The sequence below is a fragment of the Nonomuraea sp. NPDC049141 genome, assembly GCF_040648415.1.
Classification (GTDB): Bacteria; Actinomycetota; Actinomycetes; order Streptosporangiales; family Streptosporangiaceae; genus Nonomuraea.
The window spans coordinates 1-52,273 of record NZ_JBEZDR010000041.1 but is presented as its reverse complement, the minus strand read 5'-3'; the positions used below and the strand labels follow the sequence as shown (position 1 = coordinate 52,273).

Sequence of the window (52,273 nt, the reverse complement as noted above, 5' to 3'; positions counted from 1 at the left end):
ACCTGTTCATCGTCAAGGGCAACCAGCCCACACTCCTGCACCGGCTCAAGGCGCTGCCCTGGCGCCAAGCCGTCCTCAACGACCGCACCGACGAGGCCCGGAACTCCTAAAGCTACGGCGAGCCGCAAAGTAGCGGTGAGCTATCTTTCGGGTATCGCGTAGAGGTTGCAAGTAGGTCAATCCTGGTGAAGTGGTCGGCCTTTGCCTTGATCGTGAGCCATGTCCTGGTGGTGGTCTCGGTCAGGGAATGGTGGGAATGCGCATCTGGGTGCGTTCGTTCGTTGTGGTCGCGGTGTTCGGCGAGGTCGTGGCGGGGCCGGGTCTGCACGAAGTTGTCCCTGGAATCTGCATCAGGTGTCACGCGCGTCTGCATTTAGGTGTCCCTGTGCTGGTCAGCGCTGTGTGGCTGCCCAGATAGAGATGTGGTGCAGGGCGGTGCGGAGGCCTTCGCCCTTGGCGGTGAGGCTGTAGGTGATGCGGGTCGGCGGTCCGGCGTCGACCGAATTCCGGCTGTCTCGCTGGCGGTGGTGACGGTCGCCGCGCTCGCCGCGGTGCGCCGTACCGAGCACGCCGACCCTGGGCGACATCTTTCTATGGGTCGGGGAACCCAGGAACAGCCGTCGGCGCGGAGAACGATCTTGGCGTGAGTTGCCCGGTTTGGCTCCGCGTGCTTCATGTGGCGGGCCGGAGCAGGCAGCGGCGGGCGGTTCGCGGGTCGGGGAAACCGGTGCGGGGGCCGCCCGCCGTCGGCGTCAGCGGGTCGCGAGGGTCTCCTCGTCCTGTGGTGTGGCGGTGGCGGGTGCGGCGACGGGACGGCGCCGCAGGGCGAGTGTGACGAGTAGCCCGGCGACCATCGCGGCCGCGGTCAGCAGTACCACAAGGAATTCGCCGTCTGCGGTGGCGGCGCGCAGCGCCTGGCCGGTCTTGCCCTCGGTGCCTATGTCGGCGATTACGGTGAAGATTGCCAGGCCAATGGCGTTGCCGATGTTGAGGGTGGTGGAGGCGACGCCGTTGGCGATGCCTTGCTCATGGGCCGCGGTGCCGGTGGCGGAGGCGATCCACATGGCAGTCCAGACGATGCCCTGTCCTACCCCAGAGACGATGAGTCCGGGCACCAGCATGCCGTAGCCGGCGGCTGTGTCGAAGCCGAAGGCGAGCCCGGCCGTGCCGACCACGCCGACGCCGAAACCGATCAGCAGCGTGCCGCGGTTGCCGATCCGGGTAGCGAGGCGCTCGCCGAGCTGGGTGCCGGTGGCGATGGCGAGGGAGGGGATGAGGAAGGCGAGTCCAGTCTGCAGGGCGCTGTAGCCGTGCACGCTCTGCATCAGGACGGTGAGGAAGTAGGGCAGGACGCCGAAGGTAGCCATATAGATGAAGGTGACCGTCATGCCGACGGTCAGGCTTCGGTTGCGGAACAGCCGGAACGGCATCAGTGGATCGGCGCTGCGAGCCTCGACGACCATGAAGAGCGCCAGCAGCACCACGGCCAGTACGAAGGCACCGATCACCAACGGCTTGCCCCAGCCCAGTTCAGGTCCCTCGACAAGGGCAAAGACCAACAGAGTGGCGCCACCGGTGACGCTGAGCGCTCCCGGGAAGTCGAACTTGCGGCGCGGGCCCTGGGCGGGATCGCGGGGGATGACGTACAGGGCGGCCAGCGCAACGAGCCCGGCGAGGGGGACGTTGACGTAGAAGACGGCGGGCCAGCCGAAGTTTTCGGTGAGCACGCCGCCGAGCAGCGCGCCGAGGGTCAGGCCGCTGGCTCCGGCGCCGCCCCAGACCGCGAGCGCCCGGTTGCGCTGAGGGCCTTCGGCGAACAGGGTGTTGATCAGCGAGAGGGTGGCCGGAAGCAGCAGGGCGCCGCCGATGCCCTGGATGGCGCGGGCGGCGATGATGACGCCGGGGCTGCCCGCCAGCCCGCCCGCCAGTGAGGAGACGGCGTAGAGGGCAAGGGCGAGCACGAAGATCCGACGGCGGCCCAGCAGGTCCGCCGCGCGCCCGCCGAACAGCAGGAAGCCGCCCGCGAAGACGACGTACGCGCTGACCACCAGCTGCTGGGTCTGGCCGGGGAAGCCCAGGTCCGAGCCGATCTCGGGAAGCGCGACGAACACGATGTTGAGGTCGAGCGCGTAGATCAGTTGCGCCAGGGCCAGCAGCGTCAGGGTCCAGCCCAGCCGCCGCTTGGCGCTGCCCGGGGTCTCCCCCTGCAGCGTGGATGAAGTGGACATGTGAGTGCGCCCTTCTCAGGTCTGGTTCTCGGGGCTCAGGAGTGGACGGGGGTGGTGCCATCCGACCGCAATAGTACGTATATTTGCGTACAGTTGGACTGTTTGGCAAATCCACCCCCTATGGAAGGTCGGCTGGAACGGATCGCGCAGAAGGGCGGTTCATGCACGTCAGGCGCTCCGTCGAGCGCGAGTCGAGGACGGCGGCCTCAGCACAATAGTTCGACTGTCGCGGTACAGTTGGAGCATGAGCTTCCGCCATCCAGACCGTGATCAGATCCGGATCGAAGACGTCCTATCTGCGCTGGGGAACCCCCTGCGACTGGCCGTCGTCCGGGTGCTCGACGCTGGCGGGGAGCACAACTGCAGCAGCGTCCTGGGCGTCCTGGGCGTGACGTCGAAGTCGACCATGACCCACCACTGGCGTGTGCTACGGGACAGCGGCGTCATCTGGCAGCACCCCTCCGGCCGGGAGAATCTCCTCACGCTGCGCCGCGAGGACCTCGACACGCGCTATCCCGGGCTGCTCAAGGCCATCATGGCCGGCGCCCTCGGCGACGAGGCCGCACAGGCCGTCAGCGCTCAGGCCCGTTAAGGCCTGGAACTCCTGAAGCTATGGCCAAGGGCAAAGTAGGCGTTGAGCCTTGGCCTACGCGCCTGCTTCGAGTCCGGCGGGCGCGGCGGGGACCTCGATGGCCTGGTGGTCGCTGCCGGTTTTCGGTTCGGGGACGTACTTGTAGATGGCCCAGGACTCCTGAAGCTAGGGCGAGCCGCAAGGTAGAGCCTTGGTGCTGGTCATCGGGCTGGCTCTGTCTCGTTGATCTCGGCAGCTGTCGCGTGTTCGTCGTGGTCGCGGAGCATTCGCATGACGGTGGCGGGTGAGGGTCGTTTGCCCTTCTTCTTGCCTTGGGTGATGAGGAGTTGGGCGGCGATGTCGCGCAGGCTCTGTCCTTGGTCGCGCAGGTGCAGGGCCATGGACAGCATGGCGGGATCGGTGACGGTGGCGCCGCCGATGTTCTTGCCGCGTACCCGGGCGGACTCCTGGCCGTCGAGGGTCTTGTCGCGGATGTACTCGCGTTCCATGCCGGACAGGGCGGCCAGGACGGTGAACACGATGCCGCCGGGGTCGTGGTGGCCTTGGAGTTCGCCGTTGAGGAATTCCAGGCCGATGTCGCCGGCGCGCAGCCGTTCGGCGAGCTCTGCGAGTTCCAGGCCGCGGCCGAGCCGCTTGTGCTCGTGCACGACGAGGGTGACGGCGACGCCGGAGGCGCGCAGGTCCGCGGCGTGCGCGATGGCGCGTTCGAGTTCGGGGCGGGTGGTGATGCGGGTGGAGACCTTCTCGGAGAAGACGCGGGGTACCCCGGCCGTCTTCAGGGCGTCGAGTTGGGTGTCCAGGGATTGGCGGGCGGTGGAGGCGCGGGCGTAGCCGATCTTGGCGTGCCCGGTCGGCGCGGTGGCCGCGGAAGGTGCCGGCAGCCGGGTCCAGGCGGTGCCCGGCCGCCGCAGCGCCGGGGTTGGCACGTTCAGCACCTTCGCCAGCGCGGGCACGAGCTTGAACCGGGCGGTGTGGTATTGGACGGCCACCCGGCTCTTGGTCGTCCGGCACGGTGATCCGGCCGGGACGCCGCACGTCGACATCGGGCAGGCGAAGGCCTCCACCCGCAGGAACGCTTCCGTGGTGTCACTCACCCGGAAATCGTTTCATGAGTCGATTTGAAACACCATCGGATTTGAAACACGGTGTGAAACGATTTCCGTCCGGGGCGGCCCTGGTCGGCGCTTATCGCCGGCGCCAGGTGCCCTCTGTTTCATAAGTGACCACCCATGAAACACTGCGTTGTCGTCGTTGGCCCTCCACAAGGTCAGCAATCCTGGGGGCCTGGTATCCGCGTGAGTAAGAGGGGAAACATGGAGCACGGCACCCGTCCAGATCTCCTTGGCCAGCTTGTCGAGGAGATCGGGACAGCTGCCACCCCGCACCCGCTGCGGGTCGCCGTCGACGGATCGCCCGGCGCTGGCAAGACCACGCTGGCCGACGAGCTCGGCATCGCCCTGCGCGCGCAGGGCCGCGATGTCATTCGCGCGACTATCGACGACTTCCTCGTTCCCCGGGCGCAGCGCTACCGACGCGGCCGGTTCTCGGCGGAAGGCTGCTACTTCGACGCTCACGATCACAAAGCGCTGTGCCAAGTCCTGCTTGATCCGCTCGGCCCAGGAGGAGACCGTAGGTTCCAGCACACGGTGTACGACCGCGATGCCGACCGCCCGCTGTTCTCACCGGCCACGACCGCCGTCGAAGACGCCATACTCCTCTTCGACGGCGTCTTCCTCCTGCGGCCAGAACTCATCGACCAATGGGATTTGCGGATCTTCGTGTCCGTCGACTTCGAGCAGACCATAGATCGCGCCCTGACCCGCAGCATGGCGCTGGCCGGATCAGCCGATGCCGCCGAGATCGAACGGTCCTGGCGCCATCGCTACATCCCGTCCCAACAGCTCTACTTCGCGGCAGCCCGCCCGACCGATCACGCTGACATCATCGTGTACAACGATCAGCCCCACGAGCCGACCTGGGACATCCGATCCGCGCGCCGCCAGGAGCGACCGGGGATCGGCATGAACTCGTCCTCAGGCGGCCAGACTGAGATCGAGGCGGGTATTCATGTCGAGGCGGAACCGGCCGTAGGGGTTGATGTGGACCCAGAACAGAGGTGAGAGCGCCCGGCGGTCCTCGTCGGTGAGCTTCTGCGCCCACTTCGGATCTCGTAGCACTGCCTGGAGGAGCTGGGTGTTGATGAACACCAGCGAGGACTGGAGCAGGTGCAGTGCGAGCATGGACACCTCGGCGTGCTCGCGATCGGAGCCTGTGAGGGTGCCCTCGCGACCATAGAAGATCTTGTCGTTGGCGCCGTTCCAATTCTCCACGACCTGCAGCCCGTTGTTGATCTCGCGGCGGAGTTCCTCGTCGGCGAGATAGTCGCAGGCGAAGATGGTGCGCACGACCCGGCCGAGTTCTTCCAGGGCGAGGTACACCGGCTGCTTGGGGCCACCGCTCTTGCTCTTCATGAACCGGCGCAGCACCTGCTCGGCCTCATTGGTGCGAAGGCGGAGGGCGGTCGCGTACTTGATGATCTGATCGTAGTTGCGGGCGATCAGATCCCAGTCGATCGGCCGCTGCTTCAGCACCTTCGCCAGCTTCGGCCACGCGGCCTGGTTCGCGGTCGGTGCGTACAGCTGGATCGCGCCGATGTTCTTCAACCGGGGCAGCAGCTTGAACCCCAGGACCTCGGTGAAGGCAAGACCCACCAGCGAAGCTCCATGGGTGTCGGTGTAGTTCGCCTCTATGTCGGCGTCGGTGCCGTGCCGCAGCAGCCCCTCGATCATCGCCGCAACCTCCGAGGAGGAACACGACTTCAGCTGTGAGTAGACGCACAGCCGACCCTTGTCGGCCCTCCGCTCCCGAACATGCCCCCAGCCGCCAGGTAGGTCTTGATCGCGCTTTGGGGTCTTCACTGGGGTGTCGGGATTAGACCTAATGCTGTGACCGGAAACGATCACCGGTTTGGCGCGTAAGATGCTCCTGCCAGTTGGATGGTGCTGATCACTTTCGATCGGCACTCGGGAGGGCGGGTGAAGGGCTGGCCGAGCTTTGCAGGTCGGATGGTGGCCGTCGCCGCGAGGGTGTGTCAGAGAGAGATCTGACACTCTCCGCCGCGACGAAGTCTTCGTCGTCAGGACTCGGCAGGCGGGGACGGCCTCCCGCCCAGTGAGGGTCCAGGCAGGCCAGCCCGATCTCATTGAATCGTGCCGCGCCGCACAATGCGCTGCAGCTTCTGCCCTTCTTGGTCCGTGAGTCTGCGGACCTTGACCGGTTGCGTCACCTGGCCGGCTGGTCCATCCGCAAACTCCTCGACTACCTGCGCCGCCTTCCCGGCCGCGCCATCACCATCGGCCGGGAAGCCTTACGCACCCTGCTGGCCCGTCGCGGCATCACCTTCCAGCGCACCAAGACCTGGAAGGACTCACCCGACCCGGGACTTCGAGACCAAACTAGACCAGATCGAGTACGCCCTGACCCAGCGGCCCGAGCGCACCTTCGCCTTCGACGAGTTCGGCCCCTTAGGGATCCGCCCCACCGCCGGGACGGGCTGGGCACCACAGGGTGAGCCGGACCGGCTCCCGGCCACCTACCACCGCACCCACGGCGTCACCTACTTCCACGGCTGCTACTCCGTCGGCAACGACCTGCTGTGGGGCGTCAACCACCGTGCGCAAGGGCAGCAATCACACCTGGGCCGCCCTAAAGTCCATCCGCGCCGCCCGCCCGGACGGCGCCCCGATCTACGTGATCCTGGACAACCTGTCGGCGCACAAGAACTGGCGCATCCGTGCCTGGGCCAAGAAACACAAGGTCAGGCTGCTGTTCACGCCGACCTACGCCTCCTGGGCCAACCCGATCGAGGCGCACTTTGGGCCCTTGCGCCAGTTCACCCTGGCCAACTCCAACCATCCCAACCACACCGTCCAGACCCGCGCCCTGCACGCCTACCTGCGCTGGCGCAACTCCCACGCCCGCCACCCCGACGTCCTGGCCGCCCAACGCCGCGAACGCGCCCGCATCCGAAGCGAGAAAGGCATCCGCTGGGGCGGACGACCCCTGACACACGTAGCGTGAATCCCGTTGCCCAACCCGATGATCGTTTTATGCCACAGCAAACTAGTGATGACGAGACGTGCCACCGCAGGAGTGACGCACTGTGCTGTCAGCTAACGAGGAATGCCGGACGTACCTGTCTGTGGCGGGTGATACCAGGCAGAAAATGTGGGAAACGGCCCGAGGTCGTGCGGGCTGTCGCGGTATGCGGATCTTGCGGGCCGCCAGTGGTTTCCTTCAGCCCAGAAGTCCCAGACGGTCCCGAGGAGTTCACCCGTCGTAACCAGCGCGGTATAGCCGTCATGGCCTTGATCGCAGATCAGGATGCAGCCACCGACGTTCATCGCGCGTACGCTTGGCCCTCCGCCTTGAGGGCCAGAGGACTGCGTCCAGGCCAACCAGTCGGCGTGGATCCGCTTGGCGTCCTGCCGGGTGAAAGGGAACAGCCCCGCCGGGTCGTGGCTCATGGCGAGCACCTCCGCTGGCCCAAAGAGCCCGTAGTACGGCCCCGCTCCGACGCCCACCCGTAGAAGGTGATCTCGGTAGGCCCATGGCAGCGAAACTCCGAGATCGGCCTCGAAGGACTCGACCTGGTCCACGGTCAACAGGTGCATGGTGCACAAACCTACTGCGGTACCTCGCAGGATCTACAGTCCTTTTCGCCGCACCTCTGTGGCCTGTGGCCCGCAAGATGGTCGCACTCGCTCGGCGGATTGCGTTTCGGCAGAGCGGCGTGGCGCTGGGGCGGACACGCACTCACCCCGTAGCCAAACCTCTTCACCGGAGCCGGTGATCGTTTCCGGTCACAGCACTAATCCCCGACGCCCCCGCGACGACGCCGCAGCGTGATCAAGACCTACTTTGGGGCTGAAACATTCGGAGCAGGAGGCCGCCGCCGCGGGACGGCTCAGCGGGCGGTGAGTGGCGGTCGCCATCGTGTTCGTGCCGGGTGGCAAGCTTTGAGGGTACGGCGCGCAGAAGCATGTCGCGCAGCCAGGCGGCGGCGCCGGTCCGCGAGGTCAGCCGCGACTGCCAGGAGGCCGCCCGCATCAGCCCGCGCACCACGTGGTCGCGGCCCATGATGCACGGCACTCAGCCGGCCTCCGCCCACGGGGATGGGGAACCCGCCGACACATAGACAACCGCGAACCCGAGATTTTCGTCCGCTGGAGGCCGAGCAGGCTTCTTCCCGCCGCGCTGCTTGGCCTTCGACCGGAATTGCGTTGGCTTCTCATGCCGATACATCTCCGCCTCCCCTCGGAAGATACCGAGCAGGACGCCATCGTCCCCCTGCCACCAGGAGTCGGTGATCCCGCTGGCTTCGGGAATGGGGACGAGGTTGAAGACGACCTCGGCGGTGGTCGACACGGCCTCCAGGACAGGGCGTCCAGTGAAGGTGGCGACGCGACGCATCTGCTGTGTCGCATAGATCAGGGCATAGGACTCGAACCAGGCTTCAACCGAGGGATGGGTAGGGACCCAGCCGTCATACACCAGCCCGAAACGATCTTGCTCGTCAATGCCGTACCCGTAGGCAACGGAAACCCGGGCCGAACACGGGTCGAACAACCAGCCGACACCGTCCAGGTGCTGCACCCGAGCGTCCATGGAGAACCCGGACACGCCACCGTCATAGAAATCAATGGGCAGCGCGGGAAGGTCGAGTCCGTCCCACCGGGCGATGAACGCGATCATGCGCTCCAGCAGAGGTTCCGGCGACTCCGCGCAGTGCTCACGGAGGTATTCGGCAGACGTGGACGGGCCGCTTGCCGTGCAGTGCTGCCAGAGAAACTGCTGCGCCCGGGGGGACAAACCGCTCGAATCATCAAGAATCATCCCGCCATTATGGCTCTCCACTCGGGTCGGCCTCCCACTCCCGAAGGTTTCCCCAGCCCCAAAGCAGGTCTTGATCGCGCTGCGGCGCCGTCGCGGAAGTGTCGAAATTAGAAGATTTAACGACACCCTCTGATCGAGCCCCGCAAGCCCTCTCGAAAATCGGACATCGAGCGACGAACCGTGACGCCGGATGGCCGATTCCGCACACGAATTGACGACAGGATTTTCCGACAGAAGAATCGGGCTCCAGCCCTTCCCGAGGAGAGCCTGGTGCAGATCGTCTACTCCCGCGTCTCCACCGCGGCCCAGTCCCTGCAGCGGCAGCGCCACATCCTCACGGAGGCCGGTCTTCTCGTGCGCACCGAAGGCGTCGCCGAGGGATTCCGGCCGGCCGACGGCGTCCTCCTCTTCGAGGACCCCGCCACCACCTCCAAGATCCCCGCCCTCGACCGGCCCGCGTTCGGCAAGATCGCCGCCAAGGCGCATCCCGGCGACACCCTTACGGTCTCGGAGCTTTTCCGGCTCTGCCGCGACCTGCTCGACATCCACGCCGTCCGCAACTGGTGCCAAGCCCGCGGCGTCGCCCTGCGCGTCCTGTCCGGACCGCTGTCGAACTTCCACGACCTCGCCGCCAACGACGCCACCACCGCCGTCATCATCAACGTGATCACCGCAGTCGGCCAGTTCCAACGTGACATCCAGAACGAGCTCACCGTCGAGGGGATCGCCGCCGCCGAGGCCGAAGGCCGCTACCGCGCTGGACGGTGACCGGTGCGAGGACGTACGGGCGGCCTTCCACGAGGGCATCTCGATCGCTGCCCTGGCACGGGCTCAGGGGGTGAGCCGGGCGGCCGTGCGAACCGCCCTGGCCGACCTGCTACCCGGCCAGGACGGCCTGCCTCGGCCATCGGCGTGATCGACGGGAAGGGTCAGGCGACCAGGTCGAGGTCAAGACGGCGGCCCATGTCGATGTCGATCGTGCCGTACAGGTTGGCGTTGGACCAGAACAGCGGCGAAAGTCCTCGCTTGTCGGCGTCGGTCAGCTTCTTCTGCCAGGCGGGGTCCTTGAGCACGGACTGAACCAGCAAGGTGTTGATGAAGACCAGCGCCGACTGGAGCAGGTGCAGGCTGAGCATGGAGACCTCCTGATGTTCCTTGTCGCTGCCGGGGATGGTGCCGGCGCTGCCGTAGAACAGGTCGGTGTTGGCGGAGTTCCAGTTCTCCACGACCTGCAGGCCCTCGTGGATCTCGCGGCGCAGCTCCTGCGAGGCGACGTACTCGGCGACGAACACGCTCTTGACTGCCTTGCCGAGTTCCTCGATGGCCTTGTAGGTGGGGTGTTTGGGGCCGCCGCGGGTGAAGCGGCGCAGCACCTGCTCGGCCTCGGCCGTGCCCAGCCGCAGGGCGGTGGCGTATTTCACCATCTGGTCGTACTGCTGAGCGATGATCTCCCAGTCGATCGGCTTGTCGGCCACCATGCCGGTCAGGCAGGACGGGACCTGATCATCGGCGTCGGCCTTCACCAGCTTCTGCCGGGCGATGTTCTTCATCCGCGGCAGCAGCTTGAACCCCAGCAAGTAGGAGAACGCGAACCCGACCAGCGACTGGCCATGACTATCTGTGTACTGGCGGTCGATGGTGGCGTCGGTGCAGTGCCGCAGCACGCCCTCCATCATCGCGGCGACCTCGGAGGCGTTACAGGAACGAAGCTGGGAGTAGACGCACACCGATTTCCGGTCCACGTGCCAGTAGATCATGACGCCAGGGCCTCCGTACCGGGCGTGGTACTCGGTCATCAGGTTCGACGACCACGACCCGAACTTCTTGGAGTCCGACGCGCACGCGGTGCCGTTGCCCCACCACAGCGGATCCCGCATCCTCAAGGTGGCGTTAACCAGGGTCGCGATCGCCGCTCGCAGGTTGTCGCGGTTGACGAACAGATGCCGGGTGGCCCGCAGGGCCGCCTCGGTCTCGCCGTGGCGGCCGCCGTCGGCGACCCGCTTGATCCCCACGTTCGTGCCGAGCGCGTACAGCACCAGCAGCAGGCGTTTGCGGATCACGTCGCGCGGGGTTGCCTCTCTGGTCGCGACCGTGGTGAAGGCGTCGGTGAAGTCGGTGACGAAGTCCGACTCCTTCAGGAAGTCCAGCAGGTCGATGATCCCCCAGCGGGCGGCGATTTCGGTGTGCAGCGCCCTCAGGTTCTCCGGGACCTTCAGCTTGCCAAGGTCGGGGATGTGCCAGCGCGGCTCGCTGCGGTGCGTCTTCACCTTCGTCCCGCCGGACTTGTTCCTGCTGACGGCTCGGCCGCAGGCTGCCATCGAGGCGCGCATCGCCTCCATCAACGTGGCGATGAACACGGAGGCGTCCAGCGGTTGGCGCAGGTTCTCGTAGTGGACGTCGCGGTTGTCCTCGAAGTCGGTCGGCAGGTCTTCCTCGGGGTTGCGCCAGCGGCGGGCGCCGGCGACGTAGATCTCGCGGCGGCGCAGTGCGTCCTTCAGCGACACGATCACGCATAGCTCGTAGGAGGCCCGCTCGATGACCCCGTTGTCATCGACGACGGCTTCCAGCCAGCCGTCCGGCACCACCCCTTGGATGGGGACGTTCTCGCTGGCGTCGTAGTGACGGGTGGTGTTCGGGATGTCGGCGTAGCGCTGCAGCAGGTCCACGGCGTCCATCACCGGCCGGTAGGCGGTGTTGTTGCACTTGAACTCGATCGCGGCCAGCAGCTTGGGCAGCATCCGCCGGTAGTAGGAGGTGTAGGAACTGGTCAGCACCGTCCGCACGCGGGCCTTGTAGGCCCTGGCGTCCGCCTTCGCCTCGGCCACCAGCGCCTCCAGCGTCGCCTCCCCGCCCGGCACCGCCGGGAACACCACCTGCCGGACCGTGCCCTCCGGCGCCCGCAGCGACGCTTCGGCGATCGAGAACAGCTTCTCGGTCTTGCGGTGCACCTTCTTGGCCTCGGCCTCGATCGCCCGCTCGACCTTCCGCTCCGCCCGAGTGTTGATCTTCGACACCAAGCCGATGAACAGATCGACCAACGCGTCCGTGATCTCCGTCGTCCGCGACCAGGCCAATGCGGCCACCAACGTCAACCGGACCGGCGGCTGATTCGCCGCGAAGTCCGAGGGATGCGAGGCCATCGCCCGCGCCCGCCAGGAGGCCACCAGCCGGTCGGAGTACCCGCCGAACAGATCCACCGCCAGGCCCAGCGCCTTGGCCCGTCGCAGCTTGACGATCTCTTCCAGCAGCGTCTCCAGCCCCAGCCGCCCGGGGTCGGACTTCAGCTCCAGCAGGAAGCCGTCCTCACCCGTGGCCAGCTCCCACAGCGACCGCGCCGAGTCCGGCGACAGCCCGTTCAGCACATGCAGGCAGAACTCCCGCTCGAACCTAGCCCTGCCCGCGCCCACGATCCGCTCCACCCTGCCTGGTGGCTCGATCTTCAAGGTCCGGCAGCGCGACAGCAGCGCCGCCCGCAATCCCTCATCGGTGAACACCATCGGGCAGATCTTGTCCGCTAGCCACTCGGCCAGCACATCCTCATCCGCCCGGGTCGACTCCCGAAACCCCAGCGCGTCCCGCACCTGTGCCCGGTGCCGCTCGATCGACCGTCCCGACCAGTCGTACTCCGCCAGCAACGCCGGCTCGACCTTCACCTGTCCGGCCACGTAATCCACCGCGGCCTTAGGCAGCTCACCCACGTGCCGTGGGAACCGGCCCTCCAGCTCGAAAAACTTCAGCATCAGGCCGAATCCCAGACGGGTCGCCCCCGTCTTGTTCCCCACCAGTTCCCAGTCGCCGTCCAGCAGCGTCCATGCCGCGATCAGCTCTTCCGGCTCCCACTCCCGCCGCACCCGAACCCGCCTTCCACCTGACCGTCTCCGACACGAACACGATCAAGCAGAAACCCCACCCGCCCAGCCGGATTCACCGCTCCGAAACGACCACGAATCGCAACCGTGATGTCTCATTCCGTTACCTAGCGGCTGGGGACATCTTCGGGAGCGGAGGGCCGACAACTTCGTGGCAATCCGCACGGCCGAGCCGGGACACACACGTCTCTCAAGCCCGGACCACTAACTTGCGAGAATTCTGCCTTCTCGCAAGTTAGCAAGATCTCTCGTCGCGCAACAGATCAGAATTATTGAATTTGAATTTCTAGAAAATAGAAAATGCTAGAGTCTGGGTGTGACAGCTGAGATGGGCGCGGTGACGCCGTGTATGCACTGTGGGACCCCGATCGAGCAGCGGCGGGGGAGGGGGCGGCCGAAGGCGTACTGCCCGGAAGGCGACTGCCAGGCCGCCGCCAAGCGGGAGCGGGAGATGCGGCGCGCCACGCCTGGGCTGGAGGGGGCGCTGGCCAGGGCTGAGCAGCTGTACGACCGGATGGAAGGTGGGCTGGCCGCCGCGATCGAGCCGCTGGCCAGGGCGCTGGCGCAGGAGTTGAGTCCGGCCGGGGTCGAGGCGAAGCTGAGTGCCGTACAAGCCGAGGCGCATACCCGGGTCGCCATCGCGCGCACCGAGCGGGAGCAGGCGTTCGAGCAGGTACGGCTGGCACGGGAGGCCGCCGAGCACGCGCGCCGGGAGGCTGGGGCGATGCGGTTGCGGGTGGAGGAGGCCGAGGCGGAGCGGGATACGGCGCAGGCTGATGGGGAGCGGGCTCGTGAGCAGGCGCTGGCCGCGTTGCGGGAGGCGGCGAGCACCGAACGGCAGGCGCTGCTGTCGGCCGAGGAGGCGGGGCGCCGGGCTGATCTGGCCGAGCGGCGGGCCGAGGAGGCTGTACGGCAGGCGGAGTTGACCGAGCGGGCCAGGGACCAGGCGGTTCAGGAGCTGGCGGAGCGGGTCGAGGTGGCCGACGGGCGTGTCGCTGAGGCGGAGGCGCAGGCCGTACGCGCTGAAAGGGAGGCGGAAGCTCGGGCGGCACGGGCGGAGAAGGAGGCGGAGGCGCAGGTCGTACAGGCGCGGAAAGAAGCCGAAGCGCGGGCGGTACGGGCGGAAAAGGATGGGGAGGCGCGCGCCCAGCAGGCGCGGAAGGAGGCGGCGGAGACCAAGGCGGAGTGTGAGCGGGCACGTGAGGAGGCGGCGGAGGCCAGGCGGGCCAGGCAGCGGGCCGAGCGGGACCTGGCGGTGGCGGAGGCCAGGGCGGAGGCGGCTGGACAGGAGCGGGAACGGGCCGTCGCGCGAGCGGAGAGCGCCGAACGTGCCGCGGCGGAGGCGCAGGGGGATCGGGCCGTCGCCCTGAACGATGCTGCGAAGGCTCGGGAGCTGGCCGCCACGGAGATCGCGCAGGCGCGGGAGACGGCGGACGAACGGGATCGGTTGCGGGGCGAGTTGCAGTTGGAGCGGGCTCGGTTGGAGGATGCCCGTGCTCAGCTGGAGGCGGCTCGCGCGGAGGCCACTCAACTGCGAGAGCGGGCGGTCGCGGCGGAGCTTCGCGCGGGCTGACCTGCGATAAAGCAGCGCTCTATGGCTAAGGTCTCGGGTCGCTTATGGTACGGACCCTGTACCCCTGCCGCGGCCCTGTGCCCGCCGACCCACCATGTGCGTGGGCTTGGAGGAGCGAGGCGGGGAGAGGAGTGGGCGCATTCAACTGCCGAGGGCGCGCTTTTGTGGGTGGATCGCCTCGCCGCGGGCGAGCATGTCAACGAACTGGGTGATACGGCGGGCTCGGGTCTCGGCGCGTTTGGCGTTCGCGATCCGATAGAGAATGGCGTAGCGGTTTTGGGAGGTGAGGATGTCGAACATAGCTTGTGCCTGGGGTTTCGCGGCCAGTGCGGCGGCCAGGTCGGCTGGTACCTCGATGTCGGCTTGTCCCGCGTAGGCCGTGTCCCAGCGGCCGTCGGCCTTGGCGCGTTCGACCTCGGTCATTCCGGCCGGATGCATCCGGCCCTCGCTGATCAGACGGGTGACGATGGAAACGTTCCGCGCTGACCAGGAACTTTGCCTTCCGCGAGGGGTGAAGCGCCGGCAGAAGGTGATCTCATCCCGCGGTCGTAGCCGACCATCGATCCAGCCGTGGCACAGGGCTTCGTCGAGCGCCTGGTCATAGGTCAGGCTGGTGGGCCGGGTCGTGTTCTGCTTGGCGAGGACCAGCCACACCCCTGCCGAGCTGTCGTGGTGCCTGCTGAGCCACTCCCGCCAGGCTCGGGCATCGGTAACGGTCAGTTCCAGTAGTTCGTTGCTCATCGTCATGTGCCCCTGATGATCATCAAAGGGATGGTTGTCGGCGGTCACCCGAAGGTGGGAGCCCAGGACGGGGGCCTGCCGGAAGTGGCGCTGGATCGGTCAGCGGTGGAGCTGGCCGATCACGTCCTTCGCCATGTCGCCACCGCGGCCTCTGGACGGATGACGCCCGCCCACCTTCACCAGGTCTTGCCGGCCTGCTCCCGGATCGTGTGGTTGATCCGGTTGAAGAAGTTGGTGATGGCGATGTTCAGGATGATCGCGGACATCTGGTTCTCGTCGAAGTGGGTGGCAGCAGCGTCCCAGATCTCGTCGGTCACGCCCGGCGCGCCGTCCTGGATCCGGGTGGCAGCCTCGGTCAGCGCGAGCGCTGCCCGCTCCTCCTCGGTGAAGAACGGGGTCTCACGCCAGGTGACCACGTTGTGCAGCCGCTCCTCGGTCTCTCCATGCTTCTTCGCCGACTGGACGCCGGCGAACACACACGGGCTGCAGCCGTTGATCTGGCTGGCCCGCAGATGGACCAGCTCGAGCACGAGCGGGTCGACGCCACCGGCGTGAATCGCCTTGTGGAGATGCTGGATCGCTGTGATCACGTCGGGATTCGCCACGCTCTTCATGCGTGCTTCCATGGGTCCTGCCCCTCGTCGGTTACGTGCGCCCATCCGGGCCCGTCATCTGACGCACCTTGGCGGAGGTCATCGTCGTCGTAATGGACTTTTCGGCCGAGGAGTTCTCGGTCATGCCGGCGACGTTACGGTATGACCCGGTCAGAAACGGTCCTGGTTATCGAGCAGACTGTTAGCCGTGGTCAACACCTCGGCACGGCTGCTGCGGCTGCTGTCTTTGCTGTCAACGCGGCAGTCCTGGACGTGCGCTGATCTTTCCGCCCAGCTGGAGATCACCGAACGGACGGTTCGCCGGGACATCGCCCGGCTACGTGAACTCGGCTACGGCATCGAATCGGAGATGGGCCCATGGGGCGGCTACCACCTCGGGCCTGGAACCAGCATTCCGCCACTGATCCTTGACGAGGAGGAGGCCCTCGCGGTCGCTGTCGGGCTGCGCACCGCCGCCTTCAGCGGAGTCTCCGGCAGCGACCAGGCAGCCCTGTCGGCGCTGCTGAAACTACGCCAGGTGCTGCCGGCCAGGATCGCCGACCGGCTCGGCGAGCTGGACGCCGCGTTCACCCACACCGCACGACCCGACGACAGCCAGATCTCCCCCGCACTGCTGCTCGACCTGGCCACCGCGTGCCGGCGAGGCGAACGCACCGAGTTGACCTACCGCGACCGGGCCGGAACGACGTCCACCCGCCGAGTGGACCCCTACCGGCTCATCTACACCGGCCGCCGCTGGTATCTCCTCGCCTACGACCTGACGCGGCAGGACTGGCGCACCTTCCGTACCGATCGCATCATCGATGCCAGAGCCACCGGGCAGGCCACTGCCCTGCCCGACCCGCCAGATCCGGCACAGATGGTCAGCACGGGCGTCGCGCTGAGGCCCTACCCGGTGCGGGTGACCATCCGCCTGGCCGTACCGGCCGATGAGGCCCGCAGGCTGGTACCACTAACGGTCGGCGTCCACCACCCGGACGGCGATGACGCCACGATCATCGACATCGGCGGGCCAGACGCCGACAGCCTGGCCCGCTACCTGCTCAGCCTCGGCCGACCACTCCAGATACTGCACCCAGAAGAGGTCCGCCAGGCATTCCTCACCCGCACACAACAACTCCTCAAGGACAACCAGTGGCACAAACACCCGCCGATAGCTGACACGGCTACCTGCAGTGACGGATGTTGCCGGCCACCATGAAGTGCGACTGCAATCTTGACTGTCTCAATCGAGGGTTCGCCCTGATGCTGAAGTTTTTCGAGCTGGAGGGGCGTTTCCCGCGCCGGGAGGACGTGCCGAAGGCCGCGGTGGACTATGTGGCGGGCAGGTGAAGGTCGATGCGGCGCTGTCGACGGAGACCACCCAGGTGACCGTGACGCGGCTGATCTCCATCGAGGCCGGGGTCGGGATCACCTTGCTGCTCCGGGGGTGAGGAACCGGCGGACAGCCGTCGGCGCTGAGAAGGATCTTGGTCGCAGCGAGTGAGGTCGCTCTTGGTCGTGAAGGTTCTTCAGCGCGTTGCCCGGTCGCGGCGTCGGCGGGCGGCGCGGATCTCGGCGTCGGCGACCTTATCGTCGAGCAACGCGTACAGCTGGGTGGTTTCGGTGGAGGCGTGGCCGAGGCGGCGGCGGACGGCCTCGATGGACACCCCGGCGTTGATGAGTTCGGTGGCGTGGGCGTGGCGCAGCTGGTGGATGTCGATCTCGACGCGTGCGGCGGTGCAGTAGCCCTGCCAGCGGTGGTGGGCGGCGTCGTAGGACAGGGGCCCGCCGTAGCCGTTGATGGAGGCGCGAAACAGCGGCCCGGCGGTGTAGTCGGCGCGGGCTAGGTAGAGCTTGAGCAGGGCGACGTAGCCGCGGTCGTCCAACAGGACGGTGCGCACGCTGCCGCCTTTGCCGTGGATGCGGACGTGTTCGTCGTCCATACGCAGGTCGAGGTCTTCGACGTACAGGCCGCACACTTCGGCGGCGCGGGCGCCGCAGACGTAGGCGGTCTCGAACAGCGCCCGGTCGCGCAGCCGGTCCAGTGGCAGGTCCTTGCGCGGCCGCCGCGAGCAGATCGCGGCCAGGACCTTGGCGACGTCGGCGGCCGCGGCCGGGCGGGGCAGCGTCTTGGGCACCTTGATGGTGTCGATGCGGTCCATGGGGTTGGCGTCGAGCAGGTCGTGCCTGACGGCCCAGCGGCAGAAGGAGGCGATCGCGGCCCGCTTGCGCTTGCGGGTGGCGGCCGACAACTGGCCGAGGTCGGCGAGGAAGGCCCGGATGGGCGCGGCGCTCAGCTCGCCGAGCTCGCCGTCGCAGTAGGCGGTGAACTGCAGGAGGTCGCCGCGGTAGGCGCGGATCGTCTGGCCGGAGGCGCCGGCGTTGCGCTTGTCGGTGAGGAAGTCGTCCAGGTGCGTGGCGAGCGGATGGCCGCGGCCGAGCTGCTCGGCGATCACCTCGTTCACGCCGTCGTCCTCCATCGCCTGTGTAGTTGCCAGATAACCGGGAAACGAAGCCTGAGTGCCGGAAGCGCTCCGCCCAGCTCGCGCCTGGTCTGTGATCGCTATCTTGCCAGATAACGAAGGTTATCCCGCAACCGTGCGGGAGCCTAGCGTCTTGGGAGCACAGCTCGCCATCAGGCGACCTCGTCGTCGATCTCGTGAAGTCGCGAGATTGAACTACTCAACCCACCCACCGACCACTGACACCGTTTCGACGGCCCGGCGCCCGAGCCTATGCGATGGAACGGGAACGTACGCCAAGTCGCTTCACCGCTCCCATGAAATCGGACATGATCGTCATCGAGATGGCTCGCCGTCGAGAACGAGGACAGTCAGACCGTTCAGCCGCACCTCAACGCGACGGTCGGGCGCGCCCGCTCGTTCACCGCCGGCGCTGGCTGCTGTCTCGCCCTTGCCGATCGGGCGGACATCCGGCACTGCGAATGATCCGTCTAGGACGTCGCGGAAGGCACTCAGTGTGTTCTTTGCCCGGAGCCTCGACAATTCGTCGTTATAGGACGTAGTTCCGGCTTTGTCGGCGTATCCGGTGATGGACATGGTGCTGCTGGGCGAGGTGAGGAACGGCCTCCAGAGTGCCGATACGATCCTGACTCGCTGGCGGGCCGCCGAAGTGAGCAGCGCGCTGTCGAAGCAGAAGTGGACGTCGCGGAGGCCGCCGCCTCGAACGGCGAAGAGAGGGTCTTCGTCGGGCTGCGTAAGATCCGGGATGTCCAGCCGTTCGGTTGCCGATGTCCAGCCGATCACAGCGTCCAGCCCGATACTTCCCCCGACGCCCTTCAGGGTCCACTTCCGGGGGTCGATTCGTTCGTTCGTCTCGAATTCGATGAGGGTGGACAGCTCTGGGCCCGCCGCGAGCACGGTCAACGGCGGAAGCAGCCCGGAGCCGTAGATGAGGAGGAACCCGGCGCTCAACTGCGCCGCAACCACCCCAGCTCTGACGCCGACACCAGCCTTGCCCTGCTCAATCCGCCCGACGAAGTCGCTTTGCGCCCAGGGCAGCACAGATGTGGCCCGGCCTCGGAAATCGTCGATCCCGATCTTCGCAGAGCCACCGAAGCTGAAGAACCATACCCTGAGCGTGATCGGGTTCGGCCATGCCGTCGGCTCGACCTGCCGAACGGACATCTCCCCGAGGCCCCCACCCAAGCCCGCCGCCGCCCCCCCGAGTTCGAGATCGATGTCGTAGACGTACGTACCAACCTTGCCCCGCGACGGCTTGACGCCGACGACCGAGTCTCCGCCAATCGGGCGCTCGGCGATCTCGGCGAGCATTTGGATCCAATCAAGGCAACTCTGGTAACGGTTGCCGTTGCTGAAGCCGATCTGCGAGAGCGTCCGCCGGACGATCGTGCGCGCCAGCAGGAAATCGCTGCGATGCACGCCGTTCACCGGATCTGCGACCGTCTTGTCGACGAACCGCTCAAGCTTCTCGATCAGATCGTCGCGAGGCGAGTCGTCGACCGACCGGTGTCCAGTGACCTCGGCGGCCCGGCGGACCAGCTCGATGAATTCCGTCGAGCTAAATTGCTGGCGAAGGAAGGCGGCCTGACCCTGTGACAGGGGCAGGTGTTCGTGCCGGCACAGGTATAGCCCCATGTTCACGCTGGGCAGGGATGCCTTGGTGAGGTCGAGCGCGCGGCTGATGCTCTGGACCGTAGGGGGAAACACGGTCGAGCGAGATTCCACCCGGTGCGCCACGACGAACTGTCCACCGGAACTCTCGGCGAACTCCAGGCCGGCATCGCGGATCCGGAGGAGGTATCGTCGCTCGACGTGCTCCCTGTCCACCACGAAGAAGTCGCCCTGGGCATCGAGATCGCCCGCAAAGAAACTCACGGTCCGATCGGTTGCCGGGACGAAGGGGCTGGCGAAGCGTGACAGGCTGAACTCGACATGCCGACCTGCTTGATTGAGCACGAGCGCGCCCAATGCCCGAGTTTGCCCCGGGCTCGTGTATTCATATCGGCCTGTGAGGCCGCCTGGGGCGTGTTCGGGCTCGGGTGTCGCTGTCTTGTTCTCCCCACGGCCGACGCAAACGGCGGGTCCATCCTGCTCCGGCGGCTTTGACGGCGCCCTGAGTTTCGCCGTCACCCCCTCGCGTAGCTCCCTCCATTGATCGGCAAACCAGTGGCCTTGGGGGACGGGGCAGTAACCGCGTTCCTCACCGAAGGCGGCGAAATAGGCGAAGTCTGTGAGCAGATTCACGTCCCGGACGCCGAGATCGATCGCCCGCTGGACCCGTTGGAGAGCCGAGAAATAGGACAGAGTCGCCTGGGTGTCGAGCTCGGCCCTGACTTGAGGCGACAGCTTGTCGAGCCTTTTGTCCCATAGGGCCTTGCATCGGGGGGTGACGGCTTCTGCGAGTCCGCCACTTGGACGAGCAGAGGATGTGGGGCGCAGCAGGGCCTGACCAGGCGGCATCCGGCCGGACGGGTCAAGGATCCTTCTGGCGAACCGGTCGGCGGGGGAATGCGGGATGGCGCCGCCCTCGGTCACAATGGCGTACAGGCCGGGTCCACACCGTTCCGATCGGATTCGGGACGGGCCAAGGGCCGTATGCGGCACGAGGCGTGGGTCGGCGATCACCGCGACATGTCCGAGGCCGGGCTCGCCCAGGGCGACCCGCACCAGAAGATCCCCAGCCTCGAGCGCCAGGCCCGGCGCTTCACCTGGGCGCGCGAGGACGTCGAACGAGGTGTCGATCCAGGTTGAGCTGTGTCCGCCGCGCAAAAGATCCCGATACAGCATGTCGGGACTCAAGGAATGCGGGACGGCTGCGTCGATCTTGGCATCCATGGTTGTCTCCGTTCGCGCAAGGTCGGACAGCGCCTCCACCGCACCGGCGGTGTCCAGGTAGCCGGTCCCCGACCTTCCTGCGGCGTCGTCGGCCACGGGCTGCGCGGTGCGCATGAGCAAGGCGCGGATCTCTACGGCTGTCAGGTTCGGAGCACCCTGCAGGCACAGAGCGGCCGTCCCGGTGACGTGCGGCGCGGCCATGCTCGTCCCGGACTTGCAGGTCAGTAGCCCAGAACTGCCGGTACCGTCAGGCGGAGCCGAACGTGCCGCGATGACGCGTACGCCGGGAGCGACCAGGTCGGGTTTGGCCCTGCCGTCTCGTGTCGGTCCGGCACTGCTGAACGCGGCCAGTTCCCGTGTGGCGGAGTGGGCGTCGTAGGCGCCGACGACGAGCGGAAGGTGGCCGTTGGCGATCGTCCCCGTCGTGGAGGTGCGGTCGACGTCCGCCTCGTCGAAGCGAGTCTGGCAATGAGCGCACGATTGGTCGCGTTCCAGCCAGGCGTGGAAGGTCCCGTAGCGGACGTTCAGCGCCCGGAGCCTGATCCTCCACCCACCCGCTTGTGCCCCCGGGTAGAGGAAGACCTCGATGTGGTTGGAGTGGTTGTTGGGGTCGAGGTAGCGGTGGTAAATGCGCCCGACGACGCGATCGTCGTCAGTGATGTCCGCTTGTTCGCGCAGCCGGACCCAGCGTGTGGGCTGCCCGGCCGGGGAGGCGACCTGGACATCGAACTCATCCTCCCCGCTGTACCAGATCTCCAGTTCGTTGGGCGTGACGTCGTCTTCTTGGGTGATCATGGTCAGGGTGCGGATCTGTTGCTTTTCGACGCGTCCAGTGGAGTGGGCGCAGGCGTCGAAGTAGTTTCCCGCGCTGGAGGCAATAAAGCGTCCGGGAGCCGCCCGGAGGAGGTGGTCGAGCGCTTGCTCCAAGATCGTCGTACCGTCGTGTGGGCCGCCCTGTGTCCCCACCGATATGTTGATCACCCACGGCTGCAGGGCAGCGGTACGTGCGATGAAATCGATCCCCTCGAGGATCCTTACGCTATCCCCGATGTTGGCCAGCCCGGATGTGCCACGATCGGCGAGGTGCACGAAGACGAGATCGGCCTCGGGGGCGACGCCGACGGGGCCGCCAGCCTGCCCGTTGCCCGCGGCAATGTCCATGACATGGGCGCCGTGTTCGGCGTCGGTCGGGCGGTATCCCAATGCGTCGTAGGGATCCATGGTTTGAAGGGCATCGTCGATCTGCCGCCGAGTGTGCAGGACTCCGTACCCGTACGGCTGCGGCGCGTCGGGCGATGCTGGCCCGCGCTGGTCCCATAGGGCCAGGATCCGGGTCGATCCGTCACGGTTCTTGAAGTTCGGGTGGTCGAAGTCGCAGCCCCAGTCGACGAAGCCGATGATGACACCCGCGCCCGTCAGCGCCAGACCCGGCGGACGGCGCACGTCCTCGTGGGTGACGCTCTTGACAAGCTCGGGCCCGTACGGCTCCGCCTCGGGGCCGAGCCATCGAGCCGCCTTGAGGCTCACCACGTTCCGGTCCTGGCGGGTGCTCAGAATAGAGCTGGCGGGCAGGCGGCACGTCATGATGTCGCCGTCACCGAAGCGCGAGACGATGCGGACATTCCTGACAGCCTGGTCCGGCCAGCGGAGGCGGATGAGGGCTTCGACCTCGCGGTCGTCACGGTCGATGTCGGAGCGGAGCAGTTCCCAGAGTGCCGGGTCCATGTCGTGGAACCCGGGCCTATGCGACCTCGACCGTCTTGCGGCCTGGGACACCATCGGACTTAGCCGTGATCAGGACCGGCCCGGCGCTTACGCCTGTGACCTTCCCGGTAATCGGGTCCACCTTGGCAATCTTGGGGTCGCGCGACTCCCAGGCGAAGACGACACCGTCGATGGATCTTCCCCTGTCGTCGAGAGCGTCGGCGATGAACATCATCTCGCCCTTTACCGCGATCTTGGCGGTCCCCGAGATCTCGACCTTACGGATAATCGACTCGACCTCGATCGGTATCTGCTGTCGCACGCCCGCGGAGGTCGCTGTGATGACGGCCGTGCCTGCGCTCACGCCGATGACGTTGGTGGTTGGACCGCTCAACGGACTCACCTTCGCGACCGCATCGTTGCTCGACTCCCAGGTGAAGACCGTTCTGTCGATGCGCTTGCCGTTCTCGTCCTGCGCGTCCGCCGTTAACAGCGACTGCCGCCCCGCGACGATTGTCGGGACGTTGGGGACTGCGATCCGCTGCACCTGCTTCGGCCGCAGGCGGTCTCCCGCGATCGCCAGTCCGGCGATGAGAAGGCCCCCGATCACCCGCGGATCGCGGACGATCGCCATGGCGCCGCTTCCTCGCTCTTCCGACGATAAGAAGACGAGGGGGGCGAACCTGAGTGCCGCCTGGGTGTAGGGACCGCTTCCCACGACCTGTGGGAACGACTGCTGGAACTGACTCAGGGCAGCGGTGGCGAGCGTTGTGTAATCGGATCTGGTGATGCGATTGCTCTGCCTCTGCAGGGCGCTTTTCATGGCGCTGTCCAGATTCAGGTCGCGGACAGCAACCTGGGTCTGCCGCACCGCCTTCTGTGCGGTGTGTACGGGGCCGCGCCGTCTTCTGGCCCGCTGGTTCCTCGCCCTCGCTAGCGCCTCCAGCCTCCGGCGCCGTAGGGCGAGCTGGCGCGCCTTGGCGCGTCTCCTGCGGACGGCGGGGGACGCCGCTTCCTCTTCGTCGTCGTAGCTCTCGGCGTCGTCCCCGTCGTCCAGATAGTCCTCCGCGCTCTCCTCGCCTCCGAACAGGTCGATGGCTTCGGAGTCGCCGTCGTCGAGCCAGCTGTCAGACATCGCCATTCTCCTTCTGATGCTTCGAAATGGTCTTCACGGCCGGATACACGTACGTCGTGAACAGCTGCTGATCGGGAAGGACCCACCCGGGCGTCCCGGCTCCTTCGCACAGAGGGCATTTACCGTCCTGCCCCCAGCAGTCACAGGCGCCGACGGCGGCCGCGAACGTGCTGTTTCTGCCGATCAGCATCTCGTGCTCCACTGGCCCGTCCGCGGCGACCATGCGGGCGAGGCGGCCGCCCAGTGCCGTCGCCACCAGCGACTCGGGGGGTGTATCGCTATCGGCGAAGACACCGTCGCGCGCTAGCTGGTCGAGAATCTGCTGCAGGATCGTCTCGACGAACCCCATGGGATTGGCCATCACACGCTGGACCAGGACGCCGAGGCTCATGGTCTGTTGCACCGTCATAGCAGGTGTCTCGCTTCCGCCAGAGACTCGTTCTCGGCATCGAGCAGCGCCGCATACAACGCCCGGGCACGGTCGGCGGGGACCGCTGGATCCACGCCGAGGTAGTCTTCTGCGTCGCGCAGGTAAGCGGGCATCTCCTGGCTGTCCCGCAGGAGTTCGTCGGCGTCGGCAACGGCCTGGCCGGCGAGCGTGCTGAGCAGGCTCGCGTACGCACCGACTGGATGTCCGCCGATGGATTTGCGTCCCTCCTTCCCCATCGCCAGGGCGAGCAGGCTCTTGAGCATGCTGCGGTTCTCGAGGAGCACGACCAGCATCCGGGCGGCTTCGGAGCCCTCGGCGACCGAACGCTTCGCAGGCTGGGGCTGGCCGGCCTTCGCCTTTGCTGGCAGGGAGTTGGCCACCACCTTGCCGAGTCCCTGGCCGACCGCAGTACCTACGACCGGACCTCCGATGGCAGTGCCGATCGCTCCGCCCGCGATCGGCAGGGAGGTCTTGGCCAACTGCCCGACAGCGGGATTGGCCAGCGTCTGCGCCGCGCCCTTCTCGATCCGGCTCAGTACATTGCCCAGGCTCAACGCCTCCGCCGCCGTCATCGAGTCGAAGACGTTGAGCAGCGCCTCGTCCATCTCCTCCGGGCTCGCATCGTCGTAATCCTCGACCAGCGACTCGCGGAGTACCTCCCCAAGGTCTACGAAGTCAGCTTCGTTGAGATACTCCTCCAGCAGGTCCAGGTCGTCCTGGTCATCACTCTCATTCATCTCACTCGCTCCGAGGTTGTGGACTGGGCCCGTCGCGGGAAACGTAGGCAGGGTCCGTCACCACGCCGTCACCCCGACGCTGGTTGGGTGACGCCACGGTGACACGTCCCGGACAGGCTGCGATCCGTGGCGGAATCGACCACGAGGAACGAGGGCCACGACATGACGACAACGGCCGCTCGCACGCCGCACCGCGTCCGCATCAACCTGCTCGGTGGGTTCTCCGTGATCGCCGACGGAGAACCCTGCGCCGTGGCGGAAGGATCCCAGCGCCTGCTCGTCTACCTCGCGCTCCGTGAACGCCCTCAAGCCCGCACCGCCATGGCCGCCTCGTTGTGGCCGGACAAGACCGACGGCCGCGCGTGCGCCAACCTCCGCTCATCCCTGTGGCGGCTGCCGGCGCCAGGCGGGGTCCCGCTCGTGCGCGCGGCCAATGCGAACCTGCAGTTGTCGGAACACCTCGACGTCGACGTCAAACTGGCCGAGGGCGCCGGCTGGGCTCTGGTCCGCGACCCCGCCGGCTCCGTCGACGATGTCGACTCCACGCTCTTCTTCCTCGAACTGCTGCCCGGCTGGTACGACGACTGGGTCGTCTTCGAACGCGAGCGACTGGCCCAGCTTCAGTTCCACTTCCTGGAGGCGCTCGCCGACGCACTGGTCGCGCACCACCACCTCGCGCAGGCGCTCGACATCGCGCTGCGCCTCGTCCGCGCGGATCCGCTCCGAGAAGGCAGCCAACGAGCGCTGCTGGGCGTCTATCTCGCCGAGCGGAACATCGGCCAGGCCCAAAGGCAGCTCACGGCGTACCGCAGGCTCATCAACAACACGTTCGGCTGCGACCCCTCACCGGGACTGATCGCCATGGCCACGCAGTCCCGCTAGCGGGCCCATCAGACCTCCTGCAGCCACCGATCAACGATCGCCAGCACCCCCTCGGGGTCGGTGGCCGCCCCGCGTTCCGAATGCTGACCGTAGACGACATCGGGCGACCACGTCACCGTGGCACGAAACGCACCATCCTCACGCCAAACCTTCACTACCAGCATCGCGGTCGATCTGGGCGGGTCTCCTGACATGCGTCCACGATCGCTCAGTGCCGTCGCCTGCCCGTCACACGCCAGGTCGACCGCTAAGTCAGGCGGTAGGCAGCGCTGATCGAATGGCTGGCCAGCGACATCCGCCCGATGGTGCTAACCGATAAGAAATACCGGCCGCACGGCCCGCCAGTTCACTTCACCATCGCAGCGCCTCGGACAGCGACGCGTCGGCGCCGAACTCGGCGGCCAGCGCGCGCAACGCGATCGCGTACGCCTTGGCGGTGTTGCGGTTGGCGATCGTGCGCAGGAACGCCTCGACGGCCGTGCCAGCGGTCCGAGGCTGCCGACGAATTCGCTCTGATCTGAGCTTGTTCCTCAAGCTCGGCGCAGCGCTCGCGTCACGCCAGCGGCGATCGTTGTCGCGAGCAGCCACCCAGCGGCAATCAGCGTGTAGGCGAGCCACCGAGTCCAGTCCTGCGGGTTGAAGGCGCTCGCCTGACCGAAATCGATGATGGGAACAAGCAGGTCCAACGCGTAGATCACCGCGCTGAAGGGCGGATGCTCGCCCGCCTTTAGCGGCGGTGGCTCGGTGGCCGAGAAAGCGACGGTGCCGAGCGCGAAGAGCAGCAGGAGCCAAGAGGCCGCCCGGAGCGGGCGATAGCCGTACCCGACGGTGGCGTCCTGCAGATAGCCCCACCATCGCGAGTACCACGGCAGGCTCACCCGCCTGCGCTGGTGGCTGGCCAAGAGGGTGTTCCGCGCGTCGATGTCGTTGCCGAGGCGCCGGTACATCGCAGCCAACTGCTCGTAGGCGTTGGGTATGTAGCCGTCGGGGTCGCCGCTGAGCCAATCCAGGCGGGGCGCGGCAGGCAACATCGGCTCCAGGACGTCGTACGTCAGGCCGTCTCGGTGCATCTGCGTCGGCCAGGTGCTGGGGTCGTCGCGGAACACCCCTGTCCGCGCGTGCCGAAGATCGACGGCGCCCTCGATCGGCGCCCGCGTCCGCATGACCAGCTCGCGGGTCTCCAGGCCCCAGCACTTGAGAGCCAGGTCGCCGGGTGCCTGGACCGAGGCGTTCGCAAAGCATAGGGCGCTGCCGACGCGGGCGTTGGTAAGTGTGATCCGGCCCTGAGAGGTGAATCCGTCACAGAGGTTGAGGACCTTGCCCACGGTGATGCCGTCCGCGATCAGCGTGGCCCCGCCGGGATTGGTCATCGTGGCACCCTCGAAGTGCGCCGAACCGCTGATCGACGCGTCGAGCAGGCTGATCTCGCCCTCACTTGTCAGCCGTTGGCGCGCATGCAGGGCTCCGTCGACCACCATCCCGGTGGCGTCGAGGGCCACTCCATCGGGGTTGCGTAGGACGGCGCCGTCCAGGTTGAACATGCGGCCTGCGGTCGCACCCTCCAACCGGATCTGTCCCTTCGCTTGGAGCCGCGATAGGAAGATTCCGCCCTCGGCAACGATCCCTGCCCCCCGGATCGCTAGGCCGCCGGGATTGTCTATGAGGGATCCGGTGAAGGTGAGCGGGCCCTTGAAGCGGGCGAAGCGTAGGCTGACCTCCCCGGAAACCGTGACTGAGCGGGCGAACATCCCGACCTCCGCAGTGATGTTGGAGGCCTCTAGCGCGGTGCCACCGGGCGCGCTGAGCTCGGCGCCCTCAAGGTCGAGCGCGGCACCGATCCGGGCGGCGTTGAGCACCATCTCACCCACCGAGCTGAATCCGTCGCGACCGTCAAGGCTCCCGTCGACGGTCAGGTGCTCGGCGTGGAGCGTGAATCCCGACGGGTTGGTCAGCCGGGTACCGTCGAGGATCACGTTCCCGGTGATATGACCGCCCGCGAGCCGTACCTCTCCGTTGACCTGGCTCTCGGTGAGGCGTAGATCGCCCTCGGTCCGGACATTGGCCGCCCAGAGTCCGGGTAGCTCGCAACCACTCAGGCTCAGGATGCGCAGGCGCGCCCAATTGAGGTCTGGCGTCTGCTCGAACACGCAGTCCCAGAACATCAGCGGGAAGGCGACCTCGGCGGAGTACAGGTGGAGCTCGCCGGTGATCCGGGCGCCGATCAATTGCAGCGCCGGCCTGTCAGCGGCGAAGTCACCAGTGAGGAACCCGGCCAGCACCTCACCCCGCACCACGCTACCCGCATCTTTGGCAGCGCCAACCGCACCCCCCGCGCCTCCCAGTGCTCCGCCTGGCGACAGGTCGACAGGCTGGCCATGGGGCAGCGCGGCGCGGACGGCGAGTTCAGCGTCGTTGAGATCCACGCCGATATCGTGAGCGTCGCCGCCCGCGCTGTCGATACGTCAGGCGTCGATGTGGTCCTGCAGCAGCGCCTCGCCGGTCTCGGAATTTCGCTCGGGATTAGGGCGAACCCTGGAAGCGCTCACCTGAGACCTGTCACAGTCGTTAAACGCGTATGCCTGATTCGGGTCGACGACGGTAGGCGGGCAGCGGGACGCGAGAGCGCGCCAGGGCACGGGCGAAAGTCAACGGCCTCTCCGCGATCTCACCATCGTGGTCCGTGACCTGGCCGTTTCACACCGCCGCGGTCGAGGCGACCGTTTCGCCTGACCATGCCGAGAGGTAACGGCTTCGCTACTTTCGGTCCTACTCGCGCCGGTCCGGGAGCACTCTGGAGGCATGTCGAAGACGGCGCCTGAGAGGGAGCAAGCGGCGGGTTCACGGCTGTGGCGCGGCGTGGCGATCACCGCGCTCGTAGTGCTGGCGGTCTCGCTGGTGGCGGGGCTGCTGTGGTTCTTTGCCGATCCGCTGCATCTGCCCGCGGACGTGCTGACGGTGCTGGATCAGCGGGCCAGCGTGGTGGGCATGCTCGCCGGCGTGGGGATCGGCGTGGCCGGGCTGGTGATCGCCCTGATGGCGCCACACGCCCAGGCGCGCGCCGAGCGCACCCCGCCGGCACCCATCGCCGCGCCTGACGCGCCAGCCGATGAGCAGACATCGCCTCAGGTGTCGGCCGAAGGCGAGCGGTCGATCGCCATCGGCGACAACGCCGGCATCGCCTCGACCGGTGACGGGGTCAGGAACGTGCAGATGCGGGCGCAGGTCTCAGGACAGGGCCGGGTGTACCAGTCCGGCGGCGACCAGACCATCAACGAGCGATGACCACACCGTCGGCCGATCCTCCCGAGCCGCCGCCGAACATCCGGTTGCAGGGCAGCGCCGGTGAGCAGAGCCGGTTGTACCAGGCGGCTCGTGACCAGACCGTCAACCAGACCGTCAACCAGGTACCCAGCAGGACCCGCGGCGGCCGCTGCCTGAGGCCGGCACCGTCCAGGCTCCCGTCGGGCTGGCCGGGCTGCCGCGCCGTCCGGCCGCGACCTTCGTCGGCCGCGATACGGCACTGACCGCCTTACGTCAGACACTGCAGGACGGAATAGGGCCCGGTGTGATCAGTCAGGCCGTACTCGGGCTGGGCGGCGTCGGCAAGAGCGAACTGGCCCTGCAATACGCCCACCGCCACCGCGCCGAGTACCGGCTGGTGTGGTGGATCGACGCCGACGACCCGGAGCAGATCCGCTCCGGCCTGGCCGCCCTGGCCCGGGCGCTGGCCTGCGGGATCGACTCGGTGGCCGCCGAGCAGGCCACCGCGCAGGAGGCCGCCGCCTGGGCGCTGAGCTGGCTGGCCACCCACCCGGGCTGGCTGGTCATCTTCGACAACGTCGAAGAAGTCAGCTATGTCGAGCCGTACCTGGCCCGCCTGGCCCACGGTCGAGTACTGATCACCACCCGCCGCGACATCGGCTGGCATCACCTGAACATCACCTCAATTCGCCTGGAACTGCTGACCCGGCCTGCTGCTATCGCCCTGCTGGCCGACCTGATCGGTCCCCCGGACTCCGCCGACATCCACGCACTGGAGGACCTGGCCGAACAGCTGGGCGATCTGCCGTTGGCCCTGACCCAGGCCAGCGCCTACATCGCCCGCACCCCCCGCATGTCGCTGACCAAATACTTGGACCTGGTGAAGACCATCCCCGCCCGGATGTACGCGGCCGCCCCTCCCGCGAGTGATGCCGAGCGTGTGGTGGCCAAGGTGTGGTCGCTCAGCCACGCGCGCATCCAGGCCATCAACCCGCTGGCCAGCCACGTGCTGAACGTGCTGGCCTGCTTCGCCCCCGACAACCTGCCCTGTGCTGTCCTAACTGGCCTCCACGACGCCGACGAGCTACAGGTGGATTAGGCGCTGGCGCTGCTGGCCTCCTACAGCCTGATCACCCTCACCACCGGCCCAGGCCAAGTCGCCGCAGGCGGTCACGGTGAGGACCTGGTCAGCGTGCACCGGCTCATCCAGGCCGTCACCATGCACCAGCTCACTCCCGAGCAGCGCAACCACGTCCGCAGTACTGCCGCTGACCTGGTCCTGGCCGCGCTCCCCAAGGCTACAAGCACGATCAACTGGCCCGTCTACCGAATGCTCCTGCCGCACGCCCGAAACGTGCTGCCGTTGGACTCACCCGGTTTGGAATTTCTGACCACCTATCTCAGTGTCACCGGCGACTACAGAATCGCCGTCGATCTGCAGCAACAGATCCACACCCATGTGATGACAACGCTGGGCACCGAGCATCCCCGCACCCTGACTACCTGGTACGACCTCGCCTGCTGGATGGGGGAGGTGGGAGATGCGGCCGGCGCCCGCGACCAATTCGCCGCCCTGCTCCCCATTCAAGAACGCGTTCTGGGCGCCGAGCATCCCTATACCCTGACCACCCGTCACAATGTCGCCTGCTGGATGGGGGAGGTCGGGGATGCGGCTGCCGCCCGCGACCAATTCGCCGCCCTGCTCCCCATCCGCGAGCGTGTCCTGGGCGTCGAGCACCCCCGCACCCTGACCACCCGGGGCCAACTCGCTCATTGGACGGGAGAGGCGGGGGATGAAGCCGCCGCCCGCGACCAATTCGCCGCCCTGCTCCCCATTCAAGAACGCGTTCTGGGCGCCAAGCACCCCCGCACCCTGAAGACCCGGCGTCGACTCGCTCACTGGACGGAGAAGGCAGAGCATGCAAAGTCGAGCGATGCTTGACCTCTTCATTTAACGATCGTTTTTTGAAGATCTTGAAGCTGCCGCTCCAGAGCCTCGAAATCCCTTCAAAAACTCCTTCAACAACCCCAGCGGTTCAACAACCTCAGAACACCGTTTGTTGAGAGAATGACTGGCGTGACCGACGCCCCGCATCTGCCCGCTGACCCGCTGGCCGCCTTCCCCGCCCACCGCAGCGAGATCCGCATCGGCTACGCCCGCGTCTCCACCGCCGGGCAGAACCTCGAACGCCAACTCGACGCCCTCAAGGCTGCCGGCTGCCGACGTGTCTTCGCCGACAAGAAGTCCGGCAAGAGCGCCGAGCGGCCCGAGCTGGCGGCCTGCCACGCCTTCCTGAACGAGGGCGACACTCTGGTCGTGCCCTCCCTCGACCGCTACGGCCGCTCCCTTGCCGACCTCATCACCATGGTCGGCGAGCTCCGCAGACGCGAGATCGGCTTCACCTCACTGCACGAGAACCTCGACACCACCACCCCAGGCGGCCGCCTCATCTTCCACGTCTTCGCCGCCCTCGCCGAATTCATCCGCGAGCTCATCGTCGCCGGTACCCGCGACGGCCTGGCCGCCGCCAAGGCCCGCGGACGCACCGGCGGCCGGCCTACCGTCATCAACCCGGAGATCCTGCGCGCGGCCCGGGACATGCTGCCCAACCCGGAGCACTCCATCACCTCGATCGCCAAGCTGCTGGGAGTCTCGGCGGGGACGCTGTACAACCACATCCCCGACCTACACGAACTGCGCTCCGGTCGCGCCACCCCCACTGCCTGAGCAGCACTCGGAGGCCTGCCATGAGGTTCCGCCAACTCGGCGACCGAGAGAGCGCGCCGCCGCGCCCCTTGAACGTACTGCCATGGTGGATCGTGCTTGTCGGCGTGACCATGGTCATCGCGGCCACGTGGGTATCCACAGCTTGGCTGCTGGCAGAGGCCGACCAAGCCTTACCTCAGGTCAGGGCAGGGCTTCGCATCGATGCCATCCGCACTGGCCTCTCCGTCGCGGCGGCCACCGGTGGCGCCTTTGCGTTGCTGCTCGTGGTCCGCCGGCAATGGCTCAACGAGCGTGCCCAAGCCCACCAGGAGAAGGTCGCTGCATCATCGGAACTCGACGCGGTAGAGCGGCGGATCACCGAGTTGTACACCAAGGCCGCCGACCACCTCGGCAATGAGCAGGCTCCCGTGCGCCTTGCCGGGCTGTATGCGCTCGAACGTCTCGGCCAGACCCACCCCGATCACCGGCAGACCGTCGTCGACGTCATCTGCGCCTACCTACGCATGCCTTTCGCCGGCCCAGCGATCTCCCAGGTCCCGGCAAGACCGCCCGCTGCCGGGCCAGCCTCGGAAGCCGGCCCGCAGCCTGGTGAACATCATCCCCGTCAGGAACTTCAAGTCCGCCTGACCGCTCAGCGCATCCTCACCGAGCACTTGCACGATCTGCGCGAAGGCCAGCGCACGACCCCTGCCAATCCGTCCTTTTGGGCTGGGATGCAGGTAGACCTGACCGGTGCCGTGCTGATCGACTTCGATTTCGGCGGCTGCCATTCCGGGCGTGCGATCTTCGACAAGGCGCACTTCGCTGGCGGAGCCAACTTTGCCTATGCCGAATTCGACACCGATGCCTACTTTGAAAAGGCTCGGTTCGAGGGCAGCAGCGGTCACTTCCACGGGGCGCGGTTCGGCCGCCGTGCGGTCTTCGTCGACGCCGACTTCGGAGGCGAGGAGACCTCTTTCGCCTCCGCCAGCTTCTGTGGCATGACCTTCTTCGAAGGAGCCAAGCTCGAAGGCGGTGTTCGATTCGATGACGCCCGGGCCCTGTTGAACTTCGATACGCGCTGGGGTAGCGAACGGAACTGGCCACCCGGCTGGATCCTGGACGGCGCGCATCGGCACGGTGAGGACTGGGCGATGATCGTCCGAGAGGATCCCCAGAGTCGCAGATAAGCGTGGGGAGTCACCGGTGTCGCGGCGGGGTGTTCTCCCCATGACGGCCTCCGCGTTATCGCAGATGTTCACTCACTATCTGCGATAACGCGGCTCTGCCCATCATGATTGATCAAAGGAGTGAGACCCCGCCATCTGCCGGATCTCGTTCCATCCGATTGCGCACCTGGTACTCCCCGGGTGCCAGCTCTACCGACTGGGCGCGGATCATGCCTGCCACCTCCGCCGGCCAGGTCGTGGCATCGTCCCAGCACACCCCAGCCAAGGCTGGACCATCCGCCACCTCGATGTCGAGACCGGACATGTCCATCCCGGCCACCGACAGCCGACCGGTGACAAAGGCCCGGTCAAGAGCGCGGGCGCGGTCGAGAGCGAGGTCGAGGACGTAGCCGACGCGGCGGACGAGCCCGCGGATGTGGGCGTGGCGGAGGGCGTGGTCGAGGCGGCGGACGAGATCGAGGGCGCGGTCGAGGTCGCGGATGAGGTCGCGGACGCGGACGTCGTCGAGGTCGCGGTCGAGGACGTGGGCGCGAGCGCGAGCGCGGTCGACATCGCGGACGAGGACACGGCCGAGGGCGCGGCCGCTATCGCGGACACGGACGTGGCCGAGGGCACGGCCGAGGGCGCGGTCGGCATCGCGGACAAAGTCGACGTCGCGGACAAGGACGTGGACAACCTGGTACGCCTGGATGCGGTGTTCCAGGTGGCGGAGTGCATGGAGATCACAGCTTTGGGCCGAGGGTTCTTCCAGTCGGTGGCCGCTCCTGGTGTGATCGTGTCGGGGAGTGAGCAGGGCGCCCCAGAGGGCCGTCGGCTTGGTCTGAGCCTGGAGGTAGGACAGGAGCTCACTATCGGCGGCGGCCAGCAGGGCGTCCAACCGGTCATCGCTCAGGTCGGGATGGCGGTCACGGTCGGTGGCATCGGTCATCGCCTGTCCTCCTTTCGCGGAAGGTAGATGGCCAGCGCGGACTTCAACGTCGCGCGGGCGCTTGTGATCAAGTTGCCGACCTGCCGGGTGCCGCATCCCAGTTCCTGGGCGATGTCGTGTTGCGGCACGTCGTCCAAGTGGAAGGCCATGGCCAAGCGCTGGCGGTCGGGCAGGGCGCGCAGCGCCGCCAGGACGTCCAGGGTCGGCACCGTCAGCTCCGCGGGGTCGCCGCAGGGCACGGGCCGCTCGGGGACCGTGTCCCACGTGTCAGCGGGGGGCTGGCGGCGGGCTTGGCCTGGCGGGCGGTGAGCGGCGCGCAGCGCCACGGTGCGGATCCAGGCGCGCTCGCTGGCGATCGCCTGCCAGCGTTCAGGCGTGCTGCTGAGCAGGCGCCAGGCTTCGGCGAACGCCTCCTGGGCGGCATCATGTGCCTCTTCCAGCCGGACCCCATTTCGCAGCAGGAACCGCACCACCTGGAGGTGTTCAGTCTCGGCGAAGGTGAGGAAGGCAGCTCGCATCGCGGCCATCCTGGCAGGATCCGCCGTCGGGCCGGGAGCGTGGCGGGCCTGTTCCTCCGGGTGCCGTCCGATGGCGAGTTCCTCGCGCTCAGGGCCAACTGGCGGATCATCGCTCATCGGCCGGACGCGGGCCGCAGTCGGTGCTGCCGACGTCGATGATCATCCCGTGACGGCCGAGATCCAGTAACCGGCTGCCCGGCGGCAGCTTGCGTACGTGATCACGACGAGCTTCCTCCCGCAGCCGATGCCGGTGAATGCGGCCCCGCAGCCAGATCCCACCCAGCCCGCACAATGTGCCGGCTATCGCCGTAGCCGACGCCGCGACGGTGGCGTAGTCCATCGGGGTCTCCCTTGTCCGTTCGGTGACGGTTGCGGCGGCCGTAGGAGGCCGTCACAAGGTAGGTGGCCACAACATAAGATCAACAGAAGTCGTCAGCCAAGATTCTTTAGGCGGATCCCGCTGAGCGCGTAGCTCCCGCCCTGGAAACGCGTTTCGGCACGGTCGGCAAGAGCGACTCAAGCCGGGGCAGGAGGACGCGGGGGCCCGTTCCATGCCCGCCTCGTGTACCTGAAACGGTCGCTTTTCTGCGCCGTCTTCTCCGAGATATCCCTGCGTTTTCCCAGGTCACAGGCACATACCAACTATGTTGGATTTCAGTCGATTTCCGGACGTCAGCTCCACTCGGCACGCATGCCGAGCATGATTGCTCCCGTCCCTGAAGCAAGTGACCAAGGAGATCGGATGCCTGTCGAACCTTCCATCCCTCACGTGCCCTGGATCAGCGATCTCGGCGGCGTCCACGCGCAGGGCCTGCCATGGCTCATCCTCATCACGGTGCTGGTTCTCGTCCTGGCGCCGACTAAGAAGATGCGCAAGGCAGCAGCATGCCTGATTCCTCGCTTCACCCTCGACGCCCGTCTCACGCTGTCCCTGCGGACGAACCAGTGAACAAGCGTCCTGCCAGCGACGGCTTCACGGACGAGGAACTGATCGACGAGCCGACGATGCGCGCGCGCCGGGGAGGCGTAAGCGCCGCGGCCTTGGCTCAGCAGGTGAAACGGGGAGATCTTCCCAAGCCCCTCCAGACGCATCCGAAGAGGTGGCTGCGGGCGGACGCGAGCCACTGGGGGAGAACCATCACGCCAATCGATGCCGTGCAGAAGATGAGGGACGCGGTCAAGGAGCTGGCCCGCTCCATGCCGCCCGGGGCTCAGGGCCATCCCCCTTCCCGGCGTTCGAGGAAGGGCTCACAGGCGCCATCTGCCGACCAGGCACGACTCGAGGTGTGCCGCATCGCCAGGGCCTTGGCTGATCAAGTGGCCCGGCTTGTGGCAGTTCCCGCAGCCCATTCCCTCACTCAGGTCGATGAAGAGCACCTCGTTGATGCCCTCAAGCAGACGACTTCCCTTGTCGAACAGGTACAGGACAGCGCTGTGGCCTACTTCGTCGCTCGGGGGTGGGATCCAGCCTGGATCGCCAAGGCTCTCAATCAAGACGCGAAGGACGTCCGTCGCCGGTTGAAGGCTGCTCACCGCCCATCTCCCTTGCCGCCCTTGGAACGCCGCGAGCTCGATCACTGGCTGACACGGTACGACATAGCGGTGGCGGACCGAGGCCAGGACTGGTCCCTAGCCGATGGACCGCCCTCGGTCGGGCTGAGTCGCATCTCCATCTACGACGAACTGCGGCAGTTGGAGGAACGAGCCGCCGGACTGGATGCCGAGCCGCCGTCGCCAGCGAAGGCCAGCGAGCAGTTCCAGGTGCACGCGAGAAGGGCCGAGCTGTACGGGCAGGTCGCCGAGATCACCAATAATGAGGCGAAGCGGACCTCGTCCGAAGCACTTAAGGCCATGCGTGAAGCCTTTCTCGCGGCCAAGGAAGCCTGGAAGGATCATCATCATGCTCGCCCCAGCCCCACCACCGGCTGAACCCCTGGGGTGACGGGTCGCGGGACGCCGTCGGCGGGCCGGCCGCCTCCCTGGCCTGGTCGCCAGCGCGGGGCCGGTAGACAATCGTGGGGGACCAACCTGCCAGGAAGGCCCCCGCGTGATCGACATCAACTACACCCTCCACGGCGACGATGGCGAGATCCGGTACGGGGAGAAGCGGTCATCGCTTAGATGTTGCGTTCGATCATGGTGCGTGGCGCGGGACGGCTGTCAGCGCTGAAGGCCCGCCGGTTGAGTCCCAGGTGCTGACACGAGGGCCCGTGTGCGGTGAAGGCCGCGCCGGTCTCGGCGGTCATGATGGGGAAGAACTTCTTTGCTTCGGGCGACTGGCCGGTGGTGGCCCAGGTGTAGCCCGGGCCATCGCGGAGCGCACGATGAATCAGGCGGCGACCGAGGCCCTGGCGCTGCCATTCCTCGTTGATCGAGATCTTGTTGATGCGGCCGTGCTGGCATTGATCACAGATCTGCCAGACCAGGCGGGCGATGTCGTAGTCGTGCGAGTCGTAGACGTAGATCTCGCGCAGCTCTGCCGGGTCGGCCGGCGGGTGGTAGACGAAGCGCAAGGGCGCTCCAGGTGTGGTGATGCGTGCCCACCACCAGCGGACCTTTGAGACTCCCGGAATGCCTAAGGGGCTTCTGCTCTCGCGCATGTTGATCATCCTGCCGAGGTGGGCGTCACCCAGTCGATCACGATGGTGCGGCGGACGCCGGCGTCCAGCAGGGCCTGGCTCTTGTGCTGGCCGTTGATGTAGGCGGTGCGCCGACGACCGGCCTGGACGGTGAGCTGGATTCCGTCGCCCGGGCTGATGAGGGTGTTCAGCGCGTTCAGTTCCCAGCTGCTGAGACCTTCAGCTTGAGCGGTGTCGCGGACGAAGTCGTGGATGTCGTAGGCGGTCATGCCTGCGCGTTGGGCCCGTCGTACCAGCCGGATCGCGGTGGCGCAGACGCGATGCCAATCCCCGCCGTGGTACCAGCAGCACCGGCGTGCTTGGTGGCGGGGAACGAGCTGGCGGGCGATGCGGCGGGCCCAGCTGATCCCGGTGGGCATGCAGGCCTTGGCGCGGAAGGGGTGGGGGCGGGGGAGTCGCACCGTCCAGATCGTGCGGAAGCGGGGTTCGTCTTCCGGCTCAGGCGGGCGTGGCACATATCCGTCGCCGCGCTCGGGGTCCACCGCGTCGCCCAGCAGCCGGCTCAGCTCAGCCTCGGTGATCCGGCCCCATTCGGGGCAGCCGAGCTCGAACGGCCCGGTCAGGGTGAAGGTGACCAGGGAGAAGTGGTTGAAGGTGGCGTCGTCGAGGAGCTGGCGCTGGATCCAGATGGGCGGCTCGCTCTCGCCTGGGCAGTGACGGCGCCAGACCTCGGCAGCGTAGGTTTCGGCGGCGTTGACCAGAGAGGCTAATGGCTGTCCAGGCGTTCCTCGACCCCGGACTACGGGTGGAGAGAGGACCTGGGGCAGAGGAGCCGGGTGGGCTGGCCCTCCACGAACTGACTGACGCGGTAGCGAACTTCCAGGTCTGCCGAACGGCTGACCTGCACGCCAGATGGCAGTCGGCTGCCATCGAACTTTCGCTGGAATCCGACAAGCAATTCGTCGTCGTCGCCGTAGTCGTCATAATCCAGCCCGTATTCGTCGCTCAGAGCCTCGTCGTTGTCCCAGGCGTGCAGCGTGAAGTGCGCGCTGTCGCGTACGCACAAGCTCAGCGGTGCCGGGAGTTGGCTGGCAGGGACAAGAGCGTTTTTGCGCAGGAGCATGCGGCCTCTGCGGTTGGTGACGTGGACAGAGCGGCGAAAGTTCAGTGGATCGTCGTACAGTACCGCAGCAAGCTGGATCTGACCCGCGTCGGCGCCGTCGCCTGTGTTGAGGATCCGAACGCTCTCGATGGTGACAACGACCGGTGTTGGGCCTGGACCTTCGGCTCGGCATGGCGTGCCAGGCGGGTGGGGATTTCCTCCGGCGCGGATCCATGTGGCCAGCAGCAGACCGTCTCGGTTGACCAGCGCAGCCTCACGCACCAGTCGGCACCACTCGTAGCCGGTCTGGAGCGTCGCAAGAGCTCGAGCCTTTCGATATTTGAGGTCACGTTTTGCAAGCGACAGGCCAGTGTCCCCGCACTCTGGACAGTCCTTGTTGAGTACGTCATGCCGGATGCCTGTATAGGCAATTGGGGCTCCTAGGAAGGACCCCCGGGGGGTCAGATACCGAACGCTGCACTCATGATCTCCGCCCCCCCGGCCCGTTTCCAGCAGACGTCCGATCTGTGTCCCATCGGGCGAAATGAGAGTGGGAACGAAAAGGCCCCCGTCGTTTCGAGCTATCCGCCAGCCCTCAGGGATACCCGCCCAGTCATCGCCTCCCAGAAGGATGTCGCCGCGGACTACCTGACCGCCAGACGGCGCGAACCAGCGCTGAGCCAACGATCTCTGCGCCCCGCTGAGGTCGACCAGGTCGGACTGGGCAACCTTGATCCCGTGTATCTCGACGACCCCCGCAGCCTGGTCGTCATGAGCCGCAGGGAAGCCCAACTCAACCCAGTTGGAGTGACTGTAAAAGTCTTGGACGGTATGCATGATGTCACCGAACATAGAGGGGGCAGCCCATGTCCTTCCGATAAGTGCCAGTCCGGCCGAGCGATACCTGTCACGAATGAACTTCGCCGCACCATCGAACTCACAATCATCGAAGTGCTTCTCGTCGTCGGCGACACGATAGGACGAGAATCCTGCATCCATCCACTTGTGCCGGTGGTTGATGTCGCGGCGTACCGCTGTTCGCAGGAAGCTGTCGTTGATCGAAGACCCCAAGCCTTCCCTGGTGATTTCAAGGTGGTGATCTGGCCCGAAAGCTTGAGCTGACGGCGGAAGTCCGATCGCAAGGGTAGTGGTGAGGAGTGCAGCGCTGAGCAGCGCCAGAGATGATTTCCGATACATTCTGGGCCCTCCTGTTTCTGTCCGTACCGGGGGTTGGCTCCTCTCGTGTGGGTTGTACCTTTTATCCTAATGGTCGGATTGCTGTCGGGTCCGTCTAGGTTGTTTAGCCCATATCGGGGCGATGGGAGCCGCAGTTGCCGAGTTCAACGCGGCGCAACAGGAAGTACTTCTGGAATTCCGCCCACTGGTGTCGGACAGGTCGTCCATCAACATCTCGATCGCCCTCCTGGAGTCTCCGCTCCCATTGGCCAAAAGAGTAAAGTCCGTAGACGCTGTCTAGCTTCCGCATGACCCCCCTTCTCTGCTTCTGCTGTGGATGGGCAGTTTCTTGCGGGCGTTACCGATCTACTCGAGATCACTACCTGGGATTGGCTGGGGCCGCCATTGCTTTGCCAATCATATCCGTGACCTTCGCGGCGGCTGGTATCCAATTACCGTCGAGAAAGCCTTGCAGGTCAAGTTCTTTGATGAGAATTGCAAGCGCAATCCAGTCTCCGGTGAGTCCGGCTGCCAATAGCTTCACGGCGTCTGTCACATCGATCCCGTGATCTCCGATGTCCCTGAAGCCGTTCGTGACGTACGGTCCGCGGAACTGGATTCGCGTGATCTTGGCAGTGTATTTGCCGTTTCCTTCGAGTTTGATTGAGTAGAAGACGCGATCGTCCTTGCCGGCGTGTTCGTGTCTGAAGTACGACGTTTCTCCGTCTTGGAGAAGGTTTTTATTATCTATGGCGCGAATGTAGAACTCGTGTCCATCGATCTCGCTTGCGCCAGGGGGGTAGTCGCCTGCAACGGCCATCTTGATCGCTTCATCGAGTGGCGTCATGTCAACTCCTTGGTCGAGTGGGCCTATTAGGCTGGGCTGCTGCCTGAAACCGGAACTGCCTGCGGCGGGTCGTTTCAACAGCGGCAGATGCATCCTGGTCTTCATGTTTCATCGTGGCCCTCCCCCCGTCACCCTGTCGTGACGTCGGCGTGGCGGATGCGTGACACCCGGCTCTTCTTTGGAAAGGGCAGGGCGTCATAGTGTCGGTGTCCTCCTCGCTTTCGAGGCTGCCGTTCGCGCCCGAAGCCGCTTCGTCAGATTTACGCAAATCGGCGGAATCGAGTACGTCAAAGGGACTGGACATGTTCGAGTGATGGAGCTCAGGGTCAGTTGTGGGGGATGGGAGTCTTTCACGTTATACGGGATGCCGCTTCTTGCCATGCGCGGAAGACGTTAGACCCCGTCAGGGCATTCAAACCTCCTGGCGACTGAGGTCGCAGCAATTGCAACGCTGGGAGAAACTTCATGTCCACTACTGGATCACCCAAATACGGCCGCACATATAATGTCGTGAGTAAAACGCTTCGGTCTCGCGGAGTGGCCGTCGCGGTCGCGATCGCGGCGCCCACTGTCGCCTCCCTCGGATTCTTTTGGTACCGGCACTGGGCCGAGGGCACGCCTGACATGGTGCGGATAGAGCTCGCCGGATCCGCAGACACGATTCGGAAGATCATCAAGTCGTACCCTGGCCGCTACGTCGACGCACTGCATGCGGACTTCAGATTGATCCTTTCCTACGTCATCGCGACGGTCGCCGGGGCGTCACTCGGATGGTCGCTGTCGTTCACGCAGGCGGCCCGCCGCCTGTCACTGCTGGCGATGGGAGCAGGGATCGTTGCGGCCTTGTGCGACGTCGGAGAAGATCTGGCCCTGTTGCATGTCATCGAGCACGGCGGCGAGAACGGGTTCGCCGTCGTGGCCCAAGGGCTGGCGTTCACGAAGTTCGTCCTGCTGATGCCGGCGGCGGTCGTGGCACTCGTGGCGGTCGTGACGACGTTGTGGCGTGCCCGTCCGCGCCGACTCCGTACGTACGGTCGTCCATCCACCGCAAACCCCGGCCACGACGAACTCCCTTGGTGTCCGGTCGGCGCGAACGACGACAGGCTCGCGCACGAGCCCAATAGCAGCGAGGGCGTACGGCGATCGGCATGGCGCACGAACACGTACCTGCCGCCGAGCAGGCGCGCCGAACCCGGCAGAGACGCGGACACGATCGGGATCTGCGTCTCGGGCGGAGGTATCCGTTCGGCCACGTTCGCCCTGGGAGCACTCGACGCCTTGCGGCCGGTGCTGAAGAAGGCCCGCTACCTGGTGTCGGTCTCAGGTGGAGGGTATTGCGCCGGAGCGCTGCAGCTGGCGCTGCAGCGCAACCGGCCCGAGGAGCTCACCCCCGAGGGATTCGAATCGGTCGCCAACCCCGATGACGTCTACTCGGGCGGTTCGGCCGAGCTCGACCACACCCGCCGGCACGGCAACTACATCGCCGACGACGCGAAGCAATGGCTTGTCGCGCTCGGCGCCGTGTTGCGCGGAGTTGTGGTGAGCGTTGGGACCCTCGTGCTGACGGTAGTCGTTCTCGGACGGCTGCTGGCGCACCTCTACGCATCGCTCTCCGGCGACGTGCTGAAAACGCCGTGGCCCCCGCTGCCGGGGGTGCAGCGGACAATCGGCCTGCTGGCCGCCCCGTTCCTCCTGGCGTGGCTCGGCGGCGTGTGGCTCGACTCGTGCGAAAGACGGGCGTGCGTGAGACTCCGCCGGTGGTTCGCCCGGGTCAGGCGATATGTCGTGGCCACGGCACTGCTGGTCGCCGTCGCCGGCATCGGCGTGCCTCTGCTCGCCTGGACCGGTGGGTGGATCACCAGTCCCAGAGCCGTCCCGCTGGGATCGATCGCGCTGGTCGTCGTTGGCTGGCTATCCGCCCTGATCGGCGTGGGGCAGCGGCCGGCGAGCCGGAAGATCTTCGCAGGGCTGCGTCGCGCTTGGGGGGCGACGGTCGGTTCTCGGCAGCGGAGCATCACGGCCGCCGTGGCGGTGTTCGCCGGCCTGCTGGTGATCGTCATCGGACTGCTTTTGCTCCTCGGGAACGTCATCGCCACCACCGGGGCCGCATCCGTGACGACACGCTCATGGCCCTGGTTGAAGGAATGGCAGGTGACGGCCATCGCCGCGGCGGCCTTTGGGGTGATCGCGGTCGCCGACCAGGTTCGCTGGAGCCTGCATCCCTTCTACCGGCGGCGGCTCGCGACGGCGTTCGCGGTGCGCCGTGAACGCCGGGAAGGCCGGGTCCGGGCGGAGCGCTACGACTACGACAATGTGCGGACGACGTTGCATGAGTACGCCGGAGTGTGCGCGGACTTCCCGCGGGTCATCTTCCTGTGCGCCGCGCACGTTTCCGGGCAGGAGCTCACGCCGCCCGGGCGCCAGGTGGTGCCATGGACCATGTCCGGCGACTATGTCGGGAGTCCGGTGCTCGGCTGGATGCCGAGCAAAGCTCTCCATGACGAGATCCCGCCGCTCCTCCGGTACGACCTGACCGTGCAGGCGGCACAGGCGATCTCTGGCGCCGCGTTCGCCTCCCAGATGGGGCGGATGCAACGCCCGATCACCCGGCTGCTGACTCTCACGAACGTCCGGCTCGGTTCCTGGCTGCCCAACCCGGACTACCTTGGCCGCCGCCGGGCGGAGCTGCGCGAAGGGAACGGTTCGATGCCCTGGTGGCTGCCGGCCATGCCGAGACGGCGGTACCTGGTGACCTGGGCACGGGAGTTGATCGGCAGTTACCCTGCCGACGGTCCGTTGGTCTTCGTGACCGATGGCGGCCATTACGAGAACCTCGGCCTCGTGGAGCTCCTGCGGCACCGATGCCGCTACATCTGCTGCATCGACGGCAGCGGAGACCGGCCGAACGTCGCCCGGACCCTTGCGCAGGCGGTCGAGCTGGCCTACGAAGAGCTCGGGGTCACCATCGAGCTGGACCATCCCGAACGCCTGAGCGCCGGCCATGAGGGGCCGCAGCGCCCGCCCCCGGACCAACTGCTGGGCGAGCTGGAGGACCGGCTCGCCCAGGACTGTACGATCATCGGAAGGATCACCTATCCGGATCTCGGCCCGGACCTGCCCAAGGAAAACGGCTACCTCGTGATCGGAAAGGCCGTGCTCACGCGGGCAACGCCGTTCGAGGTGCTCGCCCACGCCACCGGCAACCCCTCTTTCCCCAACGACAGCACCGCCGACCAGTGGTTCGACTTCACCCGGTTCGACGCCTACCACACGCTGGGCCGCCATGTGGGAAAGAGCGTCCTGAGCGCGATGAAGAACCGCCCCTTCCCCAGCGGTCTTTCGCTGCCGTAGGCCATCGCTTTCCCGTGCCTCGCACGATCACGAGCGACGTTTTGCTAGGTCAGCAAGTGCCGCGACCGGCCCGAATGCGAGAGCGGTGAGGATCGCTGCACCAGCCAGCATCACACCTTGCTTGGTGAGCCTCCTGGGCTACTTCCTCTCCTCGCCAGGCTGTTTGCGCGACTGTCACCATCGAGTCAGTCATGCTCCGGCGATCGACTCCCCGGTCGTCTCAGCGGTCGCGGGTCGCGTGTAGACCGGCGGCGAGTTCGCGCAGCCGGGAGGTCGGTTCGAGGCCGAGTTCGGTGCGGAGGCTCTGCTCGTACAACTGGAAATGGCGCAGCGCCTCGGCCTGGTTGCCCTCCGCGAGGTGGGCCTCGATGAGCGCGGTACAGGCGCTCTCTCGCAGCGGTTCGGCATGGGCGGCCACGCTCGCGGCGGCCACGGCATCGGCGACCCTCCCCGCCCGGATGAACAGCGCCGACAGCGCCTCCAGCGCGTGCAGCCGCAGTTGGTGCCACTCCTCGGCAACGGGCAGGACCCAGTCGTCGTACCAGCCGGGCAGCAGGTGGTTGGACAGCATCTCGACGGCCTCCGCGCTGAGGATGGCGTCATCGGTCCGCGACGCCGGATCGAGGATGCGCTGCGCCAGCGACCGGGCGTCGTCGAAGTCCACGTCTGCCTCCGGGCACAGCCGTATCTCGGTCGCTTCGACGTGCAGCATCCGCCGCGCAACACCGTCGAGGCGAGCCAGGGCCGATCGCAGGCTGGCGTGCGCGCGCCGCTCCGGCGCATCGGGCCAGAGGGCCGCGGAAATGAGGGTACGGGAGACAACGGTCCGGCGGTTGAGAGCCAGGAACGAGAGCAGACGTTCTGAGCCATTCGAGAGGGTGAACTGGTCGTCTCCGGAAAGCAGCCGGAACCCGCCGAGAAGCACGAGACGGAGAAGGCCGTGGCTGCTCTTCATAATCCTCCGGTCCTCGCTGTCCGGGATCAGAAGCACACTTTCGCCCCAGCCCTTCCTTCACCTGTAACGATACCTGTCGTGTTCCTATCGGCCCGGAGGGGGCGGGGTTGCCGGGCCCGGCGTGGCGAGGCGCGACCCCGACCAGGCCGTTCGGTTTCCGCGGCCCATCTGACTCTTCCCTGACCACTCACGGGTCGGTCACCTGCCAGGGCAGGCCGGCTCGGGAGGCGTTCGCGGTGATCTCGACCGCCGCGCGCTGGAGCGGCCTGTCGACCAGTGGTTCGACGTCAGCGTCGACGACCACGTCCTGCCCGATCTTCCCCGGCAAACGCTACGAGGATTGGCAGCTCGACGACCCCGCCGGGCAGGGCGTCGACGCCCGCGGCCCATCCGTGATCAGATCGAGGGCAGCGTCCGCGCCCTGATCGGTGACCTCCTGCCCGGCGAACGAGGATGAGCAACGCAACCGTGAAGATCGCCGCCATGACAGTCCAGCATGCCGCCCAGGTGCTGGCCATTTACCAGCTCGGCATCGACGAGGGACAGGCGACCTTCGAGACCGCCGCACCCACCTGGTCGAGCTTCGACACCGCCAAGCTGCCTGCACACCGGCACGTCGCCCTGGACGACACCGGCCAGGTGCTCGGCTGGGTGGCAGCCACCGCCGTCTCCGACCGGTGCGTCTACGTCGGCGTGGTGGAGCACTCGGTCTATGTCCATCCCGGCACCCGCCGCCACGAAGTCGGATACGCCTTGCTGCAGGCCCTGATCACCTCCACCGAGGCCGTCGGCATCTGGACGATCCAGTCCGGCATCTTTCCGGAGAACACCGCAAGCCTTGCCCTGCACACCCGCACCGGATTCCGGATGATGGGGTGCCGTAAAGAAACGCGTCACTAGCCCCAAACCAGCTCCGGTCGGCCTGCCGGGCCGGGCTACATCTGGGCTTCGAACATTGTGGGATAAGTCCGGCAGGTGCTGCCGTGACGGCGGGGTGAAAGGCGTTCGCGCAGGTCGTGCTGCTTGGTAAGGAGCCTTATGTCAACCCTCCGCCACCCTCCCCGGCCGGTCCCTGCCCCGCCACCTCGCCAACCTCCCCACCGCCCGCCTCGGGCCTGGCCAGGCGCAGCCTCTGCCACCCGTCCGCGCCCGCCACCACCCGCCAGCACGGCGGCCACACCCGCTGCACGCCCGCAGCCGACGGCGCCACTCGCGCGCCGTCCAGCTCCGCCCGCTCCAGCCCCGTCGCCCCGCGGAACGCGGCGGCGCCGGAGAAGGTCGTCCCAGTGAACCCGGCGGCGCCGGAGAAGGCCGCCCCGGCGAACCCGGCGTCGCCGGAGAAGGTCGCGATGTCGAACCTGGCATAGCCGGAGAAGGCCGCCCAGCCGAACGCGGCGGCGCGGGTGAAGGTCGCCCCGCGGAACTCGGCGTAGCCGGTGAAGGTCGCGCTGTCGAACCTGGCGTAGCCGGTGAAGGTCACCCTGTCGAACCCGGCGGCGCCGGAGAAGGTCGCGCTGTCGAACCTGGCGTAGCCGGTGAAGGCCACCCCGGTGAACCAGGCGCCGCCGGCGAAGGTCGCCCCCTCGAACCCGGCGTCACCGGCGAAGGCCGCCCAGCCGAACCTGGCGGCGCGGGTGAAGGTCGCCCCGCGGAACTCGGCGTCGCCCGTGAAGGTCGCCCCCTCGAACCCGGCGCCGCCGGCGAAGGTCGCCCCCTCGAACCCGGCGCCGCCGGCGAAGGCCGCCCCCTCGAACCCGGCGTCACCGGCGAAGGCCGCCCGGCCGAACGCGGCATCGCCGACGCGGCAGCGGCTCAGGTCGAAGTCGAGCAGGGTGGCGCCGGTGAGATCGAGGCGGATGCCGGCCCAATGGCGGGCGTTGGGGTCGGCGCTGTGGGGCTGCCACCGGCGGCGGGCGGGCGGGTCCTGGTAGCGCAGGTGCGCGGTGAGGATGCGCTGGGCGGTCAGGCGGACCTGGCGCTCCTCGTGCGGATCTCGGCCCGCCGGCGCGGAGACGCCGCCGATGGTGGCGCGCGGCACGGCGGGCTCGGCCCGGCCGGTCTCGTCCGGGGGCGAGGTGTACGGCATGCGTAAGTACGCGCAGATCACGTCCACGATGGTCTGCCGGAACTCTGGGGCGGGGTTGTCCTGAGCGAGCTGCTCCAAGGCGTGCAGGCCGCCCAGGCGGACCGGGGCCTGGGCGCTGCCGAGCTGCTCGACGGCCTTGCCGTAGCGGTCGGTCACATGGCCGCGCTCGCCGAGCTGGAAGGTGCGCCGGGCGGTGTCGGCGTTGCGCGCGGTGTAGTAGACCGCGACCAGCGCGGCCAACCCGGTCGCCACGGCCAGCACCCGGCCGCGGACCGCGTCCAGGGCCGCCGCCAGATCCTTACCGGCCAACCCTGCCGACCCGCCGATCGCCACCCCGTCCATGTGCTCCAGCACCCAGTGCGCCCCCGGGCCCAGCACCCAGACGATCCCCGCCACCAACGCCAGGCCGGCCGCAGCCACCACTATCGAGACAGGCTTCACGTCCTCCACCGTGACCCGAATCGGGGTTCGCAGCTAGAGCCAGCGGTACACCCGCTGCCCCTTCCAGGCGTACTTGGTCTGCGGGCCTTACTGACGTACGGCCGTGATCACGGGGGCGGGTGTCACGAGGGGTCGCGTGCTTCGAGGCGGGCCAGGGTGGCGTCGCGCTTGGCGCGTTCGCGGTGATTGCGCCAGGCGTGGTGAACGTCGGAGATCAGGTCGATGACGGCCTTGTCGCGGGTGGCGGGGCGCTTGCCGCCGCCGGCGCCCGTGCCCAGATGCCAGGCCAGGCTGCCGCCGCGGTGGCGGGCCTCCCAGCCGGAGCGGCCGCCGGTGGCGGTGTGGTGCAGCTGCACGGTGCCCAGCAGATGCCCGGCAACAATGACCCAGTAGGCGCCGCGATCGGTCTTGACGACCTGGTGCGCCTCGATCTCTTCGTCGGTAAACCAGCGGCGGCGTTTGACCGGGTCGACCTCGGTGGTCCACGGCACACCGTCGGGCACCGGCGGGGCGGGCTCGCAGGAGCGCGGGGAGCGGCTCGGCGCGGCGGCCGCCGGCGGCTGGTCGACCGCGGCCGGATAGGCGTCGGCCTGTTCCACCGCCTGGGCGTCCGGGACCTCAGGCAGCGGAAGCGGGGGAGGCGTAGCCGCGCTGGCGGGGACCTGGTCGACCTCGACCGACTCGACCGGCTCGGCGGGCTCGGGTTGGGCGCCGGGTGGCTCGTCGTCCTCCAACGCCCGATACAGCGTCGACCGGCCGATGCCGAGCTCGCGGGCGATTGCGGTGACGGACTGCCCCGGGCGCGGCGGGCCCGGGTGGCTCGGTGCGCACCACCAGCTCGCCGGGCGGCATCTCGGAGCGGCCGAACTCCAGCCCGTCGTGCACCGCGTCGCTGGCGTGCGAGTCGCCAAGCACCCGGGCGGCGGCCGCCAGGCGCAGCGGCACGAACCCATGCCCGTTGTCCACGAGCAGGCGGCCGGTCAGCCCGGCCCCGTTGGCGCGTTCGCGAGTCTTACCCTGAGGTCACCTTGACAGAGAGGCTTAAGGGCATAGCTTTAGCTATTAGTAGTAGCTAAACACGTGATACGGAGATTTGCGATCTTGGAGAAGCGACATGACACACCAGCACCAAGCGGCAAGGACGGAACGGACCGCCGCCAGCTGCGGCGCCAGAAGACACTGGAGGAGATCTTGCAGATCGCTGTCGAAGTCATGACGGAAGAAGGAGTGGCCGCGCTACGCCTTTCCGAGGTCGCCCGGCGCATGGGGATCCAGCCGCCCTCGCTGTACAAGTACTTCCCCTCGAAACTGGCTGTATACGATGCGTTGTTCCAGCGCGGCTGGGAACGCACCTTGGTGGCTTTTCAGCAGGCCGCGAAGGAAGCCGCGCCTGGCCTGCCGGCGCTCACCGCCGGTTGTGCGGCCGTGGGCCGCCTCGCGCTGGAAGCTCCGGTTTTGATGCAACTGACCTCCTGGCGGACGGTGCCGGGGTTCGAACCCAGCCCAGCGGCCTACGCCCCAAGCGTCGCTTTCCAAAGCGAGGTGTCGCGGGTGGTCCAAGAGGCCGCTCACTTGGGTCAGCTTCACCCCGATGCCGCCTCAGAGGAGGGCGGGGCCATCTTGTCGGTCCTATTCGCCGGAGTGATCACCCAGCAGATGGCCAATGATCCGGCGGCCCGCTTCGGGGAGGGACGTTTCACCCGACTGCTTCCCACCCTCTTGACCATGTTCGCCCGCACCTACCCCTCTGAAGGGGACCCCCCGTGAACGCGACCCACACCATCAACGCCCATACCATCGAGCGCACCTCACTGCCCCGCTCACACGAGATCCTTCACACCCAGGTCGCGGCCTTCCTGGCCCTGTTGAAAGGCTTGGACGCCGAGGACTGGTACCGCCCGACCGCCTGTGCCCGCTGGAGGGTGCGAGATGTCGTCGCTCACATGATCGGACAAGCCGAAGAGGGCGTGCGCCCTGTTGTCCTGCTCCGCAGAATGCGTCGAGGCCAGCGGCTCTACCCGGCCCTGCCCGCTTTGGACGGCCACAATCAATGCCAGGTCGATGATCGGCGCACCGTCGGCCCTGACGAATTGATCGACCACTACCTTCACTGGAGCGACCGCTGGCTACGCGCGGTGCGGCGCCTACCCACCCCGCTCCTGAAAATCCCGCTGAGCTGGGTCTTCCCCGACACGGCGGCGTTGCGGGACAACTCCCTGGACTACCTCGTGAAGGTTTTGATGGCGCGCGATGTGTGGATGCATCGCCTCGATGTCGCCGATGCGACCTCCAAGATCTTCGCCCCGGCTAATGGTGATCGCGACATCGTTGAACAGGTGATCAGCGACCTGGCCCGCGACTGGACCGCGCCGTCGGTGCTGCTGGATCTCAACGGCGTGACGCCGGCCCGCTATGCGCTCGGCGTAGGGGAGACCACCGCCACGGTGACCGGTGGCGTCCTTGCCCTCATGCGCCACCTAGCCGGGCGGGCCCGCAGCGGCGACCTGGTCATCACCGGTGACCCACGTGTCGTCGCGGCCATGGAAAACGCGCGCGTCGAATTCTGATTCCGCTAGGCACGCAAGAGCGGCTGACCCGGCGCACCAAACCCACCGTGTTCTTGCCTTGGTCAGTGCTGTCCGCATTGACCTTTTTCAGGGCCGCCCACGCCAGGTGACTCCCGCATGCCCTGCGGCCCCGACCGCGCTCCAATCCATCCCGAAGGAGATGGCAATGACCTAAGCCCACGTTAGTGAAGGCTCGCCGCAACAGTCACCGTCACGCACTGGCTCGCCCACAACCTCTGGGAGGAGGCGGGCCTGCAGGTACTCCCGGACATCGTTCACAACCTCGGTCACCAGCACCCGTAGTGCTGAGACCTACCGAAAGGACCACCACCATGCAAACCAACGACATCCAGCTCTCGCGCGTCTTCACCACCAAAGCCAGCGGCGGCACCCAGGACAACACCCCGACCGAGCTGGGCGGAAACCGGCAGCCGGAGTTCTACCTGACCATCGTCGCCGAGTCCGGCGACAACCTCGGCGATCTCGGCGCCGCATACACCCTGTACGTCCGGGCCGCCTCTACCTCAGGCGGGGCAACGGGCTTCGCCCGTATGACACAGAACGAGACCGTCACCAGCGGCCTGTACGACTGGAAGGACCTGGGAGCCAACAACGGCTACGCCAAGATCTCCCACATCAGGGTCAATTCGGCCGACTTCCCCGCAGGTGACTCGTACGAGTTCGTCGCGACGCTGGTCACGAAGAGCGGGATCGTCTCCAAGGCGGTCAGCAACGAGTTTGTCTCCTTCTAGATCCAACCTGCCCTGGGCGGCTGTGGCCGTCCCAGGGCTCCTCCAGACTGCGAAAGGAGCATGTCGTGACCGGAGAGCGGAGCAGAGGAGGCTTCGTCACCTTCCTCACCGGGCTCCTGGGATTGGTGACCGCAGTCGTGATCCTTGCGACCTCCCTGCAGGGCAAGTCGAGCGGGGAAGACGGCGGGAACGATCTTCCTTCCTTTGTGCCCGGACCGACTGGAACTGTGTCACCGGCCCGGAGCCCGACAGTGGCCACCCGCATCTGCAACACCCTCACTACAGGCGCGCACAGCGAGATCGTTGTTGTCACGCTCGGCATCGGCGGGACACGCAACGAATTGCTAGTGAACACGTTGAGGCCGACCCGCTGCATCGTGTGGAGGAGCATCAAGCCTGGTACGTATCGCTACACGCTCTTCGTCAAGGTGGACTCCGGCGTCGGGACTGAGTCCTTCGAGGGCACAGGCACCATCCGCGTGTTTGACGGCGCCCGGTACCTCGTCGTCTCGGACGACGTCACAGCCGCGCTGCAGCTTGGTTAGTAGAGGTCTTCTTGTCGGGCCCTGTCTGACCTGGGCGAAGATCCACATTGTCACACAATGTGACACCAAGCCCGGTTCGCCGTTCCACTACTACTCGACGGCCAGCCTGTGCGTCGGCCTGGCGATCGCCCTGGACCGGCTGCCCGACACCGTGCTGGAGCCCGGCCCCGGCTGGCTGGCGCTGTACGGCTTCTTCGAAGAGATGGTGCAGGCCAATCGGACGGCAAGCCTCCCATCGGCTCTCGACGCCGACGGCGGACCTGGCCACGGCGGACGGGCGGCGTCGACGGCCGCGGTGAGGACTGCGGCCGCGTACGAGTCGGTGCCGCGTCCTCCATGACTGCGCCGGCCTCGGTTATCGTTAATCCCTCGGATGGTTCTCTGTGGGTGCGGGGTGTTCCATATTGGCCGATCAGGGGGAAGACCCGGCGCGAGAGTGGCCCGCCACTCTCAACATCGCTGAAATGCTTGAAAACGGGTGGCAGCCCCACCCTTTCCGGCAATTCCTCCTCAAAGTGCACAGCCGATGCAATCTCGCGTGCGATTACTGCTACGTCTACACCCTCGCTGACCAGAGCTGGCGCTCGCGACCGATGATCATGGCTCCTGACCTGATCACCACCGCCGCCGAGCGCATCGCCGAGCACGCCGCCCGGCATCACTTGAGTTCTGTCCGGCTGATCCTGCACGGTGGCGAGCCCCTGCTCGCCGGGCCCGCCTTTCTCCGTAAGATCGTGGAGACGGTACGCGCCGAGGTGGACCAGGATCTGCGGGTCGATGTGTCCGTGCAGACCAATGCGGTGCTCCTGGACGAGGACACCCTGCGATGTTTCCGCGACCTGAATGTGCAGGTGGGAGTGAGCCTTGACGGCGGTCGCCGGGCCAACGACGCAATCGGCGCTTCGCCAACGGCCACAGCAGCTTCGCCGCCGTCTCCAGTGCCCTTTCCCTGTTGCTCAGCCCACCGTTCCGGCATTTGTACGGCGGGCTGCTTTGCACCGTGGATCTGGCCAACGAACCGGTAGAAACCTATGAGGCGCTGCTGGAGTTCCAACCGCCGGTGCTCGATTTCCTCCTCCCGCACGGCACCTGGGAATCGCCGCCGCCGGGTCGGCCCCCGGACGCGAGGAAAACGCTCTACGCCGACTGGCTGATTGCGGTATTCGACCATTGGTACGGACGCAGCGGGGAAACGGTCGTCCGCTTCTTCCAGGAGATCATCAATCTGCTGATGGGGGGCGCGTCGGCCACCGAGGCCGTGGGCTTGACGCCGTCCACGTTGGTGGTGATCGAAACCGATGGCACGATCGAGCAGACCGACTCGTTGAAGACGGTGCGGCACGGTGCCCCGGCCACCGGCCTGAACATCGTCGACCATGCTTTCGATGCCGCGCTGCGGCACCCCGGCATGGTCGCCAGGCAACTGGAGTGGGAGGCGCTGAGCGACACTTGCAAGGAGTGCCGCTTCGGTACGGGTGCCACCGGTCGGGTCGCCCCGGGCGTCTCAGCCCGGGGCTCCCACAGAACCGTGCGTAACAATCTCTCGTTACACGGCTCTTGTCGTCCTG

General features: G+C 66.9%; 50 protein-coding genes and 5 pseudogenes. 26 read left to right on the top strand and 29 right to left on the bottom strand.

Annotation, left to right across the window (positions count from 1 at the left end; genetic code table 11):
• Positions 1 to 392: 392 nt before the first annotated feature.
• Positions 393 to 587 (bottom strand): hypothetical protein, encoded by a 195-nt coding sequence (locus tag AB0B91_RS61675; protein WP_358342112.1) that lies wholly within the window; start codon positions 585 to 587, stop codon positions 393 to 395.
• Between the two features lie 165 nt (positions 588 to 752).
• Entirely contained in the window at positions 753 to 2,228 is a 1,476-nt protein-coding gene (locus AB0B91_RS61670; protein WP_358342110.1) for an MFS transporter, read from the bottom strand.
• Between the two features lie 244 nt (positions 2,229 to 2,472).
• Here AB0B91_RS61670 and AB0B91_RS61665 point away from each other — a divergent pair, with 244 nt between their 5' ends.
• The gene (locus AB0B91_RS61665) at positions 2,473 to 2,820 is read left to right on the top strand and encodes a helix-turn-helix domain-containing protein (protein ID WP_358342109.1); all 348 of its coding nucleotides are present in this window, start codon (positions 2,473 to 2,475) and stop codon (positions 2,818 to 2,820) included.
• Positions 2,821 to 3,020: 200 nt separating this feature from the next.
• On the opposite strand, the gene AB0B91_RS61660 is transcribed toward AB0B91_RS61665, so the two are convergent.
• A complete protein-coding gene (locus AB0B91_RS61660; RefSeq protein ID WP_358342108.1) occupies positions 3,021 to 3,914 on the bottom strand; it encodes a recombinase family protein in 894 nt (297 codons plus the stop codon).
• 219 nt (positions 3,915 to 4,133) lie between these two features.
• On the opposite strand from AB0B91_RS61660, the gene AB0B91_RS61655 reads away from it, so the two are divergent.
• A complete protein-coding gene (locus AB0B91_RS61655) occupies positions 4,134 to 4,940 on the top strand; it encodes a cytidylate kinase family protein (protein WP_358342106.1) in 807 nt (268 codons plus the stop codon).
• Here the strand turns inward: AB0B91_RS61655 and AB0B91_RS61650 are convergent.
• Both AB0B91_RS61650 and AB0B91_RS61645 read right to left on the bottom strand, forming a co-directional pair.
• Entirely contained in the window at positions 4,854 to 5,609 is a 756-nt protein-coding gene (locus tag AB0B91_RS61650; RefSeq protein ID WP_358342105.1) for a Tn3 family transposase, read from the bottom strand. The two genes, AB0B91_RS61655 and AB0B91_RS61650, sit on opposite strands and share 87 nt — an antisense overlap.
• A gap of 242 nt (positions 5,610 to 5,851) precedes the next feature.
• Positions 5,852 to 6,106, bottom strand: a pseudogene (locus tag AB0B91_RS61645) (hypothetical protein); the annotation flags it as partial.
• A gap of 9 nt (positions 6,107 to 6,115) precedes the next feature.
• Between AB0B91_RS61645 and AB0B91_RS61640 the strand changes: the two are divergent.
• A pseudogene (locus AB0B91_RS61640) lies at positions 6,116 to 6,900 on the top strand (IS630 family transposase); the annotation flags it as partial.
• A 92-nt stretch (positions 6,901 to 6,992) separates the two neighbouring features.
• Here AB0B91_RS61640 and AB0B91_RS61635 read toward each other — a convergent pair.
• Both AB0B91_RS61635 and AB0B91_RS61630 read right to left on the bottom strand, forming a co-directional pair.
• Positions 6,993 to 7,493: an SMI1/KNR4 family protein gene (locus AB0B91_RS61635; protein ID WP_358342104.1), complete on the bottom strand. Its 501-nt coding sequence runs from the start codon at positions 7,491 to 7,493 to the stop codon at positions 6,993 to 6,995.
• A gap of 478 nt (positions 7,494 to 7,971) precedes the next feature.
• A complete protein-coding gene (locus AB0B91_RS61630) occupies positions 7,972 to 8,715 on the bottom strand; it encodes a hypothetical protein (RefSeq protein WP_358342102.1) in 744 nt (247 codons plus the stop codon).
• A 270-nt stretch (positions 8,716 to 8,985) separates the two neighbouring features.
• Between AB0B91_RS61630 and AB0B91_RS61625 the strand changes: the two genes are divergently transcribed.
• The gene (locus AB0B91_RS61625) at positions 8,986 to 9,483 is read left to right on the top strand and encodes a recombinase family protein (RefSeq protein WP_358342100.1); all 498 of its coding nucleotides are present in this window, start codon (positions 8,986 to 8,988) and stop codon (positions 9,481 to 9,483) included.
• A 161-nt stretch (positions 9,484 to 9,644) separates the two neighbouring features.
• On the opposite strand, the gene AB0B91_RS61620 is transcribed toward AB0B91_RS61625, so the two are convergent.
• A complete protein-coding gene (locus tag AB0B91_RS61620; protein WP_358342098.1) occupies positions 9,645 to 12,566 on the bottom strand; it encodes a Tn3 family transposase in 2,922 nt (973 codons plus the stop codon).
• A 334-nt stretch (positions 12,567 to 12,900) separates the two neighbouring features.
• On the opposite strand from AB0B91_RS61620, the gene AB0B91_RS61615 reads away from it, so the two are divergent.
• Positions 12,901 to 14,157: a hypothetical protein gene (locus AB0B91_RS61615; protein ID WP_358342097.1), complete on the top strand. Its 1,257-nt coding sequence runs from the start codon at positions 12,901 to 12,903 to the stop codon at positions 14,155 to 14,157.
• A gap of 141 nt (positions 14,158 to 14,298) precedes the next feature.
• Here the strand turns inward: AB0B91_RS61615 and AB0B91_RS61610 are convergent, their stop codons facing one another.
• Complete coding sequence (locus AB0B91_RS61610) at positions 14,299 to 14,946, bottom strand: YdeI/OmpD-associated family protein (RefSeq protein WP_358342095.1); 648 nt, start codon at positions 14,944 to 14,946, stop codon at positions 14,299 to 14,301.
• 128 nt (positions 14,947 to 15,074) lie between these two features.
• Entirely contained in the window at positions 15,075 to 15,524 is a 450-nt protein-coding gene (locus AB0B91_RS61605; RefSeq protein ID WP_031171213.1) for a carboxymuconolactone decarboxylase family protein, read from the bottom strand.
• 175 nt (positions 15,525 to 15,699) lie between these two features.
• Between AB0B91_RS61605 and AB0B91_RS61600 the strand changes: the two genes are divergently transcribed.
• Positions 15,700 to 16,713 (top strand): YafY family protein, encoded by a 1,014-nt coding sequence (locus tag AB0B91_RS61600; protein WP_358342093.1) that lies wholly within the window; start codon positions 15,700 to 15,702, stop codon positions 16,711 to 16,713.
• Positions 16,714 to 17,023: 310 nt separating this feature from the next.
• Here the strand turns inward: AB0B91_RS61600 and AB0B91_RS61595 are convergent, their stop codons facing one another.
• The 5 genes from AB0B91_RS61595 to AB0B91_RS61575 all read right to left on the bottom strand — a co-directional run bounded on the left by AB0B91_RS61595 (position 17,024) and on the right by AB0B91_RS61575 (position 24,818).
• Entirely contained in the window at positions 17,024 to 17,959 is a 936-nt protein-coding gene (locus AB0B91_RS61595; RefSeq protein ID WP_358342091.1) for a tyrosine-type recombinase/integrase, read from the bottom strand.
• 333 nt (positions 17,960 to 18,292) lie between these two features.
• Positions 18,293 to 22,537, bottom strand: a complete 4,245-nt coding sequence (locus AB0B91_RS61590) for a S8 family serine peptidase (RefSeq protein ID WP_358342089.1) — start codon at positions 22,535 to 22,537, stop codon at positions 18,293 to 18,295.
• 16 nt (positions 22,538 to 22,553) lie between these two features.
• Positions 22,554 to 23,651 (bottom strand): Ig-like domain-containing protein, encoded by a 1,098-nt coding sequence (locus AB0B91_RS61585; protein ID WP_358342087.1) that lies wholly within the window; start codon positions 23,649 to 23,651, stop codon positions 22,554 to 22,556.
• Positions 23,644 to 24,060 carry a hypothetical protein gene (locus AB0B91_RS61580; RefSeq protein WP_358342086.1) on the bottom strand — a complete coding sequence of 139 codons (417 nt, stop codon included), beginning with the start codon at positions 24,058 to 24,060 and terminating at the stop codon, positions 23,644 to 23,646. Before AB0B91_RS61580 ends, AB0B91_RS61585 begins: the two co-directional genes overlap by 8 nt.
• On the bottom strand, positions 24,057 to 24,818 hold the full coding sequence (locus AB0B91_RS61575) for a hypothetical protein (RefSeq protein ID WP_358342084.1): 762 nt from the start codon (positions 24,816 to 24,818) through the stop codon (positions 24,057 to 24,059). Before AB0B91_RS61575 ends, AB0B91_RS61580 begins: the two co-directional genes overlap by 4 nt.
• Before the next feature lie 126 nt (positions 24,819 to 24,944).
• On the opposite strand from AB0B91_RS61575, the gene AB0B91_RS61570 reads away from it, so the two are divergent.
• Complete coding sequence (locus tag AB0B91_RS61570; protein WP_358342083.1) at positions 24,945 to 25,700, top strand: BTAD domain-containing putative transcriptional regulator; 756 nt, start codon at positions 24,945 to 24,947, stop codon at positions 25,698 to 25,700.
• Between the two features lie 8 nt (positions 25,701 to 25,708).
• On the opposite strand, the gene AB0B91_RS61565 is transcribed toward AB0B91_RS61570, so the two are convergent.
• The 3 genes from AB0B91_RS61565 to AB0B91_RS61555 form a co-directional block, all read right to left on the bottom strand.
• Entirely contained in the window at positions 25,709 to 25,864 is a 156-nt protein-coding gene (locus AB0B91_RS61565; RefSeq protein WP_358342081.1) for a hypothetical protein, read from the bottom strand.
• A 187-nt stretch (positions 25,865 to 26,051) separates the two neighbouring features.
• Positions 26,052 to 26,234 carry a hypothetical protein gene (locus AB0B91_RS61560; protein ID WP_358342080.1) on the bottom strand — a complete coding sequence of 61 codons (183 nt, stop codon included), beginning with the start codon at positions 26,232 to 26,234 and terminating at the stop codon, positions 26,052 to 26,054.
• Positions 26,231 to 28,123 (bottom strand): hypothetical protein, encoded by a 1,893-nt coding sequence (locus tag AB0B91_RS61555; RefSeq protein ID WP_358342079.1) that lies wholly within the window; start codon positions 28,121 to 28,123, stop codon positions 26,231 to 26,233. Before AB0B91_RS61555 ends, AB0B91_RS61560 begins: the two co-directional genes overlap by 4 nt.
• A gap of 376 nt (positions 28,124 to 28,499) precedes the next feature.
• Between AB0B91_RS61555 and AB0B91_RS61550 the strand changes: the two genes are divergently transcribed.
• The 7 genes from AB0B91_RS61550 (at position 28,500) to AB0B91_RS61520 (ending at position 33,813) form a co-directional block, all read left to right on the top strand.
• Positions 28,500 to 28,982: a hypothetical protein gene (locus AB0B91_RS61550; RefSeq protein WP_358342077.1), complete on the top strand. Its 483-nt coding sequence runs from the start codon at positions 28,500 to 28,502 to the stop codon at positions 28,980 to 28,982.
• The gene (locus tag AB0B91_RS61545; RefSeq protein ID WP_358342075.1) at positions 28,979 to 29,224 is read left to right on the top strand and encodes a hypothetical protein; all 246 of its coding nucleotides are present in this window, start codon (positions 28,979 to 28,981) and stop codon (positions 29,222 to 29,224) included. Before AB0B91_RS61550 ends, AB0B91_RS61545 begins: the two co-directional genes overlap by 4 nt.
• 41 nt (positions 29,225 to 29,265) lie before the next feature.
• A complete protein-coding gene (locus tag AB0B91_RS61540) occupies positions 29,266 to 30,060 on the top strand; it encodes an NB-ARC domain-containing protein (protein ID WP_358342073.1) in 795 nt (264 codons plus the stop codon).
• A 93-nt stretch (positions 30,061 to 30,153) separates the two neighbouring features.
• Positions 30,154 to 30,903 (top strand): tetratricopeptide repeat protein, encoded by a 750-nt coding sequence (locus AB0B91_RS61535; RefSeq protein ID WP_358342071.1) that lies wholly within the window; start codon positions 30,154 to 30,156, stop codon positions 30,901 to 30,903.
• Between the two features lie 135 nt (positions 30,904 to 31,038).
• Complete coding sequence (locus AB0B91_RS61530) at positions 31,039 to 31,689, top strand: recombinase family protein (protein WP_358342069.1); 651 nt, start codon at positions 31,039 to 31,041, stop codon at positions 31,687 to 31,689.
• Positions 31,690 to 31,799: 110 nt separating this feature from the next.
• A complete protein-coding gene (locus AB0B91_RS61525; RefSeq protein WP_358342114.1) occupies positions 31,800 to 32,858 on the top strand; it encodes a hypothetical protein in 1,059 nt (352 codons plus the stop codon).
• A 421-nt stretch (positions 32,859 to 33,279) separates the two neighbouring features.
• Positions 33,280 to 33,813 carry a hypothetical protein gene (locus tag AB0B91_RS61520; RefSeq protein WP_358342067.1) on the top strand — a complete coding sequence of 178 codons (534 nt, stop codon included), beginning with the start codon at positions 33,280 to 33,282 and terminating at the stop codon, positions 33,811 to 33,813.
• Here the strand turns inward: AB0B91_RS61520 and AB0B91_RS61515 are convergent.
• Together AB0B91_RS61515 and AB0B91_RS61510 are read right to left on the bottom strand one after the other, a co-directional pair.
• The gene (locus AB0B91_RS61515) at positions 33,783 to 34,421 is read right to left on the bottom strand and encodes a sigma-70 family RNA polymerase sigma factor (RefSeq protein ID WP_358342066.1); all 639 of its coding nucleotides are present in this window, start codon (positions 34,419 to 34,421) and stop codon (positions 33,783 to 33,785) included. The genes AB0B91_RS61520 and AB0B91_RS61515 overlap by 31 nt on opposite strands.
• Positions 34,411 to 34,644, bottom strand: a complete 234-nt coding sequence (locus tag AB0B91_RS61510; RefSeq protein ID WP_358342064.1) for a hypothetical protein — start codon at positions 34,642 to 34,644, stop codon at positions 34,411 to 34,413. The genes AB0B91_RS61515 and AB0B91_RS61510 overlap by 11 nt, the downstream gene beginning before the upstream one ends.
• 402 nt (positions 34,645 to 35,046) lie before the next feature.
• On the opposite strand from AB0B91_RS61510, the gene AB0B91_RS61505 reads away from it, so the two are divergent.
• Complete coding sequence (locus AB0B91_RS61505; protein ID WP_358342063.1) at positions 35,047 to 35,253, top strand: hypothetical protein; 207 nt, start codon at positions 35,047 to 35,049, stop codon at positions 35,251 to 35,253.
• Positions 35,250 to 36,233 carry a hypothetical protein gene (locus AB0B91_RS61500; protein ID WP_358342062.1) on the top strand — a complete coding sequence of 328 codons (984 nt, stop codon included), beginning with the start codon at positions 35,250 to 35,252 and terminating at the stop codon, positions 36,231 to 36,233. The genes AB0B91_RS61505 and AB0B91_RS61500 overlap by 4 nt, the downstream gene beginning before the upstream one ends.
• 188 nt (positions 36,234 to 36,421) lie before the next feature.
• Here the strand turns inward: AB0B91_RS61500 and AB0B91_RS61495 are convergent, their stop codons facing one another.
• The 4 genes from AB0B91_RS61495 to AB0B91_RS61480 form a co-directional block, all read right to left on the bottom strand.
• Positions 36,422 to 36,913 carry a GNAT family N-acetyltransferase gene (locus AB0B91_RS61495; RefSeq protein WP_358342061.1) on the bottom strand — a complete coding sequence of 164 codons (492 nt, stop codon included), beginning with the start codon at positions 36,911 to 36,913 and terminating at the stop codon, positions 36,422 to 36,424.
• Positions 36,910 to 37,344, bottom strand: coding sequence for a hypothetical protein (locus AB0B91_RS61490; protein ID WP_358342059.1), 435 nt, complete (start codon positions 37,342 to 37,344; stop codon positions 36,910 to 36,912). The genes AB0B91_RS61495 and AB0B91_RS61490 overlap by 4 nt, the downstream gene beginning before the upstream one ends.
• A gap of 338 nt (positions 37,345 to 37,682) precedes the next feature.
• Entirely contained in the window at positions 37,683 to 39,182 is a 1,500-nt protein-coding gene (locus AB0B91_RS61485; protein WP_358342057.1) for a hypothetical protein, read from the bottom strand.
• Positions 39,183 to 39,540: 358 nt separating this feature from the next.
• The gene (locus AB0B91_RS61480; protein WP_358342056.1) at positions 39,541 to 40,008 is read right to left on the bottom strand and encodes a hypothetical protein; all 468 of its coding nucleotides are present in this window, start codon (positions 40,006 to 40,008) and stop codon (positions 39,541 to 39,543) included.
• A gap of 510 nt (positions 40,009 to 40,518) precedes the next feature.
• Between AB0B91_RS61480 and AB0B91_RS61475 the strand changes: the two genes are divergently transcribed.
• Complete coding sequence (locus AB0B91_RS61475; protein WP_358342054.1) at positions 40,519 to 43,359, top strand: hypothetical protein; 2,841 nt, start codon at positions 40,519 to 40,521, stop codon at positions 43,357 to 43,359.
• A 220-nt stretch (positions 43,360 to 43,579) separates the two neighbouring features.
• On the opposite strand, the gene AB0B91_RS61470 is transcribed toward AB0B91_RS61475, so the two are convergent.
• Positions 43,580 to 44,071 (bottom strand): bacterial transcriptional activator domain-containing protein, encoded by a 492-nt coding sequence (locus AB0B91_RS61470; protein WP_358342052.1) that lies wholly within the window; start codon positions 44,069 to 44,071, stop codon positions 43,580 to 43,582.
• Positions 44,072 to 44,501: 430 nt separating this feature from the next.
• Positions 44,502 to 44,642, bottom strand: a complete 141-nt coding sequence (locus AB0B91_RS61465) for a hypothetical protein (RefSeq protein ID WP_358342118.1) — start codon at positions 44,640 to 44,642, stop codon at positions 44,502 to 44,504.
• On the opposite strand from AB0B91_RS61465, the pseudogene AB0B91_RS61460 reads away from it, so the two are divergent.
• Together AB0B91_RS61460 and AB0B91_RS61455 are read left to right on the top strand one after the other, a co-directional pair.
• Positions 44,620 to 44,771, top strand: a pseudogene (locus AB0B91_RS61460) (heat-shock protein HtpX); the annotation flags it as partial. The gene AB0B91_RS61465 and the pseudogene AB0B91_RS61460 sit on opposite strands and share 23 nt — an antisense overlap.
• A gap of 11 nt (positions 44,772 to 44,782) precedes the next feature.
• Positions 44,783 to 45,214, top strand: a complete 432-nt coding sequence (locus AB0B91_RS61455; RefSeq protein ID WP_358342050.1) for an N-acetyltransferase family protein — start codon at positions 44,783 to 44,785, stop codon at positions 45,212 to 45,214.
• Positions 45,215 to 45,350: 136 nt separating this feature from the next.
• On the opposite strand, the gene AB0B91_RS61450 is transcribed toward AB0B91_RS61455, so the two are convergent.
• The 3 genes and pseudogenes from AB0B91_RS61450 to AB0B91_RS61440 form a co-directional block, all read right to left on the bottom strand.
• Entirely contained in the window at positions 45,351 to 46,841 is a 1,491-nt protein-coding gene (locus AB0B91_RS61450; protein WP_358342049.1) for a pentapeptide repeat-containing protein, read from the bottom strand.
• A 122-nt stretch (positions 46,842 to 46,963) separates the two neighbouring features.
• Positions 46,964 to 47,575, bottom strand: a complete 612-nt coding sequence (locus AB0B91_RS61445; RefSeq protein WP_358342116.1) for a hypothetical protein — start codon at positions 47,573 to 47,575, stop codon at positions 46,964 to 46,966.
• Positions 47,576 to 47,794, bottom strand: a pseudogene (locus tag AB0B91_RS61440) (helix-turn-helix domain-containing protein); the annotation flags it as partial. It lies immediately after the preceding gene.
• A gap of 148 nt (positions 47,795 to 47,942) precedes the next feature.
• Between AB0B91_RS61440 and AB0B91_RS61435 the strand changes: the two are divergent.
• The 7 genes and pseudogenes from AB0B91_RS61435 to AB0B91_RS61405 form a co-directional block, all read left to right on the top strand.
• Positions 47,943 to 48,608 carry a TetR/AcrR family transcriptional regulator gene (locus AB0B91_RS61435; protein WP_358342048.1) on the top strand — a complete coding sequence of 222 codons (666 nt, stop codon included), beginning with the start codon at positions 47,943 to 47,945 and terminating at the stop codon, positions 48,606 to 48,608.
• Positions 48,605 to 49,408, top strand: coding sequence for a maleylpyruvate isomerase family mycothiol-dependent enzyme (locus AB0B91_RS61430; protein ID WP_358342046.1), 804 nt, complete (start codon positions 48,605 to 48,607; stop codon positions 49,406 to 49,408). Before AB0B91_RS61435 ends, AB0B91_RS61430 begins: the two co-directional genes overlap by 4 nt.
• Before the next feature lie 332 nt (positions 49,409 to 49,740).
• Positions 49,741 to 50,160 (top strand): hypothetical protein, encoded by a 420-nt coding sequence (locus AB0B91_RS61425; protein ID WP_358342044.1) that lies wholly within the window; start codon positions 49,741 to 49,743, stop codon positions 50,158 to 50,160.
• A gap of 65 nt (positions 50,161 to 50,225) precedes the next feature.
• Complete coding sequence (locus tag AB0B91_RS61420; protein WP_358342041.1) at positions 50,226 to 50,705, top strand: hypothetical protein; 480 nt, start codon at positions 50,226 to 50,228, stop codon at positions 50,703 to 50,705.
• Positions 50,698 to 51,045 (top strand): hypothetical protein, encoded by a 348-nt coding sequence (locus AB0B91_RS61415; RefSeq protein WP_358342039.1) that lies wholly within the window; start codon positions 50,698 to 50,700, stop codon positions 51,043 to 51,045. The genes AB0B91_RS61420 and AB0B91_RS61415 overlap by 8 nt, the downstream gene beginning before the upstream one ends.
• 124 nt (positions 51,046 to 51,169) lie before the next feature.
• Entirely contained in the window at positions 51,170 to 51,730 is a 561-nt protein-coding gene (locus tag AB0B91_RS61410; RefSeq protein ID WP_358342036.1) for a radical SAM protein, read from the top strand.
• A pseudogene (locus AB0B91_RS61405) lies at positions 51,706 to 52,273 on the top strand (radical SAM protein); the annotation flags it as partial. The gene AB0B91_RS61410 and the pseudogene AB0B91_RS61405, both read left to right, overlap by 25 nt.

What these genes read in the sequence shown, in the direction of transcription:
- AB0B91_RS61410 (WP_358342036.1), top strand. Translation starts at nt 51,170, where the DNA reads ATGCTTGAAAACGGGTGGCAGCCCCACCCTTTCCGGCAATTCCTCCTC.
- AB0B91_RS61630 (WP_358342102.1), bottom strand. Translation starts at nt 8,715, where the DNA reads ATGATTCTTGATGATTCGAGCGGTTTGTCCCCCCGGGCGCAGCAGTTT.
- AB0B91_RS61605 (WP_031171213.1), bottom strand. Translation starts at nt 15,524, where the DNA reads ATGGAAGCACGCATGAAGAGCGTGGCGAATCCCGACGTGATCACAGCG.
- AB0B91_RS61505 (WP_358342063.1), top strand. Translation starts at nt 35,047, where the DNA reads ATGCCTGTCGAACCTTCCATCCCTCACGTGCCCTGGATCAGCGATCTC.
- AB0B91_RS61590 (WP_358342089.1), bottom strand. Translation starts at nt 22,537, where the DNA reads ATGGACCCGGCACTCTGGGAACTGCTCCGCTCCGACATCGACCGTGAC.
- AB0B91_RS61470 (WP_358342052.1), bottom strand. Translation starts at nt 44,071, where the DNA reads ATGCTGCACGTCGAAGCGACCGAGATACGGCTGTGCCCGGAGGCAGAC.
- AB0B91_RS61515 (WP_358342066.1), bottom strand. Translation starts at nt 34,421, where the DNA reads ATGAGCGATGATCCGCCAGTTGGCCCTGAGCGCGAGGAACTCGCCATC.
- AB0B91_RS61525 (WP_358342114.1), top strand. Translation starts at nt 31,800, where the DNA reads ATGGTCATCGCGGCCACGTGGGTATCCACAGCTTGGCTGCTGGCAGAG.
- AB0B91_RS61655 (WP_358342106.1), top strand. Translation starts at nt 4,134, where the DNA reads ATGGAGCACGGCACCCGTCCAGATCTCCTTGGCCAGCTTGTCGAGGAG.
- AB0B91_RS61665 (WP_358342109.1), top strand. Translation starts at nt 2,473, where the DNA reads ATGAGCTTCCGCCATCCAGACCGTGATCAGATCCGGATCGAAGACGTC.
- AB0B91_RS61545 (WP_358342075.1), top strand. Translation starts at nt 28,979, where the DNA reads ATGACCACACCGTCGGCCGATCCTCCCGAGCCGCCGCCGAACATCCGG.
- AB0B91_RS61485 (WP_358342057.1), bottom strand. Translation starts at nt 39,182, where the DNA reads ATGTATCGGAAATCATCTCTGGCGCTGCTCAGCGCTGCACTCCTCACC.
- AB0B91_RS61550 (WP_358342077.1), top strand. Translation starts at nt 28,500, where the DNA reads ATGTCGAAGACGGCGCCTGAGAGGGAGCAAGCGGCGGGTTCACGGCTG.
- AB0B91_RS61510 (WP_358342064.1), bottom strand. Translation starts at nt 34,644, where the DNA reads ATGGACTACGCCACCGTCGCGGCGTCGGCTACGGCGATAGCCGGCACA.
- AB0B91_RS61565 (WP_358342081.1), bottom strand. Translation starts at nt 25,864, where the DNA reads ATGCTGGTAGTGAAGGTTTGGCGTGAGGATGGTGCGTTTCGTGCCACG.
- AB0B91_RS61650 (WP_358342105.1), bottom strand. Translation starts at nt 5,609, where the DNA reads ATGATCGAGGGGCTGCTGCGGCACGGCACCGACGCCGACATAGAGGCG.
- AB0B91_RS61575 (WP_358342084.1), bottom strand. Translation starts at nt 24,818, where the DNA reads ATGAATGAGAGTGATGACCAGGACGACCTGGACCTGCTGGAGGAGTAT.
- AB0B91_RS61675 (WP_358342112.1), bottom strand. Translation starts at nt 587, where the DNA reads ATGTCGCCCAGGGTCGGCGTGCTCGGTACGGCGCACCGCGGCGAGCGC.
- AB0B91_RS61480 (WP_358342056.1), bottom strand. Translation starts at nt 40,008, where the DNA reads ATGACGCCACTCGATGAAGCGATCAAGATGGCCGTTGCAGGCGACTAC.
- AB0B91_RS61495 (WP_358342061.1), bottom strand. Translation starts at nt 36,913, where the DNA reads ATGATCAACATGCGCGAGAGCAGAAGCCCCTTAGGCATTCCGGGAGTC.
- AB0B91_RS61635 (WP_358342104.1), bottom strand. Translation starts at nt 7,493, where the DNA reads ATGCACCTGTTGACCGTGGACCAGGTCGAGTCCTTCGAGGCCGATCTC.
- AB0B91_RS61425 (WP_358342044.1), top strand. Translation starts at nt 49,741, where the DNA reads ATGCAAACCAACGACATCCAGCTCTCGCGCGTCTTCACCACCAAAGCC.
- AB0B91_RS61580 (WP_358342086.1), bottom strand. Translation starts at nt 24,060, where the DNA reads ATGACGGTGCAACAGACCATGAGCCTCGGCGTCCTGGTCCAGCGTGTG.
- AB0B91_RS61670 (WP_358342110.1), bottom strand. Translation starts at nt 2,228, where the DNA reads ATGTCCACTTCATCCACGCTGCAGGGGGAGACCCCGGGCAGCGCCAAG.
- AB0B91_RS61585 (WP_358342087.1), bottom strand. Translation starts at nt 23,651, where the DNA reads ATGTCTGACAGCTGGCTCGACGACGGCGACTCCGAAGCCATCGACCTG.